This is a genomic window from Embleya sp. NPDC055664, assembly GCF_053618075.1.
Window position 1 is genome coordinate 1 of record NZ_JBSHGZ010000037.1, and the last position, 56,482, is coordinate 56,482.

51 protein-coding genes and 1 pseudogene (1 of these 52 cut by a window edge) are annotated in these 56,482 nt (G+C 70.7%); 27 read left to right on the top strand and 25 right to left on the bottom strand.

Going from position 1 to position 56,482, the window contains the following annotated elements:
* Window positions 1-562: 562 nt before the first annotated feature.
* A complete protein-coding gene (locus ACWGR4_RS38715) occupies window positions 563-1,198 on the bottom strand; it encodes a hypothetical protein (RefSeq protein WP_380003633.1) in 636 nt (211 codons plus the stop codon).
* 355 nt (window positions 1,199-1,553) lie between these two features.
* Between ACWGR4_RS38715 and ACWGR4_RS38720 the strand changes: the two genes are divergently transcribed.
* The 3 genes from ACWGR4_RS38720 to ACWGR4_RS38730 all read left to right on the top strand — a co-directional run bounded on the left by ACWGR4_RS38720 (window position 1,554) and on the right by ACWGR4_RS38730 (window position 4,937).
* Window positions 1,554-2,156: an HDIG domain-containing metalloprotein gene (locus ACWGR4_RS38720; RefSeq protein WP_380003631.1), complete on the top strand. Its 603-nt coding sequence runs from the start codon at window positions 1,554-1,556 to the stop codon at window positions 2,154-2,156.
* Window positions 2,157-2,295: 139 nt separating this feature from the next.
* Entirely contained in the window at window positions 2,296-4,431 is a 2,136-nt protein-coding gene (locus ACWGR4_RS38725; RefSeq protein WP_452130903.1) for an MMPL family transporter, read from the top strand.
* 38 nt (window positions 4,432-4,469) lie between these two features.
* On the top strand, window positions 4,470-4,937 hold the full coding sequence (locus ACWGR4_RS38730) for a pyridoxamine 5'-phosphate oxidase family protein (protein ID WP_452130904.1): 468 nt from the start codon (window positions 4,470-4,472) through the stop codon (window positions 4,935-4,937).
* A 147-nt stretch (window positions 4,938-5,084) separates the two neighbouring features.
* Here ACWGR4_RS38730 and ACWGR4_RS38735 read toward each other — a convergent pair whose 3' ends face one another.
* The 5 genes from ACWGR4_RS38735 to ACWGR4_RS38755 form a co-directional block, all read right to left on the bottom strand.
* Window positions 5,085-7,208 (bottom strand): fibronectin type III domain-containing protein, encoded by a 2,124-nt coding sequence (locus ACWGR4_RS38735; RefSeq protein ID WP_452130905.1) that lies wholly within the window; start codon window positions 7,206-7,208, stop codon window positions 5,085-5,087.
* Between the two features lie 118 nt (window positions 7,209-7,326).
* Complete coding sequence (locus ACWGR4_RS38740; protein WP_452130906.1) at window positions 7,327-9,285, bottom strand: fibronectin type III domain-containing protein; 1,959 nt, start codon at window positions 9,283-9,285, stop codon at window positions 7,327-7,329.
* A gap of 222 nt (window positions 9,286-9,507) precedes the next feature.
* Complete coding sequence (locus tag ACWGR4_RS38745) at window positions 9,508-10,329, bottom strand: hypothetical protein (RefSeq protein ID WP_452130907.1); 822 nt, start codon at window positions 10,327-10,329, stop codon at window positions 9,508-9,510.
* A 47-nt stretch (window positions 10,330-10,376) separates the two neighbouring features.
* Window positions 10,377-11,210, bottom strand: coding sequence for an ABC transporter permease (locus ACWGR4_RS38750; RefSeq protein WP_452130908.1), 834 nt, complete (start codon window positions 11,208-11,210; stop codon window positions 10,377-10,379).
* Window positions 11,207-12,145 carry an ABC transporter ATP-binding protein gene (locus ACWGR4_RS38755; protein ID WP_452130909.1) on the bottom strand — a complete coding sequence of 313 codons (939 nt, stop codon included), beginning with the start codon at window positions 12,143-12,145 and terminating at the stop codon, window positions 11,207-11,209. The genes ACWGR4_RS38750 and ACWGR4_RS38755 overlap by 4 nt, the downstream gene beginning before the upstream one ends.
* Before the next feature lie 178 nt (window positions 12,146-12,323).
* Here ACWGR4_RS38755 and ACWGR4_RS38760 point away from each other — a divergent pair, with 178 nt between their 5' ends.
* Window positions 12,324-13,541: a sensor histidine kinase gene (locus ACWGR4_RS38760; RefSeq protein WP_452130910.1), complete on the top strand. Its 1,218-nt coding sequence runs from the start codon at window positions 12,324-12,326 to the stop codon at window positions 13,539-13,541.
* Window positions 13,538-14,185, top strand: coding sequence for a response regulator (locus tag ACWGR4_RS38765; protein WP_452130911.1), 648 nt, complete (start codon window positions 13,538-13,540; stop codon window positions 14,183-14,185). Before ACWGR4_RS38760 ends, ACWGR4_RS38765 begins: the two co-directional genes overlap by 4 nt.
* Before the next feature lie 54 nt (window positions 14,186-14,239).
* Here ACWGR4_RS38765 and ACWGR4_RS38770 read toward each other — a convergent pair whose 3' ends face one another.
* Window positions 14,240-14,701, bottom strand: coding sequence for a VOC family protein (locus ACWGR4_RS38770; protein WP_380003621.1), 462 nt, complete (start codon window positions 14,699-14,701; stop codon window positions 14,240-14,242).
* Between the two features lie 173 nt (window positions 14,702-14,874).
* Here ACWGR4_RS38770 and ACWGR4_RS38775 point away from each other — a divergent pair, with 173 nt between their 5' ends.
* On the top strand, window positions 14,875-15,879 hold the full coding sequence (locus ACWGR4_RS38775) for a helix-turn-helix transcriptional regulator (RefSeq protein WP_452130912.1): 1,005 nt from the start codon (window positions 14,875-14,877) through the stop codon (window positions 15,877-15,879).
* Between the two features lie 140 nt (window positions 15,880-16,019).
* Here ACWGR4_RS38775 and ACWGR4_RS38780 read toward each other — a convergent pair whose 3' ends face one another.
* Complete coding sequence (locus tag ACWGR4_RS38780) at window positions 16,020-16,343, bottom strand: hypothetical protein (RefSeq protein ID WP_452130913.1); 324 nt, start codon at window positions 16,341-16,343, stop codon at window positions 16,020-16,022.
* Between the two features lie 167 nt (window positions 16,344-16,510).
* Between ACWGR4_RS38780 and ACWGR4_RS38785 the strand changes: the two are divergent.
* A pseudogene (locus ACWGR4_RS38785) lies at window positions 16,511-16,712 on the top strand (family 1 glycosylhydrolase); the annotation flags it as partial.
* On the opposite strand, the gene ACWGR4_RS38790 reads toward ACWGR4_RS38785, so the two are convergent.
* Window positions 16,669-16,989: a hypothetical protein gene (locus ACWGR4_RS38790; RefSeq protein ID WP_452130934.1), complete on the bottom strand. Its 321-nt coding sequence runs from the start codon at window positions 16,987-16,989 to the stop codon at window positions 16,669-16,671. The pseudogene ACWGR4_RS38785 and the gene ACWGR4_RS38790 sit on opposite strands and share 44 nt — an antisense overlap.
* 388 nt (window positions 16,990-17,377) lie before the next feature.
* Between ACWGR4_RS38790 and ACWGR4_RS38795 the strand changes: the two genes are divergently transcribed.
* The 5 genes from ACWGR4_RS38795 (at window position 17,378) to ACWGR4_RS38815 (ending at window position 20,946) form a co-directional block, all read left to right on the top strand.
* Window positions 17,378-17,749, top strand: a complete 372-nt coding sequence (locus ACWGR4_RS38795) for a hypothetical protein (protein WP_452130914.1) — start codon at window positions 17,378-17,380, stop codon at window positions 17,747-17,749.
* A gap of 68 nt (window positions 17,750-17,817) precedes the next feature.
* On the top strand, window positions 17,818-18,180 hold the full coding sequence (locus ACWGR4_RS38800) for an SH3 domain-containing protein (RefSeq protein WP_452130915.1): 363 nt from the start codon (window positions 17,818-17,820) through the stop codon (window positions 18,178-18,180).
* 289 nt (window positions 18,181-18,469) lie between these two features.
* Window positions 18,470-19,090 carry a GNAT family N-acetyltransferase gene (locus tag ACWGR4_RS38805; RefSeq protein ID WP_452130916.1) on the top strand — a complete coding sequence of 207 codons (621 nt, stop codon included), beginning with the start codon at window positions 18,470-18,472 and terminating at the stop codon, window positions 19,088-19,090.
* A 184-nt stretch (window positions 19,091-19,274) separates the two neighbouring features.
* Window positions 19,275-20,348 carry an aminotransferase class I/II-fold pyridoxal phosphate-dependent enzyme gene (locus ACWGR4_RS38810; RefSeq protein ID WP_452130917.1) on the top strand — a complete coding sequence of 358 codons (1,074 nt, stop codon included), beginning with the start codon at window positions 19,275-19,277 and terminating at the stop codon, window positions 20,346-20,348.
* Window positions 20,349-20,439: 91 nt separating this feature from the next.
* The gene (locus ACWGR4_RS38815; protein ID WP_452130918.1) at window positions 20,440-20,946 is read left to right on the top strand and encodes a VOC family protein; all 507 of its coding nucleotides are present in this window, start codon (window positions 20,440-20,442) and stop codon (window positions 20,944-20,946) included.
* A 43-nt stretch (window positions 20,947-20,989) separates the two neighbouring features.
* On the opposite strand, the gene ACWGR4_RS38820 is transcribed toward ACWGR4_RS38815, so the two are convergent.
* The 4 genes from ACWGR4_RS38820 to ACWGR4_RS38835 all read right to left on the bottom strand — a co-directional run bounded on the left by ACWGR4_RS38820 (window position 20,990) and on the right by ACWGR4_RS38835 (window position 24,729).
* Window positions 20,990-21,556, bottom strand: a complete 567-nt coding sequence (locus ACWGR4_RS38820; protein ID WP_380003614.1) for a dihydrofolate reductase family protein — start codon at window positions 21,554-21,556, stop codon at window positions 20,990-20,992.
* Window positions 21,557-21,686: 130 nt separating this feature from the next.
* A complete protein-coding gene (locus ACWGR4_RS38825) occupies window positions 21,687-22,931 on the bottom strand; it encodes an RNA polymerase sigma factor (protein ID WP_380003613.1) in 1,245 nt (414 codons plus the stop codon).
* A gap of 2 nt (window positions 22,932-22,933) precedes the next feature.
* Complete coding sequence (locus ACWGR4_RS38830; protein WP_380003612.1) at window positions 22,934-23,296, bottom strand: YciI family protein; 363 nt, start codon at window positions 23,294-23,296, stop codon at window positions 22,934-22,936.
* A 182-nt stretch (window positions 23,297-23,478) separates the two neighbouring features.
* Window positions 23,479-24,729 (bottom strand): MFS transporter, encoded by a 1,251-nt coding sequence (locus ACWGR4_RS38835; protein WP_452130919.1) that lies wholly within the window; start codon window positions 24,727-24,729, stop codon window positions 23,479-23,481.
* Window positions 24,730-24,815: 86 nt separating this feature from the next.
* Here ACWGR4_RS38835 and ACWGR4_RS38840 point away from each other — a divergent pair, with 86 nt between their 5' ends.
* A complete protein-coding gene (locus tag ACWGR4_RS38840) occupies window positions 24,816-25,802 on the top strand; it encodes a DUF5937 family protein (protein ID WP_380003610.1) in 987 nt (328 codons plus the stop codon).
* Between the two features lie 23 nt (window positions 25,803-25,825).
* Here the strand turns inward: ACWGR4_RS38840 and ACWGR4_RS38845 are convergent, their stop codons facing one another.
* Complete coding sequence (locus ACWGR4_RS38845) at window positions 25,826-26,629, bottom strand: SGNH/GDSL hydrolase family protein (RefSeq protein WP_380003609.1); 804 nt, start codon at window positions 26,627-26,629, stop codon at window positions 25,826-25,828.
* 233 nt (window positions 26,630-26,862) lie between these two features.
* Between ACWGR4_RS38845 and ACWGR4_RS38850 the strand changes: the two genes are divergently transcribed.
* The 6 genes from ACWGR4_RS38850 (at window position 26,863) to ACWGR4_RS38875 (ending at window position 33,774) form a co-directional block, all read left to right on the top strand.
* Window positions 26,863-28,419: an alkaline phosphatase D family protein gene (locus ACWGR4_RS38850; RefSeq protein WP_380003608.1), complete on the top strand. Its 1,557-nt coding sequence runs from the start codon at window positions 26,863-26,865 to the stop codon at window positions 28,417-28,419.
* Window positions 28,420-28,652: 233 nt separating this feature from the next.
* Window positions 28,653-30,287: an ABC transporter substrate-binding protein gene (locus ACWGR4_RS38855; protein WP_452130920.1), complete on the top strand. Its 1,635-nt coding sequence runs from the start codon at window positions 28,653-28,655 to the stop codon at window positions 30,285-30,287.
* Between the two features lie 115 nt (window positions 30,288-30,402).
* Complete coding sequence (locus ACWGR4_RS38860; protein ID WP_452130921.1) at window positions 30,403-31,335, top strand: MerR family transcriptional regulator; 933 nt, start codon at window positions 30,403-30,405, stop codon at window positions 31,333-31,335.
* Window positions 31,336-31,663: 328 nt separating this feature from the next.
* A complete protein-coding gene (locus ACWGR4_RS38865) occupies window positions 31,664-32,107 on the top strand; it encodes a hypothetical protein (RefSeq protein ID WP_452130922.1) in 444 nt (147 codons plus the stop codon).
* Complete coding sequence (locus tag ACWGR4_RS38870) at window positions 32,104-32,886, top strand: hypothetical protein (RefSeq protein WP_452130923.1); 783 nt, start codon at window positions 32,104-32,106, stop codon at window positions 32,884-32,886. The genes ACWGR4_RS38865 and ACWGR4_RS38870 overlap by 4 nt, the downstream gene beginning before the upstream one ends.
* Window positions 32,887-32,904: 18 nt before the next feature.
* Window positions 32,905-33,774 carry a transporter substrate-binding domain-containing protein gene (locus ACWGR4_RS38875; RefSeq protein WP_452130924.1) on the top strand — a complete coding sequence of 290 codons (870 nt, stop codon included), beginning with the start codon at window positions 32,905-32,907 and terminating at the stop codon, window positions 33,772-33,774.
* 89 nt (window positions 33,775-33,863) lie between these two features.
* Here the strand turns inward: ACWGR4_RS38875 and ACWGR4_RS38880 are convergent, their stop codons facing one another.
* A complete protein-coding gene (locus ACWGR4_RS38880; RefSeq protein WP_452130925.1) occupies window positions 33,864-35,993 on the bottom strand; it encodes an MMPL family transporter in 2,130 nt (709 codons plus the stop codon).
* A gap of 357 nt (window positions 35,994-36,350) precedes the next feature.
* A complete protein-coding gene (locus ACWGR4_RS38885) occupies window positions 36,351-37,079 on the bottom strand; it encodes a TetR/AcrR family transcriptional regulator (protein ID WP_452130926.1) in 729 nt (242 codons plus the stop codon).
* A 207-nt stretch (window positions 37,080-37,286) separates the two neighbouring features.
* Here ACWGR4_RS38885 and ACWGR4_RS38890 point away from each other — a divergent pair, with 207 nt between their 5' ends.
* Entirely contained in the window at window positions 37,287-38,885 is a 1,599-nt protein-coding gene (locus ACWGR4_RS38890; RefSeq protein WP_452130927.1) for an MFS transporter, read from the top strand.
* Between the two features lie 78 nt (window positions 38,886-38,963).
* Here the strand turns inward: ACWGR4_RS38890 and trpS are convergent, their stop codons facing one another.
* On the bottom strand, window positions 38,964-40,091 hold the full coding sequence (gene trpS / locus ACWGR4_RS38895; RefSeq protein WP_452130928.1) for a tryptophan--tRNA ligase: 1,128 nt from the start codon (window positions 40,089-40,091) through the stop codon (window positions 38,964-38,966).
* A gap of 883 nt (window positions 40,092-40,974) precedes the next feature.
* The gene (locus tag ACWGR4_RS38900) at window positions 40,975-41,220 is read right to left on the bottom strand and encodes a hypothetical protein (protein ID WP_452130929.1); all 246 of its coding nucleotides are present in this window, start codon (window positions 41,218-41,220) and stop codon (window positions 40,975-40,977) included.
* A gap of 464 nt (window positions 41,221-41,684) precedes the next feature.
* Between ACWGR4_RS38900 and ACWGR4_RS38905 the strand changes: the two genes are divergently transcribed.
* The gene (locus ACWGR4_RS38905; RefSeq protein WP_452130930.1) at window positions 41,685-41,954 is read left to right on the top strand and encodes a GntR family transcriptional regulator; all 270 of its coding nucleotides are present in this window, start codon (window positions 41,685-41,687) and stop codon (window positions 41,952-41,954) included.
* A 73-nt stretch (window positions 41,955-42,027) separates the two neighbouring features.
* Here the strand turns inward: ACWGR4_RS38905 and ACWGR4_RS38910 are convergent, their stop codons facing one another.
* Both ACWGR4_RS38910 and ACWGR4_RS38915 read right to left on the bottom strand, forming a co-directional pair.
* Window positions 42,028-43,125 (bottom strand): hypothetical protein, encoded by a 1,098-nt coding sequence (locus tag ACWGR4_RS38910; protein ID WP_452130931.1) that lies wholly within the window; start codon window positions 43,123-43,125, stop codon window positions 42,028-42,030.
* 974 nt (window positions 43,126-44,099) lie between these two features.
* Window positions 44,100-44,333 carry a hypothetical protein gene (locus ACWGR4_RS38915; RefSeq protein ID WP_452130932.1) on the bottom strand — a complete coding sequence of 78 codons (234 nt, stop codon included), beginning with the start codon at window positions 44,331-44,333 and terminating at the stop codon, window positions 44,100-44,102.
* Window positions 44,334-44,769: 436 nt separating this feature from the next.
* On the opposite strand from ACWGR4_RS38915, the gene ACWGR4_RS38920 reads away from it, so the two are divergent.
* The 3 genes from ACWGR4_RS38920 to ACWGR4_RS38930 all read left to right on the top strand — a co-directional run bounded on the left by ACWGR4_RS38920 (window position 44,770) and on the right by ACWGR4_RS38930 (window position 46,987).
* A complete protein-coding gene (locus ACWGR4_RS38920; RefSeq protein WP_452130933.1) occupies window positions 44,770-45,531 on the top strand; it encodes an XRE family transcriptional regulator in 762 nt (253 codons plus the stop codon).
* A 727-nt stretch (window positions 45,532-46,258) separates the two neighbouring features.
* A complete protein-coding gene (locus ACWGR4_RS38925) occupies window positions 46,259-46,603 on the top strand; it encodes a hypothetical protein (protein WP_452134118.1) in 345 nt (114 codons plus the stop codon).
* Window positions 46,604-46,723: 120 nt separating this feature from the next.
* A complete protein-coding gene (locus ACWGR4_RS38930; protein ID WP_452134119.1) occupies window positions 46,724-46,987 on the top strand; it encodes a hypothetical protein in 264 nt (87 codons plus the stop codon).
* Window positions 46,988-47,652: 665 nt separating this feature from the next.
* Here ACWGR4_RS38930 and ACWGR4_RS38935 read toward each other — a convergent pair.
* The 3 genes from ACWGR4_RS38935 to ACWGR4_RS38945 form a co-directional block, all read right to left on the bottom strand.
* The gene (locus tag ACWGR4_RS38935) at window positions 47,653-48,150 is read right to left on the bottom strand and encodes a hypothetical protein (RefSeq protein ID WP_452134120.1); all 498 of its coding nucleotides are present in this window, start codon (window positions 48,148-48,150) and stop codon (window positions 47,653-47,655) included.
* On the bottom strand, window positions 48,147-48,401 hold the full coding sequence (locus tag ACWGR4_RS38940) for a hypothetical protein (protein ID WP_452134121.1): 255 nt from the start codon (window positions 48,399-48,401) through the stop codon (window positions 48,147-48,149). Before ACWGR4_RS38940 ends, ACWGR4_RS38935 begins: the two co-directional genes overlap by 4 nt.
* A gap of 304 nt (window positions 48,402-48,705) precedes the next feature.
* Window positions 48,706-50,487: a recombinase family protein gene (locus tag ACWGR4_RS38945; RefSeq protein ID WP_452134132.1), complete on the bottom strand. Its 1,782-nt coding sequence runs from the start codon at window positions 50,485-50,487 to the stop codon at window positions 48,706-48,708.
* A 1,074-nt stretch (window positions 50,488-51,561) separates the two neighbouring features.
* Here ACWGR4_RS38945 and ACWGR4_RS38950 point away from each other — a divergent pair.
* The gene (locus ACWGR4_RS38950; protein ID WP_380003601.1) at window positions 51,562-52,479 is read left to right on the top strand and encodes a serine/threonine-protein kinase; all 918 of its coding nucleotides are present in this window, start codon (window positions 51,562-51,564) and stop codon (window positions 52,477-52,479) included.
* 37 nt (window positions 52,480-52,516) lie between these two features.
* On the opposite strand, the gene ACWGR4_RS38955 is transcribed toward ACWGR4_RS38950, so the two are convergent.
* Window positions 52,517-53,689, bottom strand: a complete 1,173-nt coding sequence (locus ACWGR4_RS38955) for an ROK family transcriptional regulator (RefSeq protein ID WP_452134061.1) — start codon at window positions 53,687-53,689, stop codon at window positions 52,517-52,519.
* 284 nt (window positions 53,690-53,973) lie between these two features.
* On the opposite strand from ACWGR4_RS38955, the gene ACWGR4_RS38960 reads away from it, so the two are divergent.
* Window positions 53,974-55,227 (top strand): MFS transporter, encoded by a 1,254-nt coding sequence (locus ACWGR4_RS38960; protein ID WP_452134060.1) that lies wholly within the window; start codon window positions 53,974-53,976, stop codon window positions 55,225-55,227.
* An 84-nt stretch (window positions 55,228-55,311) separates the two neighbouring features.
* Here the strand turns inward: ACWGR4_RS38960 and ACWGR4_RS38965 are convergent, their stop codons facing one another.
* Entirely contained in the window at window positions 55,312-56,007 is a 696-nt protein-coding gene (locus tag ACWGR4_RS38965) for a type 1 glutamine amidotransferase domain-containing protein (protein WP_380003598.1), read from the bottom strand.
* Window positions 56,008-56,139: 132 nt separating this feature from the next.
* Between ACWGR4_RS38965 and ACWGR4_RS38970 the strand changes: the two genes are divergently transcribed.
* Window positions 56,140-56,482: the 5' portion of a LysR family transcriptional regulator gene (locus tag ACWGR4_RS38970; RefSeq protein ID WP_452132336.1), read on the top strand. It continues 674 nt past the right edge of the window; the window shows 343 of its 1,017 coding nt (coding positions 1-343); its start codon is at window positions 56,140-56,142; its stop codon lies beyond the right edge, outside the window.

The following is a 56,482-nucleotide window of genomic DNA, read 5'->3' on the forward strand; positions in this document are numbered from 1 at the left end:
GGGGTCGGGCCCGCGTCCGGGCAAAGCCCCCATCGGGGAGGAGGCGAAGTGATTCTCCTCCGCTTCGCTCCGTCGGGGGCGGAAGGCGGGGGGGGGCGTTGCCGCTGCGCGACACCGAGAGGGCTCCGGCTCCGCTGCGCTCCACCGGTGACGCAGCGAGGTTGCGGCTCCGCTTCGCTCCACCGCCGCCGAGGCGGGCCGAGGGCAACGATGGGCCAGGTTCGTGGGAACCCCGGGAGTGAGGCCCGGGAGTGGGGCCAGGTTCGTGAGAGCCCCCGGGTGGGACTCGGGGGCGCTGCCGCTGCGCGGCATCTGGATCCGGTTCCACTGCGCTCCACCACTACGAGGCGGCCCGGGGCCCCGGCAGGGCCAGGTTCGCGGCTGCCCCCGGAGTAAGGCACTGGGCGTGCTACCGCTGCGCGGCATCTGGGTCCGGTTCCACCGCGCTCCCCCGCTACCGGCGCGGCCCGGGCCGGGTTCGTGGTTGCCCCGGAGCCGGGCCCGGGGTGTTGCCGTTGCGCTTCATCACCGCCGCCGGGGCGAGGCGGCGCGGGGCCCCTGGTTATGCCGCGTTGGGGGTGGTGAATTTGCGGGATTGGAGGGTTGTGATGACCACGTCGGCTACCGCGCCGGCGTCGTGGCCGTCGATGTCGATCACGATCGCGTGTCGGGGGTCGGCCTCGTGGGCCAGGGTCAGGTGGGCCTCGGCCACGCGTTCGAGGGCGCCTCGGCGGGTGAGCCAGCCGCGGTCGTCGGCGGACAGGACGCGCTGGCCGGAGAGGCGGTCGCGCAGGGTGCGGGCCGAGGCGGTCAGGTGCACCGTGACGGTGGGCTCCTCCAGCACCGCCCGGTACTCCGCGACCTGGGCGCTGAGCCGCGTTCCGTCGGCCCGGTAGATCGCCGCCCCGTCGGCGGCGACGCCGGCCGCCCACGTGTGTACGATCACCGGCCCGCTCGGCCGGTGGCGCTTGACCAGCGCGTCGGCCCGCAGCAGGCCGGCCAGGCCCAGGCCGTGTCCGGGACGGGTGTCCAGGCGGATCGATTCGGCGCGTCCGGCGATCGGGGTGCAGCCCAGTGCCGCGCCGAGCGTGTCCGCGAGCGCGGCGGCACCCGCCCCGGGTGGGCCCTCGATCGCGATGAACGCGTGGTGGTCGGTGCGCCCGGCGGGAGCGGGCCCTGCGAGCGTGGTCGGGGTCATCGCGTGTCCTGGTTCGCTGGGATGGCCGTCGGTCGCGGACGGACTCGCCCGAGCGTGCGCGCGCACGTCGCCGGCCGTCGCCCCTCCACGGTGCCCGATCCCGGGATGCCCCCGCAGGATCGACCGGGCGAACATCAGGCAACCACGAGGATACCCGCCGGGGCGGCCGGCGATCGAACTCACGGACGACACAGGCCCGTTCACCCCCGCACACCACCCGATCCCGGACCTTCCCGACCCCGATCCGGGCCTTTGGCCGAGCCCCCCGCCGAGCCCGGACGCACCCCACGTCGCCGCCACGCGGGACCGTCGCCCGTGCGGACAAACCCGACGCCGCCTGGGCTAGGCTCCCCGGATGGCACAACTTCCGACGGTCGCCGAGATCACCGCGTTGCACCGGGCGTACGCACCCACCCGAGCGATCTTCGAGAAGGTGCACACCCACTGCACCATCGTCTGGCGCATCGCGGAGCAGCTCCTGACCGACCCCGCCGGCGCGGGCGTGGACCACGCCCTGGTGCGGGCCGGGTGCCTGTTGCACGACATCGGCGTCTACCGGCTCTACGACGAGACCGGTCGGCTCGACGGCGCCAACTACGTACGGCACGGCCTGCTCGGCGCGGAGATCCTGCGCAAGGAGGGCCTGCCCGAGGTGCTGCACCGGTTCTGCTCCTGTCACACCGGCGTCGGCGTGACCCGGGCCGACGTGGTGAACCAGCAGTTGCCGATCCCGGTCGACGACTACGTCGCGGAGTCGGTCGAGGAGCGCCTGGTGATGTACGCGGACAAGTTCCACAGCAAGTCGAACCCGCCCCGCTTCCTGCGCCCGGACACGTTCGCCGCCAAGATCCGCCGCTTCGGCGACGACAAGGTGGTCACGTTCGAGGCCCTGACGGCCGAGTTCGGCACCCCCGAACTCGACGTACTCGCCGCCGAGTTCGGTCACCGCGTCAGCTAGGCCCCGGCGCCCACGGGTCGCGCGCATCGAGCCGGCCGCACCCACCGCGTGCCCCGGTCGAGTGTCACATTCGTCGCCCCCGTCGGGTCAGCAGTTCGACCGACGCAGGCGCGGCCCACTCGACCCCTGGTGAGCACCCATGACCACGCAGACATCCGTGACCGAACCGGCCGGCGCCGGCACGCCGCCGCGGCCGCCCTCCCTCTTCCGGCGCTACGCCTCGTTCGTCGCCGGGCGGCGGTCGAAGTGGGTGGTGCTGGTGTTCTGGCTGCTGCTGATCGGCCTCGGCGGCTCACTGGCCGCCAAGCTCGGTTCGGTCCAGAACAATGAACAGCAGACCTGGCTGCCGGCGGACTCCCAGTCCACCCACGCGATCGACGTCGCGAACAAGTACTTCACCGCCAAGGACATCATGACGGCGGTCGTCGTCTACACCCGCGACGAGGGCCTGAGCGGCACCGACCTGGCCCGGGTCGGCGAGGACCGGCGGCAACTCCTGGAACGGCGGATCGCCGCCGCCGACATCGCCCCGGCCGTCGTGTCGGACGACCACCGCGCCGCGTACCTGACGGTGCCGCTGAAGACCGACAAGAGCGACAACTCGGTGCTCGGCGACGCCGTGAAGAGTGTCCGCAAGCTCACCGAGGACCACGCCGTCGCCGGACTCGACGTGCGCATCGCCGGTCAGGCCGGCAACATCGCCGACTTCATCGATGTCTACTCCGGCATGGACGCCGCGCTCCTGGCCACCACGCTGGCGATCGTGGCGCTGTTGCTGCTGATCACGTACCGCAGTCCGGTGTTGTGGCTGATTCCGCTGATCTCGGTGGCACTGGCCGGTCAGGTCGCGTCCGGCGTGGTCTATCTGTTGGCCGAGTACGCCGATCTGACCGTCAACGGGCAGAGTTCGTACGTCCTGGTGGTCCTGGTCCTGGGCGTCGGCACCGACTACGCCCTGCTGCTGATCGCGCGCTATCGCGAGGAGTTGCATCGGCACGAGGATCGGCACGAGGCGATGGCGCTCGCGGTGACGCGCTCGATGCCGGCGATCGCCGCGTCCGCCGCCACGGTCGGCATCGCCACGCTGTGCCTGGTGTTCGGCAGCATGAACTCCACCCGCGGCCTGGGACCGGTGGTGGCGATCGGCGTGCTGATCGTGTTCTGCGCGATGACCTCGCTGCTGCCCGCGTTCCTGGTCATCCTCGGCCGGTGGGTGTTCTGGCCGCTGATCCCGCGCCACACGGGCGACTACGCGGACACGACTGCGGAGCGCGAGCACGGTACGTGGAACCGGATCGCGCGCGGCGTCGGCCGGCGGCCCCGGCCGATCTGGATCGGCAGCGTCGTGGTCCTCGTGGCACTCGCGTGCGGCTCGTTCACCCTGAGCACCGGGCAGACCCAGGGCGAGCAGTTCACCAAGAAGGTCGACTCGGTGATCGGGCAGGAGCGGCTCGCCGAGCACTTCGCGGCCGGCTCCTCGGCGCCCGCCGACGTGTACGTGCGCGATGCCGGCGCCGCCGTGGCGTTGCGCGAGTTGCCGGGCGTGCCGGGCGTCGACTCCGCGACCCGGGTGGCGAGTTCGGGTGGCTGGACGCACATCGCCGCGGTGTTGCGGGACAGTCCCGACACGCACGCCGCCCGGCGGACGATCGAGCGCATCCGGCACACGCTGCGCCACGAAACGGCCGAGACCCGGTCCGCGCTGGTCGCCGGTCAGACCGCCGTCACGCTCGACACCTCCGACGCGCAGGGCGAGGAGGAGAGGCTGTTGATCCCGCTGATCCTGGTGGTCGTCCTGGGGATGCTGATCGTGCTGCTGCGCTCGGTGGTCGCGCCGATCGTGCTGCTGCTGTCGGTGGTGTTGTCGTTCGGGTCCGCGGTGGGCGCGGCGGCGCTGCTGTACCACGCGCTGGGATATCCGCGGATCGACCGGGGGTTGCTGCTGTTCGGCTTCCTGTTCCTGGTGGCGCTCGGCGTGGACTACACGATCTTCCTGATGACCCGCGCCAAGGAGGAGGTCCGCGAACGTGGGCACCGCGAGGGCATCCTGGCCGCACTGGCCGTCACCGGCGGCGTGATCACCTCGGCCGGCCTGGTGCTCGCGGCCACCTTCGCCGCGCTCACCGTGATCCCCACGGTCAACTCGCTGCAACAGGGCGTGCTGGTCGCGGTCGGCGTGCTCCTGGACACCCTCCTGGTGCGCAGTCTGCTCCTGCCGTCGCTCGCGCTGGAGATCGGCCCCCGTTTCTGGCGGCCGGCGCGTCCGCAAGACTAGGTCGACGACGCAAGCACGGAATCGGAGGCAACCGCACCATGAGCACGCCACGACCGCCCGCCCGCAGCGCCGAACAGCGCCGCCTGGACACCCTGCACCGTCTCGAACACGACGTGGACGCGTGGGTGGCCACCGCCGACGCGACAACCGGAACGCCGTATCTGGTACCGCTGTCGTTTCGCTGGGACGGGGAGACGATCCTGATCGCGACCGTCTCCACGAGCCCGACCGCGCGCAACCTGCTGGCGGGCGGTATGGCCCGGCTCGGCATCGGGCCGACCCGCGACGTGATCATCATCGAGGCCGACGCCGAACCCGTGGCGGTCGCCGACATGGCGGCCGAGACGGCGGACGCGTTCGCCGCCGCCTGCGGCTTCGACCCGCGCGTGGCCGGCGCTCCGTACCACTACTTCCACCTGCGTCCACGGCTCCTCCAGGCCTGGCGCGAGGCCAATGAGCTGAAGGGCCGCACCCTCCTGCGGGACGGCGACTGGCTGCACCCGTAGCGGGATTCGGCGGGTCGCCGAACATGGACCGGCCCGCCGCCGGTCTCGCGTGGGTACCGGCGGCGGGGGTCGTATCGGGGATGGCAGCCCGGGGTGTTTCCCGGGGTGCTTCTCTGGGTGCTTCTCTGGGTGCTTCCTGCGCGGGGCCTACCTGCGGAAGTACGTGTCGAAGTTGCGCGAGAACTCGAGGTTGTTGAACCGGTCCCAGTTGATCGACCAGGTCATCAGGCCCCGCAGGTTCGGACGGACACCGTGCGTCTGGTAACTCCCGCAATTGGTGCCCTTGGTCAGGCAGTCCAGCGCCTTGTTGACCTCCGTGGTGGACACCCAGCCGTTGCCCGCCTGGGTCGAGGCCGGCATGCCGATCGCGACCTGCTCCGGGCGCAGCGCGGGGAACATGTTCTCGGTCTTGCCCGCGACCGGGAAGCCGGTGAGCAGCATGTCCGTCATCGCGATGTGGAAGTCGGCGCCGCCCATGCTGTGGTACTGGTTGTCCAGGCCCATGATCGAGCCGGAGTTGTAGTCCTGCACGTGCAGCAGGGTCAGGTCGTCACGCAGGGCGTAGATCACCGGCAAGTAGGCGCCGCAGCGCGGGTCCTGGCCGCCCCACTGCCCGGCTCCGTAGTACTGGTAGCCCAGTTGCACGAAGAACGTCTCCGGCGCCATGGTGAGCACGAACCGGCTGCCGTACTTGGCCTTGAGCGTCTTGACCGCCGAGATCAGGTTGACGATCACCGGGGTGGTCGGGTTCTTGAAGTCGGTGTCGCCGGTGTTCAGGGACAACGAGTGGCCCTCGAAGTCGATGTCCAGGCCGTCGAGTCCGTATTCGTCGATGATTGCGCCGACGGACTGGACGAACTTGTCGCGCGCGGCCGTCGTGGACAGTTGCACCTGGCCGTTCTGGCCGCCGATCGAGATCAGCACCTTCTTGCCGGCCGCCTGCTTGGCCCGGATGGCGGCCTTGAAGTCGGCGTCGCTCTCCACGCCGGGGCACTCGGTCACCGGGCAGCGATTGAACCGGATGTCGCCGGAGGTGACCGACGTCGGCTCGCCGAAGGCCAGGTTGATCACGTCCCAACTCGCGGGAACGTCGGCCATCTTGGTGTAGCCCGAGCCGTTGGCGAAGCTCGCGTGCAGGTAGCCGATCAGGGCGTGCGGGGGCAGTTGGCCGCCACCGCCGTCGGTCGCGGTGGTGACGGTGAGCACCGCCGACTTGGCCGATTCGCCGGCCGCGTTGGTCGCGCTCACCTGGAAGCCGTACGCGGTGGCGGCGGTCAGTCCGGTCACGGTGGCGGTGGTACCGGTCACGGACTGCGCCAACACCCCGTCGCGGTAGACGTTGTAGCCGCTCGCGCCGGACACCGCGGTCCACGACAGCGGCACGGTGGTCGTGGTCGGCGTGCCGGCCGCGAGACCGGTCGGGGTGGCGGGAATCTGGGTGCCTCCTCCGGTGGTGGTCACGCTGACGGGGGCCGACTTGACCGACTCCCCCGCCGAGTTGGCCGCGCTGACCTGGAAGCTGTACGCCGTGGCCTGGGTCAGACCGGTCACCGTGGTGTTCGTGCCGGTGACGGTCTGCGCCAACACCCCGTCGCGGTAGACCTTGTAGCTCGTCGCGCCGGGAACCGCGGTCCAGGACAGCGGCACGCTGGTCGCGGTCGGCGCGCCGGCGGCCAATCCGGTGGGGGTGGCCGGGATTTGGGTGGTGCCGCCGGGGCCGACCAGGGAGAGGTCGTCGGCGTAGTAGGCGCCGGTGCCGTACCAACCGTGCGTGTACAGGGTGACCGAGGTGGTGCTCGGCCCGGTGCGGAAGTTCGTGGTGAGGCGGGTCCAGTCCGGTGCGGAGCCGGTCCACGTGGACGGGTCGGTGGTGCCGGTGCCGGTCGCGCCGAGGTAGACGTAACTGCCGCGCAGCCAGCCGGAGATGACGTAGTCCGAGGAGGGTTGCACGGTGACGGTCTGCGAACAGCGCGCGTTGTCGCTGCCGGCGGGGGTGGCCTTGAGGGCTCCGGTGCCGGCGTGTACCGGGGTGGTGACCGCGACGCCGCTGCCGGCGCTGCAGGTCCAGCCGCTCAGGGCCGACTCGAAGCCGCCGTTCTGAACCAGTTCGGCGGCACCGGCGGCGGTGGTGTCCGCGGCGTCGGCCGCACCGCCGCCGGCGACGGTGAGCATGGCGGCAGTCAGGAACGCGGTGCTCGTCGCGGCGACGAGGGGGCGCAGCCGCTTGGCGCGTGGTCGCGTGGGGGGACGAACGCTGGTGGATCCGGACATGGGATTCCTCGCGTGGTCGGGACGGGACGGTGCGGGGAGCCCGGGCCGGTCGCGTGGTCCGGCCCGGGCGGGGCCTGTCCGGTGGATCCCGCCGGGATCCGGACAGGCCCCGGTGGCACTACGGCAGCGTGTCGAGGTGCGGGCCGACGGTGTTGGAGAACTGGTTGCCGTTCAGGGCGTCCCAGTTGGTCGACCACGTCATCGCGCCGCGCAGACCCGGGTAGGTCTTGCTCGGCTTGAACGTGCCGCAACCCGTGCCCTTGGCCAGGCAGTCCAGGGCGTTGTTGACGACGGTCGGCGAGACATAGCCCGAACCGGCGCCGCGCGGTGAGGCGGGCAGACCGAGGCCGACCTGCGAGGGCGCCAGGCCGCCTTCGAGTTGGATGCAGGCGAGGCCGGTCATGAAGTCCACCGTGCCCTGGCTGTAGACCTTGCCGTCGCAGCCGAGCATCGCACCGCTGTTGTAGTACTGGGTGTTGACGACGGTGAGGATGTCCTTGATCGCCAGCGCGGTCTTGAAGTACTCGGTTCCGGTCGACTGCATGTCGAGGGTCTGCGGCGCCATGGTGATCACCAGGCTCGGGCCGACCTTGCCGGAGAGCGAGCGCAACGCCTGTGACATGTAGGTGGAGTTGATGCCGTTCTCGAGGTCGATGTCGACGCCGTCGAACCCGTAGTTCTGGAACAGGGTGTACAGCGTGTTGGAGAAGTTGCTCGCAGCGGACGCGCTGTTGATCGAGACGCTGCCCTTCTCCCCGCCGACCGAGATGATCACCTTCTTGCCGGCCGCCTTCTTGGCCGCGATGTCGGCCTTGAACTGCGCCTCGGAGTAGTTCAGCGCCGGGTCGAGGGTGAACGAGACGCCACCCGGTTGGCCGGTCGCGTCGGCGAACGAGACCGCGATGATGTCGTATTCGGCGGGCACCTGGGCGATGGTCTGGATCGTGGCGCCGTTGTTGAAGTTCTGCCAGTAGCCGGTGAGTACGTGCTTGGGCAGCGTGCCGCCGCCCCCGCCGTTGGTGGTGGTCGCGGTCACCGCGCCGGACTTGGCCGATTCGCCGGCCGCGTTGGTGGCGCTGACCTGGAAGCTGTACGCGGTGGCCGGCGTCAGGCCGCCGGCGGTGGCGGAAGTCCCGGTCACGGACTGCACCTTGGCGCCGTTCTGGTACAGGTTGTAGCCGGTCGCGCCGGGGACCGCGTTCCACGAGAGGGGGACGCTCGTGGACGTCGGGGCGCCGGCCGCGAGACCGGTCGGGGTGGCGGGGATCTGGGTACCGCCGCCGGTGGTGCTTGCGCTCACGGTCGCCGACCTGGGGGACTCGCCGGCGGAGTTGGTCGCGGTGACCTGGAAGCTGTACGCGGTGGACGGCGTCAGGCCGGTGACGGTGGCGGAAGTGCCGGTCACGGACTGCACCTTGGTGCCGTCGCGGTACACGTTGTAGCCGGTCGCGCCGGGCACCGCGTTCCACGAGAGGGGGACGCTCGTGTCGGTGGGGGCGCCGGTGGCCAGACCGGTGGGGGCGGCCGGGATCTGGGTGCCGCCGCCGGGTCCGGACAGGGTGATGTCGTCGGCGTAGTAGGCGGGTTGGCCGTACCAGCCGTGGGTGTAGACCGTGACGGACGTGGTGGACGGACCGGTCCGGAACGTGGTGGTGAGCTGCTGGTAGGTGCCGGCGCCCGGCGTCCACGTGGACGGGTCGGTGGTGCCGGTGCCGGTCGCGCCCAGGTAGACGTAGCTGCCCTGGACCCAGGCGCTCAGCGTATAGGCGGAGTTGGGGAGGACCGTGACGGTCTGGCTGCAGCGGGCGTTGTCCGCGCCCGCCGGGGTGGCCTTGAGGGCCCCGGTGCCGGCATGCACCGGGGTGCTCGCCGCCGCGCCGGAGCCGGCCGAACAGGTCCAGCCGGAAAGTCCGTCCTCGAAGCCGGGGTTGCTCACCAGGTTGTCGGCGGCCCGGGCACTGCCGGCGCCCACGAGGGTGAGACCGGCGCCGGCCAGGGTGATCGCCGCGAGGGCGGCGAGGGTGGGATGCCCGCGGCGAGGGGACTTCGCTCGCGGAACGTGCGAAACGCGTGCCACTACTGCCTCCGTGCGTGGAGAAGCGATGTGGGTGGTAGCGATGGGACTTGCATGCGCGACAGCCCGCCCTGCGCGCTTATTGGTCTAGGCCAAAGTGGTCCAGACCAATAGAGCGTGTCAAGGTTTTCCCGGTGATCCGACGCCGTTTACCTGGGCGTCGCCGTTCGATTACGCTCCGCAGTGGGCGGATTGCCCTCGTTGCGGCCCACGGCCCGCGCCCGCTCAGAGGTCGCGACGGCGCAGGACGAGCGCGGCGGCGACCAGGAGGGCGAGCGGCCAACCGGCCAGGACGAGCCAGGAGTGGGTCGCCGACGGGGGGTACGGGCCGAGTTCGTCGTCGGCGGTGCCCAGACTCGCCAGTGCGGACCAGGCGTTGCGCGGCATGAGATTGGCCGCTTCGGCGAGGAATCGGCCGCCCTCGGGGATCAGTTCGGGCACCACACCGAGCGTGACGAAGACCGCGAACACCGCGCCCGCCTGGTGCCGGACCAGCACGCCGGCGGCCAGGCCGAGCAGCGCGGCCACCGGGAGCAGCACGCAGGCCGCCAGGAATCCGCGCGCCACGCCGGGGTCGCCGGGCGCGAGGCCGAGGCCCTTGCCGGACAACACCACCTGGGACGTCCCGTACGAGGCGATCGCCGTCGGCACACCGACCGCGGTCGCCACGACGGCCGACACCGCAGCCTTGGCGAGGAGTACGCGGCGCCGGTCCGGAACGGCGATGAAGGTGGTACGGATCAGGCTGCTCGCGTACTCGCCGGTGATGGACAGTGCGCCGATCACCGCGGCGCCGATCATCAGGAAGCCCCAGACGCCGTGGTTGAAGGAGGCGGCGAGTCGATCGAAGTCGGTGCGATCGCGCGTGCCGATGAGGTTCACGCCGGAGCACAGGAACCAGGACAGGGCGACGGTGCAGGGCGGGGCGAGGAGGAGGGGGAGCAGGAGCAGCCGCTGGGAGGAGAGTTTCAGCCACTCGGCGGCGAGGAGGTCGGGGTAGCGGGCGGGGCGGGAGTGGATCGCGGTGGTGAGCGTGGGCGTGGGCATCCTGGGTCCTTGTCGCGGTGGGGGCCGGCGGCGGGGCACGGCGCGGGTCAGACGTCGCGGCGGCGCAGCAGCGGCAGCAGTACCGCGAGCGCGGCGAACGCCCAGGCGGCGAGCGTGATCCAGGCCGTCGGCACGGACGGCAGCCGTTCGACGGTGTGGCCCGGGTCCATCACGGTCAGCCGCCCCCACGCGTAGCCCGGCAGCGCGTTGGTCACGTGCGCGCTCCATTCCGCGTCCAGCGGCGGGATGCGTCCCTTTCCGGCCACCGGTCCGGCCAGGAAGAAAACGAGCACCGCGAATACCGTTCCGGCGGTGTTGCGGATGATCGCCGCCAGGGCCATCCCGATCAGCCCGCAGACCGGAAGCAGCAGGGCGGTGCCGGCGATGGCGCGGCCCACGCCGGGGGTGCCGTACGAAAAGCCCGGGATCCGGTCGCCGTAGGTGGCGAGCGTGACACCCCAGACGCCGACGCCGATCACCAGGCCGACGCCGGCGAGGGTGCCGGTGAGCGCCGCCGCCTTGGCCGCCAGGACCCGGGTGCGCGCCGGTACCGCGATGAACGTGGTCCGGATCAGGCCGCTCGCCTGTTCCCCTGCCACGGTCATCGCGCCGAGCGTGCCGGCGGTGGCCATCAGCAGCAGGAACTTCGGGAAGGGGAAGGCGTCGTGCGCCGGATCCGGGTGCCGCTTGAGTTCGGCGGCCAGGGTCGGCCAGTGCGCGTACGTGGTCGCGGCGCCGTCGTGGGCGAAGTAGAGGTAGAGCGGGACGAGCAGGCCGAGCACGATCGGGGTCGAGCGCAGCGAGGTCAGTTTGATCCACTCGGCGGCGATCAGGTCGCGCCATCGGGGGCGGGTGTCCGGGGTGGTCCACGTGATGCTCACCGGCCCGCCCTGCCCTCGGCGCGGGCTGCCGTCGCCGCCGCGCGATACCGCACGCTGTCTGCCGTGAGCTGCATGAAGGCGTCCTCCAGGGTGCCGCCGTGTGCGGTGACTTCGTGGACCATCACCCGGTGGGTGAAGGCCAGTTCGTTCACCTCGGCGGCCGTCGGGCCGGTCACCGCGAGCGTGTCGGGTCCGTGCGCCCGGACCGTGGCGCCGGCCGCGGCCAGCACGGCGGCCAGCGCGGTCGGGTCGGGCGTTCGCACGGTGACGCCGCCGGTGGTCGCGCGGGCCGCGAAGGCGGCGAGCGATTCGTCCGCGATCAACCGCCCGGCGCCGATCACGACCAGGTGGTCGGCGGTGTGTTCCATCTCGCCCATCAGGTGGCTGGAGACCAGCACGGTACGGCCCTCCGCCGCCAGTTCGCGGAACAACCCGCGCGCCCACCGGATGCCCTCCGGATCGAGGCCGTTGACCGGTTCGTCGAAGAGCAGCACGGGCGGGTCGCCGAGCAGGGCGGTGGCGATGCCGAGGCGCTGCCGCATACCGAGCGAGAAGCCGCCGATCCGGCGCCGGCCCGCGTCGCCCAGGCCGACGGTGGCCAAGACCTCGCGCACCCGGCCGCGCGGGAGTCCGTTGCTGCGGGCCAGCGCGCCCAGGTGGGCGTTCGCGGTGCGGCCGTTGTGTACGTCGTTGGCGTCGAGGAGCGCGCCGACGTGGCGCAGTCCGGTGCCGAAGTCGCGGAACGAGCGCCCGTCGATGGTCGCCCGGCCGCTGGTGGGCGTGTTCAGACCGAGCAGCATGCGCAGGGTGCTGGTCTTGCCCGCGCCGTTCGGCCCGAGGAATCCGGTCACCCGGCCCGGGCGCACGGTGAAGGTCAGGCCGTCGACGGCCAGGACGCGGCCGTAGCGTTTGGTGAGGTGTTCGATCTCGATCATGCCGTCGAGGTTGCCGGGGGGCGGGGGTGGGTCGCATCGGCCCGTGGCCCGGCCTCGGGGGCGGGCGGCGCGGTCTGCGGGGGCGGGCGGCTCCTTCCCCGGGTGGGCTCGGCTCCGTCCGTGGGATGCAGTCCACGGGCTGATTCGGGGTGGGGCGGATGCCGGCTAGGGTCGGCACGTGCCACGACTCTCGAAGCCCTCCGCCCCGCCGACCCGGTTGTCGCCGGGCGCGTTGACGACGCTCGGCTGGTGCGCGGTCCCCGCGTTCGCGCTGCTGCTGTACGGGACGCTGCCGCAGCCGATCCATCCGGTGTTCCTGGCTCGGGATCGTTTCCTGTCGCCGTCGCCGGGTGTGGTGGTGGCGGTGGCCGTGGTGACGGCGCTGCCGATCGGGTGGGCGGTGCGGCGGCCATTGCCGGTGCTCGGGCTGCTGGTGGCCGAGGCGGTCGCGGCTCGGGTGTTCGGGACGCGGTGCTGGCCGCTGTTCCTGGCGGCGGATGTAGTGGTCTTCCATCTCGCGGTGACCTGTACGCGCCGGGCCTCGGTGGTGGGTCTGGTGGGCGTGCTCACCGGCTGGGCCGTGGTCGCCACGGCCTTCGTACCGGCGGGCCGGATCTTCGCCGTGCTCACCGGGCCGTCCTCGGGGCTGGCGGTGATCGCCGTCGCGGCGTGGATCCTGGGCAGTTGGATCCGCCTCCGGCAGGACCACGCCGAAGAGTTGCGGGCGCAGGTCGCGGTACAGGCGGTGCAGGCCGAACGGCTGCGGATCGCCCGGGAGTTGCACGACCTGGTCGCGCACAACATCGGCGCCATCGCGATCCAGGCGGGCGCGGCGCGGCGGGTGATCGAGACCCAGCCGACGGGGGCGCGCGACGCGCTCGGGGTGATCGAGGCGACCAGCCGGGAGACGCTGACGGGGCTGCGGCACCTGCTCGGCGCGCTGCGCGAGGCGGACGACGGCGCGGCGGACGACGGCGCGGTGGGCTCGGCGCCGGGCGCGCCGGCGGCGGGCCTCGCGGACCTCGATCGACTGGTGGCGGGCATGGCGGAGGCGGGGGTCCGGGTGGAGATCCGCCGGCTGGGGCAACCTCGGCCGCTGGCGGCGGAGATCGAGTTGTCGGCGTTCCGGATCATCCAGGAATCGGTCACCAACGTGGTGCGGCACGCGGGGGCCGACCGCTGCCGGGTGTCGGTGGACTACGGGGTGGCGGAGTTGGCGCTGGAGATCGTGGACGACGGGGGCGGCGGCAGAGCCGGCGGTCGGGCGGCGGGGCTTGCCGGCAGCGGCTACGGGATCGCCGGGATGCGTGAGCGGGTCGCCCTGCTGCACGGGTGGTTCAGCTCCGGGCCGCGGCCCGAGGGCGGCTTCCGGGTGGCCGCGGGGTTGCCGATATGACGATCCGGGTCGTCTTGGTCGACGACCAGCCGGTGGTGCGTGCCGGGCTGCGGATGTTGATCGCCGACATCGCGGACATCGACGTGGTGGGCGAGGCGGGCACCGGCGCCGACGCGGTCCGGCTGGTCGACGAACTCGGTCCGGACGTGGTGGTGATGGACATCCGGATGCCGGTGATGGACGGGATCGAGGCCACCCGGATCATCACCGCGAAGTCCCCGGCCTCGCGGGTGATCGTGCTCACCACGTTCGACGAGGACGAGAACGTGTACGGGGCGCTGCGCGCGGGCGCCGCCGGGTTCCTGGTGAAGGACATGGTGCTGGAGGACATCATCGCCGCGATCCGGGTGGTCTCCGCCGGCGACGCGCTGATCGCCCCGGCGGTCACCCGCCGCCTGATCCGCGACTTCGCCGACCGACCCCCCACACCCACCCGCCCCCGACGCCCGATCGAGGGCATCACCGACCGCGAACGCGAGGTCCTGATCCTGATCGCCCGCGGCCTCTCCAATGCCGAAATAGCCGCCGAGCTGTACATCACGATGGCCACCACAAAAAGCCACGTGGCCCGCCTCCTCTCCAAACTGACCGCCCGAGACCGCATCCACCTGGTCATCACCGCCTACGAGGCAAACCTGGTCTGAGGTGCGGCCGGGGGCGTGGGGGCGGCCGGTGTCGGAGCGGTCCCGGGTCAGGGGTCAGTCGAGGCAGAATTCGTTGCCTTCCGGGTCGGTCATGACGATGTGGCCGGCTTCGAGGGGTGGGGTGGGGTCCTGGCGGTGGACGCGTTTGGCGCCGAGGGCTTCGAGGCGGGTGCATTCGGCTTCGAGGGCTGCCATACGTTCTTCGCCCCGGAGGCCGGGGGCCGCGCGGACGTCGAGGTGGACACGGTTCTTGGCGGTCTTGCCTTCCGGTACCTGCTGAAAGAACACGCGTGGGCCCCGGCCGTCCGGGTCCTCGATGGCCGATCGCGAGTTGCGCTGCTCCTCCGGGACGCCGATCCGGGCGAGGAAGTCGTCCCAGGCGGCGAGGGGGTCGGCGCCCTCGGGCAGGTCGACCCCGGGCGGGGCGGGGTGCACGTAGCCGAGGGCGTCGCGCCAGAAGGTGGACAGGGCCTTGGGGTCGTGGGCGTCGAAGGTGACCTGGATGTGGCGGCTCATGGGGTGATCCGTTCGTGGGGATTCGGGGTGTGACTTCGTGGGGGTTCGGGGGTGTTTCTTCGTGGGGATTCGGGGGTGTTTCTTCATTGGGCTCTTGCTGCTCCTCCCACCTCGGCGATCCTGGCACGCATTGCGGACAGGATCGGTCCGCTGTCTCTGGCACCGTGGACGGCATGGTTGTGGCGAGCGGTGGCGAGTTGGGGACCACGGAGCGGGTGCTCACGTTGCTCGGGTTGTTGCAGCAGCGGCGGGTGTGGACCGGGGCGGAGTTGGCCGATCGGCTTCGGGTCACCGCGCGGACCGTGCGGCGCGATGTGGAGCGGCTGCGAGTGCTGGGGTATCCGGTGCACGGCGGGCAGGGGGTCGGCGGGGGCTACCGGCTCGGCGCGGGGCAGGAGGTGCCGCCGCTGCTGCTGGACGACGAGGAGGCGATCGCGACCGCGGTGTCGTTGCTCGCGGGTGCGGGCGGCGCGGTCGCCGGTGCCGGGGAGGCGGCGCTCCGAGCGTTGACCAAACTCGATCGGGTGTTGCCCGCGCGGTTGCGGCACGAGGTGCGGGCGCTGTCGGGTTCGGTGGAGTTCTTCGGCCGGGGGCGTACGCCCGTCGACCCCGAGGTGGTGATGACGCTGGCGGGGGCGTGCCGGGACGAGGTCGAGGCGGGCTTCGACTACCCGTCCGGGGGCGAGGTACGGCGGCGGCGGGTCGAGCCGTATCGGCTGGTCGCCTCCGACCGACGGTGGTATCTCCTCGCGTACGACCTCGACCGGGACGGCTGGCGCAGTTTCCGGGTCGACCGGATGACCGGGGTGTCGGCGCGGACCTGGCGCTTCCGGCCGCGCGCCGCGCCGGACGCGGCGGCTTATGTACAGGAGGGTGTGGCGAGTCGGGTGTACGCGCACCAGGCCCGCTTCCTGGTCCACGCGCCGGCCGACACGGTACGCGCGCAGATCCCCCCGTCGGCGGCCGTCGTACACCCGCGCGGGGACGACCGCTGCGAGGTCGTCAGCGGTGGGGGCAGCCTCGACTACGTCCTGATGCACGTGGCGCTGCTCGGCCACGACTTCGAGGCGATCGCCCCGCCGGAACTGGGCGCCCGCTGCCGCGAGTTGGCCGGCCGGCTGGCCGCGGCCGGGGCGGCGCTGCCGGGTGGGCCCGGCGGCGACCCGACTCCGGGGTAGGCGTGGGTCGTTCCCCGTCGAGGTGAGTGCCCCCGTGAAGTCGCGGGCGGCGGGCGGTCAGGGCGTGTGGCCAGGGGCCGGTCGGGTTGCTCGCTCTGTCGTTGGTCGGGGCGCCGCGACCGGTCGGTCACCGGCCCCGGTCAACCATCCGTGGTGCGGGGCCCGTTGACGGTGGGCGGGCGGGGTCGGCCCGATGGGCGGCGGCGGTGTACGACGATCAGGATGTCGGTCCAGGCGATGCCGGCTCCGATGATGGAGCCGATCGCGGCCAGGATCCACAGGGCGCGGGCGCTTGCCGCGTTGGTGTCGGCGGCCACCGCGAACAGGGTGGCGGCCAGGATCAGGACCGGTAGCGCGATGCCGGCCGGGGTCAGGCGGCGGGCGAGTGGGCTGAGATGGACGGGTAGGTGATGGTGACCGCCGGCGCTGCGGCTCGGAGGTGGCTGGGCTGCTCGTGCGGTCATGGTCGACATCTACCCGACGATGCCCCCGCCACGCCAGACCGGAACGACGACTCGGCGGTTTCGTGCTTCCATGTCCGGCTTCAGGAGCCACTGGAGCCGAAGGCCGTCGACGGCGGCGAGCAGGATTCGGGCCACCCCGGCGGCGTCGGGTACGGAGCCCGCGCCGGGCGACGAACGACGACACCCGGCGGATCGCCCATACCTCGCGCGCCCTGGCCCAATTGGCGGCGGCGCCGGTCGACGGCATCGACGTACGCGGCTACCTGCACTGGTCGTTGCTGGACAACTTACGAATGGGGCTCCTACGGACCGACGTTCGGCCCGGTCACCGTCGACCGGCACACCTTCGCCCGGCCCCCTGAGTGGTGAGTTCGTCGCGAGCGTTGACGGTCCTGCGGAACTCGGCGTACCCGGACGGGGAATCGGCCTCGCCCCGGCACCGGCCCTGGGCGCGGATGTCCATGTCCGCGATGACGGTCCGGTCGGCCTTCTCGGACGGCGCCTCGTCGGTCGTGCGCAGGGTCGGCCGCACCGAACGCGCCTCCTGGGCGCGGGCGGTGAGGGGAACGCGGGTGTCGGAACTCGTCGAGCGCCACGCCGACACGGCCCGGGTCGTGGCGTGCCGGGGATCCCAGCGGTCCTTCACCTACTCGATGGTTCCGCAAGGTCGGAGCCCGGCCCCCGGAGACGGCGCTGGAGATGCCCGCGCCGCGGTGACGTAGGGCGCCCAGCGGATGAAGATGGCGTCCGCGCGTCCCGGCGTCCGGCCGTCTGCCGGTGAGGGAGTTCCCTTCGTTCTCGGGCAATAAAGAGGAGTGTCACTTATTGCATTGAAATATTCACTCCGAGTGTCCATCCTGATGGTTGTTCCCGGCTTTGAGGCACCGCGGCGGCGGAGGAACCCGGCACGGCGAGGAGTCGCGCCGGGGATGCCCGACGCCGGCCTCCCCCGGCCCCGACCGGGGCGGAACCGGGAGCACCCCGCGGCGACGGGCACACCGAGGCCCGCCGCACCCAACAAAAAAGGACAAACCATGCGCAGCAGCACGCTCATCGTAATCGCCGCGAGCACGGCACTGGCCACCGTGTTGATCACCTCGCCGACCGCCTCGGCCGAGCCGGATCCGCCCGGCTGCGCCAAGGGGTCGTTGTGCGCCTACGGCGGCGAGGATCAGACCGGCCCGCTCGTACTGTCCACCGCGGTCGACTGGGCCGGGGACGTGCTCTTCAGATCGGCGTTCAACAACGGCACCACCCACGCGGGAGCCGATCACGTCGAGCTGACGTACGCGGTCGAGGGCGGTACCGAGACCGATTGCCTCGACCACAACCCCTTCGGCCACTACAAGGGCAATGCCGGCGAAGGCGTCCACCTCGTCAAGATCGTGTGGCGCGGCTCCTGTTGACCCCCTCCCGCGGACACTCGCTCCTCGACCGCGCGCCCCAACCAAGGCCACACCACCACGGAGGACCCATGTCCATGTTCGGCACTCCCCGGATCGCGGCCAAGACGGCGAAGAGGGCCACCGCCCTGGCCGTCGGTACCGCACTCGTCGGAATCCTCACGATTCCGGCCGGCACCGCAGCGGCGCGAACCGCTACGGTGCAGAGCAGCCCGGGACACTTCCTCGCCGACGGCGTCAACATCCGCAGCGGACCGGGACTCGGCTACACGATCCTGGGCCAGGGCTACAACGGTGAAACATTCACCGCCCACTGCGCCGTGGCCAACGCCGAGGGCCACTGGTACCACCTGACGACCCACAGGGGCAACGTCACCGGCTATGCGGACCAGAACTACCTGTTCAACGACGGTGGCCTCCTGGGCAACTGCTGACGTCAGGCACAAGCGTCCCGGACACGTCGGCACCCGTTGAAGACCACAACCGCGTGCGATCCGTCACCAACCTCCATGGGCAATACACCTAGCCGTCCGCGGAGTGGCTCGCGGACCTGGGCTGCTCGGGTGCCCTTCCGCACCCGCGCGGCTGACGCACGGGGGCGGGTCCATCCACCGCGCGAATTCGGCCCGGCCGTCGACGGGAATGGGCCCGTACGCCCGCGCATTCGGGCTGACCGGACGGGGTTGGGGCGGGCCGCCGGCAGGGTCGGCCTAGGCTGGGCGTGTGAGCACTTCCCCGTACCAACCCGTACCCGCACGGGTGGCGACGAGCGCGGATGTCGACGCGATCGTCGCCGCCCTGACCACCGCTTTCTTCCACGACCCCATGTGGGGACCGGCGTTCCCCGACGTCGAGCGTCGCGCCGAACAGGCGTCCCAGCTCTGGCGGTTGCTCGCCGGCTCCGCGCTGCGTCACCCCTGGGCGCTGGTCACCGAGCACGTCGAGGCCGCGGCACTGTGGATCCCACCGGGCGCGAGCGAGTTGGCGGCGGAGGAGGAGAGCGATCTGGAGACGTTCCTGGTCGAGCTCACCGACCGCCCCACCGCCGACGCAATCCTGCGCATCTTCGAGCTGCTCGGCGACGCGCAACCGAGCGAACCGCACTTCTACCTGAGCCTGTTGGCCACCCACGACGACCACCGCGGCCGTGGCCTCGGCATGGGCCTGCTGACCGAGAACCTGGCTCGGATCGACGCCCTCGGCGAGCCCGCCTACCTCGAGTCGTGCAACCCGGCCAACAACGCGCGTTACGAACGGGCGGGCTTCACCACTCTCGATACGATCACCCTGGACACCGGCCACGTGGTCACCACCATGTGGCGCCCGGCCCACCCCACGCCCTGAGCCGCCCGGCGCCCCGAGCCACCGCACGCCGACTCGTCCGGCGCCACCACCCACCCCCCGAACCTCACGTTTTGCTCAGATCCCGCCCCTCCCACGCGCCACCCTCCTAGCCTCGTCGCCTACGGGCGATCCCCCGGCCCACGCACCGGATCGGCGGCCCGGCGAGTGCGGCAACGGAGGTGCGATGAGCCCGAGTCGGACACCCGATACGTGGATCGCCCCGGCACGCGTCGACCCCGTGCTGCGCTCGATCGCCCTGCTCGACGAGGTCGCCGACCGCTACCCGCGTGCGGTGTCCCTGGCCGCCGGACGTCCCGTCGACCCGGCCCGCGCCGAGCCGGCCGACGGGCATCAGGAGGCGCTGACCCGTGCGTTGCGGGCGCTGCGCCGTTCGGATCGCGACGTGGTCCTTGCCGTCGCGCCCACCTACGTCGGCCTCACCCGCGCCGCCCGCCTCACCGAACTGCCGGTACTCCCCGTCGCCGACGGCCCGCGCGGCGTCGACCTCGACGACCTCGCCGCCCAGGTACACGGCGCCCGCGCCGCCGGACTGCGCCCCCGAGCGCTGTACCTGGTCCCGGACTTCGCCACTCCGGCCGGAATCAGCCTGGACCTGCCCGCCAGACACGAACTGCTCGATCTCGTAGCCGACTTGGACCTCCTGCTCTTGGAGGACGACCCCTACGGCCCGGCGCCCGTACCCACCACCGCCGACCCCCACCGCCCACCGGCACTGCACACCCTCGACACCCGCCGCCGGGTCGTACACGTGGACACCTTCACCCGAAGCACCCACACCCCACCCACCACCACAAACACCAATACCAATACCAATACCAATACCAATACGAACACCAACACCCCAGACCGAACCACCTGGGCCGCACGCGTATACCTGCACAACCCCCGTCACCTCCTCGAAGGTCTCGCCGCCCGCTTCGGCCACGGCCCACTGGCCGGCCGAGTGCACTGGCACAGCCCCGCCGGCGGCCTGTTCACCGTGCTGACCGTCCCGTTCGTGGTCGACGACGCGCTGCTGGAGGTGTCCGCAAGGGAGTTCGGCGTGTTGTGGACGCCCATGGCGCACTTCTACGACCCGGGTATCGGACCCGCCCACCGGCTGCGCCTGTCCGGCGGCGCCCTGGACCCGGCCCGCATCGACGCCGGCCTGGACCGCCTGGCCGCCCTGGTCGGCGACCGCTCGGGCCACCACTCCCGCCGCCCGGATCGCCGCGCGTCCACCCACCTCGTCCCCTGACGCGTCCACGACCGACCCGAGCCGATACAACCAGCGATATGGTGTGTGATGTACGGGAGTTGCCCACAGCTCGACCGGACGGGAGCACACCATGGCAGTACCCGTGGCGATGAATCACCTCGCCTACCAGACCCGGGATCTGGCCGCGACGCACCGCTTCTGGACCGAGGCGGTCGGCGCCGAACTCGCGGGCGCGGTCCGCGAGGAGTCCCGGACCACCAGCAGCGGCGAGGTCACCCCGCCGTTCCTGCACGTCTTCTACGCGCTCGCGAGCGGCGAGTGCATCGCGTTCTTCGACGTGGCCAAGGAGTACGAGCCGGTCCCCGACGGCCTGGAGTGGTGGACTCGGCACGTCGCGCTCGCCGTCGACTCACCCGCCGAGGTCGACGCGATGGCCGAGCAGATCCGCCGACACGGCGTCGAGGTGCGCGGCCCGATCGACCACGAGGGCGTCTGGTACTCCGTCTACTGCTTCGACCCCAACGGCGTACACCTCGAAATCACCCACCAAAACCGCCCGTTGACCAAGCAGGACGCCGACGAGGCCCGGTCCGCGTTCGACGACTGGCTCGCCGACCGGGCGGCCGGCCGGGTCTGAGGCGCGAGCCCGGGACACCCCCGTAATCCCGGGCTCGACCCGGTCAGCTCTCGACGCGCGCGTAGCGCACCATGACCACACCGGCGTCGAAGGTTCGCGTATCGACCAGGCGCAGCCCACGACGCACGTCGTCGTTCCGGAAGACCGGCTTGCCGCCGCCCAGGATCACCGGGTGCACGAAGAGCGCGTACTCGTCGATCAGGCCCAGTTCGGTGAGCGTATTGGCCAGTCCCGCGCCGCCGCTCAGCAGGATGTCCTTGCCGGGCTCGGCCTTGAGCGCGGCGACGTCCGCGGCCACGTTCGCGCCGATCACCTCGGCGCCGTGCTCCGCCTGCTTCAGCGTGGTCGAGACCACGACCTTGCGGGTGGCCCGCCAGACCGGCGCGAACCGCAGGTCGTGCGGATGGGTGGAGATGGTCTCGACGATCGGCCAGTAGCCGGCCATCATCTCCCACACCACGCGGCCGTACAGGAACGTGTCGACCCCTTCGTTGATGGTCTGCCCGAAGTCGGACAGCTCCGGACCCATCGTCGGCCAGTCGAACTCACCGTTGGGGCCCTCGATGTAACCGTCGACCGACTGGTGGACCATGTAGAGGATCTTGCGCATGAGGTGCTCCCTGGGAGGATCGGAGGGCGGGGGATCGGGGGATTCCGGCCGTTTCCGCTGTTCTCATGGTGAGGTCGGACCCGGCGACACGTTCTCGACATCGACGACGAAAAATCCCCCCGGAAGTTCTTCAGGCGCCCTCGCCCACCCGTGCCGCGCGTATCTCCAGGTAGCGGCGCTCCGGCAGGCTCGTGGTGCGGCGGGCCGCCTCGCGGTACGCCTCCCGGGCCGCCTCGCGGTCCCCGGCCAGTTCGAGCAGGTGGCCCCGTACCGCCCAGACCCGGTGCCGGCCGGCCATGCGCTCGTCCCCCGCCAGCGTGTCGAGCAGGTCCAGGCCGGCCTGCGGGCCGTGCACCATCGCCGCCGCGACGCTCTGGTTCAGGGTGACCATCGGCCCCGGCGACAGGTGGGCGAGGAGCCGGTACAGCGCGAGGATCTGCGGCCAGTCGGTATCCTCGGCGCGCGCCGCCTCGGCGTGCACCGCGGCGATCGCGGCCTGGACCTGGTACGGCCCCGGCGGCCCCCACGTGAGCGCGTCGGTGACCAGGTCCGTGCCCTCGCGGATGGATTCGGCATGCCAGCGGGTCCGATCCTGCTCGGCCAGCGGGATCAGCGCGCCGTCGGCGCCGGTCCGCGCGGCCCGCCGCGAGTCGGTGAGCAACATCAGCGCCAGTAGCCCGGCGATCTCGCCGTCGTCCGGCCGCAGCCGGTGTATCGCCCGGGTGAGCCGGATCGCCTCGGCGGTCAGGTCGGTGCGGTGCAGGTCGGGGCCCGAACTGGCGGTGTAGCCCTCGTTGAAGATCAGGTACAGCACATGCAGCACCGCCCGGAGCCGCTCGATCGCCTCGGGCCCGGCGGGGGTGCCGAATCGGCCGCCGGCCGCCTTGATCCGCTGCTTGGCCCGGCTGATCCGCTGCGCCATGGTGGCCTCGGGGACCAGGAAGGCGTCGGCGATCTGCGCCGTGGTCAGGCCGCCGACCGCGCGCAGCGTCAGCGCCACCTGCGAGGCCCCCGACAGCGCGGGATGGCAGCACAGGAACAGCAGGGTCAACGCGTCGTCGTGGGCGCCGGTCGGCTCCCCGTCGGGCGCGGGCGCCACGTGCTCGTCGGCCGGCGCCTGGGCGGCGAGCCGCTCCTCGCGGTTGCGCCGGGCACGTTCGCTGCGCCAGTGGTCGATCAACCGCCGATCGGCCACGGTGAGCAACCACCCGAACGGATGATCGGGCAGCCCGTCCACCGGCCACTGCACGGTCGCCGCGAGCAGCGCCTCCTGTACGGCGTCCTCACACGCGTCGAACTGGCCGTGTCGGCGGACGAGCACACCGAGGACCTGCGGGGCCAATTCCCGCAGCAGGTCCTCGGCGGGCGCGTCCATGCTCACATCTCCGTCCCCGACTCGGACATCACCGGCCGTACCTCCATCGCCCACCGCTTGGCGTCCGGCCAGCGGGCGGCGATGTCGGTGGCCCGCTCGGTGCTCTCGCACTCGACGAGGAGATAGCCCGCGAAGTGCTCCTTGGCCTCCATGAACGGACCGTCGGTGACCGCCGGCACCCCGTCCCGCGTCCGGACCGTTTTGGTCTGCGTCGGGTCGGCGAGCGCCTCGCCGCCGAGCAGTTCACCGGACGCGGTCAGCTCGGCCATGATCGTGCCGACCTCGCCGAACAGCTCGTTGCGCTCGGCCTCGGACAGCTCCTCCACGAAACCCGGGCGGTTGTAGATCAGCAACATGAACTTCATGACTTCGCTCCTCGTGCGTGCACTGCGTCGGCCCCTGCGGGCCGCTCGTATCCGGGTCGGAGTCGGCCGACCGTTCTCGACATCCCGGCGCACAGAATGTCGGATCGACATCCCGAAGGCGATTTCGCCGCGCGAAGCCGCGCAAAGCCGCGCAGAAGTCGGACCAGTCCCCCACCGGCCGTTCACACCACCGCGGCCTGCGCCGCCGGCACGTCCCCGGGCCGCAACATCCGCCACACCATGGCCGTCCCGACGATCGTCGCCACGCCGGACAGCGCGATCACATGCCCAGGGTCGAACACCCCGGCCAGGGCTCCGGCGCCGGCCATACTCACGCCCTGGAGGGTCATCGTCCCGGTCATCGCCAGCCCCATCGCCTGCCCGGTGCCCGCCTTCGGGACTGCGGCCAGGAACCGGCGTTGCAGGCCGAGTTGGTAGGCGAAGCCCGCGTTGGAGAGCACGAACAGCGCGGCCGTCACCGCCACCGGCGGGCTCGCGGCGACGAACAGCAGCGGGATACCGAGTTGGAGCGCCAGCCACGGCACCAGCCGCTCCCGTCGGGCCGGCCGGACGAAGCGCCCCACGAGCAGATTGCCGAGCAACATCCCGGCGGCGGCCGAGCCGTACAACAGCCCCGCGTGATCGGGCGCGTACGGCACGATCACCCCCTCGGCGGCCACGATCAGGTTCGCCGGCACCCACTGCGCCAGCAGCAGCCCGCGCACGACCGGATCGGCGAGCAGTTCGCGATTGACCCGCCACGTCGCCCGTATCGTGCCCTCGGGCCGAGGCGCCGGCCCGCCGTCGCCGCCCGCCTCAGCCCCGTCCCCCTGCGCCGCCGTCTCGCGCGCCAGCCCGAAGCGCACCACCACCGCCGACACCAGCGCCACGACCCCGGCGAACACCAGCGCACCGCCCGGCCCGACCAGCGCCAGCAACACCCCGCCGACCGCGTACCCGAGCACCTGCATCGCCCCGGCCGTCACCCCGAACACCGAGCGGCCCAGCACATAGGCGTCACCGTGCAGCAGTTCGGGCAGGATGCGCTGCCGGGCCGCACCCGCGACCGGGCTGACCAGGCCGACGCTCGCGAGCAGCGCCAACACCGCCCACACGGGCAACACGTCGACCGCGAGCACCAGCGCCATGACGCAGCGGATCAGGTCGTAGCCCGCCATCGCCGCCCGCACCGGCAGCCGGTCGGTCAGCGAGAGCAACAGCGCCCCGCCGAACGCCTGCGGCACGAATCCCGCCACATACGCGAGCGCGGACAGCGCCGGAGAGCCGGTGCGTTCGTAGACGAGCACCGCGAGCGCGAGCATCCGCACGGTGTCGCCGATCAGCAGGAGTACGTAGGAACCGAAGAGCACCCGGAAGGCGCCCACCGCGAAGATCTCGCGGTAGGTCGCCGGTCTGACGTCGTCACCGATCATGCGGCGAGCCTGCCGAGGCGCGCCGGGCGTGGGCCAAGCTTTCGGCACAGGCCGAAACCTGGGAGGCTGCGGGCGGGAGGTGTCGGGTGCTCAGGATCGAGGTCGGGCCGGCCGACGTGGCGCGCAGCAGGTTCGCGATCTCCCCGCTGGGCGAGACCGTATTGGTGTTGCGAACCCTCGCGGGCAGTCATAACGCCGGGCCGCTGCGGCCGTGGATCGAGCGGCTGCGGCCCGCGTACGAGCGGCTGCGCCGGGAGATGGCGGCGGTCGCCGCGATGACCTCGCTGTATCGGCGCGGCGCCTACAACGCCGACTTCCTGCACCCGCCGCCGGCGGGGATACCGACCGGCATCGGGGACGAACTCGCCGCGGTACGGGCCACCCCGCTCGACCGGGCCCGGGGCGAGCTGGCGCGCAACCTGGCCGGGATGCGCCCGCCGTCGGCTGCGGCGCGCGCGCTGTTCGAGGCACCCGACGTGGTCGCGCGGCTCGCGGACGCGATCGAGGCGGCGTGGACCACGCTGCTCGAACCGGAGTGGCCGGCGCTGCACGCGGTGTTGCAGCACGATCTGGTGCGCACCGCCGGGCGGTTGACCACCTACGGCTGGGGCGCCGCGCTGAGCGACCTGTCGCCCCGGCTGCGCTGGCACGACGAGGGCACGATCGAGGTGGCCGGCCACCAGGACAACGGCACGATCGTGCTCGGCGGCGCGGGGTTGTTGTTCGTGCCCTCGGCGTTCGGCGCGAGCATCGCCTACGTGGAGCCGCCGTGGCCGTACGCCATCGTCTATCCCGCGCGCGGCGTAGCCGAACTCCTGGGCGCCCCGGCCCCCTCCGACGACGCGGCGCTGGCCGACCTGCTCGGCGGCACGCGCGCGCTGATCCTGCGCGCGTTGCACATCCCGGCCACCACCACCCAACTCGCCGCCCGGCTGAACCTACCCCTGGGCACCGTCGGCGACCACCTGGCCGTACTACGCCGCGCCCGGCTGATCACCGGCCTGCGCGTGGGCCGCTCGGTCCGCTACCAACGCACCGCGCTCGGCGAGGTGTTGACCGAGGGCCCGACCTGAACCACACGCGGGCCGCGCCCGGCTCACCCCGCCACCGCGACCAACCCCGGCAGATACCCCTTCGCCTGCCCCGTCGCGGTCGGGTGGTACGACTCGTCCAGGGGCAACGTCACTCCGTGCAGCCACTCGTCGGCCCCGCAGACCCCATGGCCGGCGAACCGGTCCCGTACGTCCGCGAAGTCCGCGCCGGCCGCCGCCGCGCGCCCGGCCGTCGTCTCGTCCAGGACGTCGGCCGCCTCGTCCAGCACCCGCCGCTTGGCCTCGCTCAGCCCGAACAGGCAACCGCCCAACTCGAACAGGCGCGGATACCCGAGCACCACCAGCCGCGCATGCGGCGCGAGCAGCCGGATCCGCGCGTAGGTGGCGTCCAGGTCGGCCGGCAGCCGGTCGCGCGTATACGCCGTCGACGTCGCCACCGCGTCCGCGCAGTCCCGATCGGCGCCGAGCACACACGTACGGATCGTGTCGGCGAAGCCGACGTCGTTGCCACCGACGCTGATCGTCACGAGCGTGGTGTCGGCGTTCAACACGGACGTCTGCCCGCCCAGCACCTGCGCGGTGGTCGCGCCGGAGCAGGCGGCGAAGGCGAACTCCGCCGCCGGGTGCGCCCGATGCCACAGCGAGGGGTACGCGTTGGCGCTGCGCTTGCAGTCGCCGCCGCCGGGCAGGTAGTCGCCCGCGCCCACCCCCGAACTGTACGAGTCGCCCAGCGCCGCATAGCTCGACGTCGGCGCGGCCGGCGCCGAATGCGCGGTGGGCGCGGCGAGCCCGGTGAGCACGAGGCCGGCGGCGGCGAGGGGGGCGGCGACACGGGCGAGCGAGGGCACGAGTGGGTCTCCTCCGGAACGTGGGCACGTCGTCGGAGGTATCGGCCGCGCGGCCGACCGACTTGACCACGATCACCCCCCGGAAGGACCCGGGCGAGCCGCCGCCCCCGCACCGGCCGCCTCCTCGACCGCAGGCCGGCGGGCGGATCCGCCCCCGGCCCGCCGACCAGTCTTGACGAACCGTCAAGCCGGCGTTCGCCCCCGCTTCGCCCGACGCCACTACACACATGTCCATGACATCAGTGGACAGAAGGACCCTCCTGCGTACCGGCTCCGTCGTCGGCGCCGGCCTGGCGATCGCCCCCGTCCTGGGCGCCGGTTCCGCCTCGGCCTCGACGTCGGACGCGCCCGCCTTCGTCGCGTCCGGCCGGCCCGCGCTGAGCCACGGCGTGCAGAGCGGCGACGTCACCGCGTCCTCCGCGATCGTGTGGGGCCGCGCCGACTCGCCCGGTCGACTGATCGTCGAGTACGGCACCCGGCCCGACCTGCGCGACGCCTGCCGCGTCCGCGGCCCGTGGCTGACCCCCGACGGCGACCTGACCGGTCGGGTCCGGCTGCGCGATCTGCCGGCGGGCAAGCGGATCCACTACCGGGTCCGGGTCGAGGGCGAGCGCGGCGCGGCCGGCGAGGCGATCACCGGCTCGCTGGTCACCGCGCCGCACGAGCACAGCCGCTCCGATGTGCGCTTCCTGTGGTCGGGCGACTGTGTCGGCCAGGGCTGGGGCAGCAACCCCGACCTGGGCGGGATGACCATCTTCGAGCAGATGCGCCGGCTGCGCCCGGACTTCTTCCTGCACAGCGGCGACACCGTCTACTCCGACGGCCCGCTGGTGGAGAGCGTCAAGCTGCCCGACGGCCGGATCTGGCGCAACGTGGTCACCCCGGAGAAGTCCAAGGTCGCCGAGTCGCTGACCGAGTACCGCGGCCAGTTCGCGTACAACCTGCTGGACCGCAACTACCGCGCGTTCACCGCCGAGGTCGCCCAGATCAACCAGTGGGACGACCACGAGGTGCGCAACAACTGGTACCCGGGCCAGATCCTCGACGACGCGCGCTACACCGAGAAGCGCATCGACGTGCTCGCCGCGCGGGCCAAGCAGGCGTTTCGCGAGTGGGTGCCGATCGGCGACGACCGGGTGTACCGCAAGTTGTCCTTCGGCCGGCACCTGGACGTGTTCGTCCTGGACATGCGCACGTACAAGGACCGCAACGACGACAACCGCTACGCCGACCCCAGGCGCGGCATGCTCGGCGACCGGCAGCGCGAGTGGCTGATCGAGGGTCTTTCGCGCAGTCGGGCCACGTGGAAGGTGATCGCCAACGACCTGCCGCTGGGCCTGGTGGTGCCGGACGGCGCCAATGCGCAGGAGGGTGTCGCGCAGGGCGATCCCGGCAAGCCGCTGGGTCGGGAGATGGAGTTCGCCACGGTCCTGCGCACCGCGCAGCGCCGGGGTGTTCGGGGCATCGTGTTCCTGACCGCCGACGTGCACTACACGGCGGCGCACCACTACGACCCGTCGCGGGCCGCGTTCCAGGACTTCGACCCGTTCTGGGAGTTCGTCTCGGGCCCGCTGAACGCGGGCGCGTTCGGCCCGAACGCGCTGGACGGCACCTTCGGCCCGAAGGCCGAGTTCGTGCACGCCCCGCCGCGCGCGAACTTCTCGCCGCTGGAGGGTTTCCAGCACTTCGGCGAGGTCGAGATCGACGGTCCGTCGGGCAACCTGACGGTCAATCTGCGGGATGCCACGTCCACCGTCCTGTGGAGCAAGACCCTGCGCCCGATCCGCTGACGCACCGCCAGTCCGATACTGACGCACCGTCAGTTTCATCCGCTGACACACCGTCACGGGAGCCCTCGTCGGCGGACGAGGGCTCCCGTCCGGCGGGCAACTCACCCCATGCATACGGCGAAACGTCCATCACTACCCGAAAAAGCGCGACAAAGATCGTTCGCCGCTTCGATTACGCTCCGCCTCCGACCGCCCCTAAGGGGTCGAGGCACCGAGCGAAACGAGGCGCACGCATGGACATCGCACGTGAGCATCCCGGCCCCGCCCGCCCCGGCGCCCGAGCGGGCGCGCCCGTCGGGCGAATCGTGCGCACCGTGGTCCCCGCCGTCGCCGCCTGTCTGGTGCTCGGCGCGTGCGGCGGCGGTGACGACGCGGCGGGCAAGGACGCGGACACCTCCACGGTGGCGCCCAAGCCCGGCGGCACGCTGACCGTGGCGATGGCGAGCGACATGCGCTCGATGGACCCGTTCGGCGCGCTGAGCAATTCGTACACCGACAACAGCCGGCTCAACGCGGTCTACGACTCGCTGTTCTGGCACGAGGCCAAGACCGGCAAGGTGATGCCGCAGATCGGCGAGAGCCTGACCCCGGACCCGGGCAACGCGTCCTGGACGCTCAAGCTCAAGCCGAACGTCAAGTTCTCCGACGGCACCCCGTACGACGCGGCGGCGGTCAAGTTCACCTGGGACGAGCACGCCGCGCCGGCGCGCAAGTCGTATCAGGCGGGCACGATCGCGGCGGTCAAGGCGACCGAGGTGGTCGATCCCACCACCCTGAAGATCACCCTGACCGGCCCGAACGCCAACTTCGACCACATCGTGGCCTCGAACCTGTCGTTCATCGTCTCCCCCACCGCGTACCGCAAGGACCCGGCCGGCTTCGCCCGCAACCCCGTCGGCGCCGGCCCGTACACCTTCAAGGAGTGGACCACCGGCGACCACATCACCTTCGTCAAGAACCGCGGCTACTGGCAGGGCACCGCCAAGCCGTACGCCGACACCGTGGTGTTCAAGGTCATCCAGGACAGCACCCAGGGCCTGGAGACGGTCTACTCCGGCGGCGCCGACATGAAGGTCTCGGTCAACGCCGAGGACCCGGTCAAGGCCAGGCAGAAGGGCCTGGAGACCAAGATCGTCACGATCATCGGCGGCGAGTCGATCTACTTCAACAACAAGCGCGCGCCGTTCGACGACGTGCGCGCCCGGCGTGCGGTGCAACTCGCCCTCGACGCGGACGAGGTGAACAAGATCTCGTTCAGCGGCAACGGCACACCCACGCACAGCATCTTCCCGCCGGAGAGCCCGCTCGTGGACGCGGGCACCGAGACCGTCCAGCGCACCGACCGTGCGGAGGCGCAGCGGCTGCTCGACGAGTTGGCCGCGGAGGGCAAGCCGCTCGACTTCACCTACTCCATCCCGCAGAACGCCAACGCGCAGCGGACCGCCGAATACATCATGACCTCGCTCCGCGCGCTGCGGAACATCGCGGTCAAGATCGCGCCGATGCCGATCGCCGCGTTCCAGACCGACATCGTGATCAACAAGAACTACCAGGCGGCGATGTTCAGTTACTACCTCTCGGATGCCGAGCCCGGGCTGTACGTGAACCTCTACAGCACCAGCCCGAACAACTACCTGCTGTACGCGAACCCCACCGTCGACCAGAACCTGGACCGGGCCCGGACGACCAACGACCCGGCGCAGCGCAAGGCCGCCTACACCGCGGTCGCCGCGCAGCTGAAGCAGGACGCACCGCTGTGGACGTACCAGTCGTCGGTGGTCACCGCGTTCCACCGGTCGACGGTGGTGGGCATGGTGTTGAGCAACGACGGCATGGTGCTGATGGACCGGATCGGGCTCAAGGGCTGATCCGGTCCGGGGCCGGGGGACGGGGGCCGGGTGCCGATCCGGCCCGGCCTCGGCGGCCATACCCTCGGGGTTCGGACTTGAGTCTCCACCGGGTGGAGACGGCACGGTGAGGGACATGGACGGCGCGCCCCTGTATTCGATCGGCGACCTGGCTCGACGGACCGGTCTGTCGGTCCGCACGATCCGGTTCTACGCGGACGCGGGGGTCGTGCCGCCCACCCGACGAAGTCCCGCCGGCTACCGGCTGTACGACGTCGACGCACTGGCCCGTCTCGAACTCGTGCGCACGCTGCGCGACCTCGACGTCGACCTGGCGACCATCCAACGGGTGTTGGCCCGCGAGGTCACCGTCGCCGAGGTCGCCGACGCACACGCGCGGGCGCTGGACACGCAGATCGAGACGCTGCGATTGCGTCGGGCCGTACTGCGCGCGGTGGCCGGGCGGGGTTCGAGTCCCGAGGAGATGAATCTGATGCACAAACTCGCCCGACTGTCCGACGAGGAACGCCGGAAGCTGATCACCGACTTCCTCGACGCGACCTTCGCCGACCTGGACGTGGACCCGGACTTCCTGGCCCGGATGCGCTGCGGGCTGCCGAGCCTGCCGGACGATCCGACCCAGGAGCAGTTGGAGGCGTGGGTCGACCTCGGCGAACTGGTCACCGACCCCGACTTCCGCGCGTCGATCCGGCGAATGGCGGAGTACCAGGCGCGCGACCGCCCGAACGAGCTGCCCCAGGGCACCTACGAGCGGCTGTCCGAACTCACCCGGGAGCGTGTCGAGGCGGCCCGCGCGGCCGGGATCGAGCCGACCTCGACCGCGGCCGAGCCGGTGGTCACCGAGCTGATCGCGGCCTATGCGACGGCCTTCGGCCGCCCGGCCGACGCGGCCTTCGTCGCATCGCTGGTGGAGCGGATGGAGGTGGGCAACGACCCGCGCGCGGAACGCTACTGGACCCTGCTCGGCATCATCAACGGCTGGCCCACCCGGCCCAGCGCGGCCCCGGTCTTCGCATGGTTCACGGAGGCGCTGCGCGCCCGGGCGTAGGCCCGAGCCCGGTCCGCTCACCGGGGCAACCCCGCGCGCCGAACCGGCTCCCGCCCCCGCTCATCGACCAACCTCCTTTCCGCGCGGAGAATTTTCCCGTTTTCGCCCCGCGGGCCGCGGCATGCAGCACACTCGACACCACGGGAGTGACGAGCCGGTTTACGCACGACCCGCCGCGGCGAGGTGCGCGATCGACGCCTGGTGAGGAATCGGGCGAGTTCCGCCAAAAAGCCGTCGACCCCCGGTAATACGGGAAGCAGCCTCGTTCCCTCCCGACCCGGGAGGGCGTTTCCGGGCGCGTGATCGCGTCCAAGAATCGGAGTGCCCGATGACGGAACTGCTGGCCGCAGCGGCCCAGATCGTCCCCTATGTCACTGCCGCAGCGGCCACGATGGGAATGCAGGTACTCGCGTCGACCCAGGAGCAGATCGCCGACGACGCTGCGCACCGCGGCCGGGCGTTCCTGGGTCGGCTCCTTCCGGGTCGTAACCGGGTCCCCGACCGGGGCACGGCCAACGTCGAGCCGGCCACGCGGGCCATCGCGAGTCTGAACGAGCGCGACCGGGAGGCATTGGAACTCGCGATCGGCACCTGGCTGGACGCCCGCGACCTCAGCGCGCCGGCCCTGACCCGATGCATCGAGCAGGCGGCCCGATCGATAGCCGGATCGGGCGGCGGCGCGCACGCCTACGGCCCCGGCGCGATCGCGATCGAGCGGGTCGTGGGCGACGTCCACGGCGGATACCGACCGGGACCGGTCCAGGGCTCGTGAACGCGAGATCCGACGCCGACGAATCCCCGGACGCGAAACCCGGCAAACGCACCGCGCCGGAAGCGGCAATCGGCGAAGACGAGCCCCCGGATCGGTTGTCGGCCGAGTCCAAGGGCCGCGGCGCCATCGCCATCGCCCAGGTGATGGGCAACGTCATCGTCAGCATCTTCGCCGACGACTCGCGAAGATGGCGCCTGCCGCCCTTCTGCGTGGTCATCGCGCTGGTGACCACGGCCCTGCTCCGCAATCCCGGCGGCCCGGAGGACCAGTTCACCGGAATCCACGTACTGATGGGCATCGCCCTCCTGGCCACCGTGCTACGCGCGTTGGCGCTCGTGGGCTCCGAGCGGGGGCGGGTGTCGATCACCGTGGTCTCCCTCATCTGCGTGATGGCCGCCTTCGTGTGGACCGAATACCTGCGCGTGCACGGCGAGGTCGACGTCACCGGACGAGTCGAGGTCGCGCACGCGATGTCGGTTCCGGACGGCGGTCGCGTCTACATCAAGGTGAAGGGCGCGCCGGGCCGTACCCATCTGCGCCTGACCCTCGCGGTGCGAGACGCCGACGAACGAGCCCAGGCGTGTGTACCGCAGACCAGGCTCGACCTGCTCCTGACCGGCCCGGGGCGACCCGTCGCGGTGGACGGCATCCCCGGAGGGACCACCGTCGACCTCGCGCTCGGCGGATCCCGCAGCACCGTCGAGGCCACGATGACGGTGCACACCGACCCGGGCTGCGCGATGAACGTATCCGTGGCGACCGCGATCCTGCACGACTGAGGGAGACGAACGAACCGGATGAACACGAAGACCCTTCGACGCCGGGTCGCGTGCCTGCTGCTCGTCGCACTGACACTCGTCGCCTGCACGAACGATTCCACCGACCGGCAATTCTTCGACAAGTCCCTGATCGTCGTCGGCATGCACAACGATCTCCCCGGTGTCTCGCTCCTGGACAAGTACCAGCGATCCGGTACCGATGTGCTGCTCACCACGATGCTCAAAACGAAACTGAAGATCGAGATCTCGCCCACGGAGGTGTCCTCCAAGGACCGGATCACCAAACTGCGGTCCGGCCAGGTCGACCTGGTGGTCGGATCCTTTTCCATCACCCCCGAACGTATGAGGCAGATCGATTTCGTCGGCCCTTACCTCACCACTCGGCAGGGATTCCTGGTCGGCCCGAACGACGCGAATATCAAGGTGCTGGCGGACCTCACCGGCAAGCGTGTGTGCACCTGGGAGGGGACCACCTCGGAGAACGCGCTGGAACAGTTGCGGAAGCAGAAGGTGGACCTGCTGATCGAGGCCGATGCGCATACGTGCATGGAGGACCTCCAGAGTGGTCAGGTGACCGCAGTCTCGACGGATCAGACCATTTTGTACGGCTACGCGAACCTGAATGCGGCAGCCGGATTCCGGGTGATCCCCGACCTGACCATCGGCGCCCCGCAGCACTACGGCATCGGGCTCCCGAAAGGCCATCGCGCCGATTGCCGACGGTTGGCGGGGATCATCAAGGAGTACGTGGACAGCAGCGCCTGGATCGAGGCGATCCAGGTATCGCTGCCCCAGATACCCATCCAGGCCCCGGGCTGGATCAGCAGCTACAAGCCGATCGCCTCGACCGTCGACAAGTATTCGTGCCTCGACGCGCCGATTCCGTGACCCGTGATCCGTGACCCGATCAGAGAAACGCGAAGAGGGTGGTGGGCGGGGGAAATCCGCTCACCACCCTCCGGTCTTGCGCTACCGGATCAGCCGACCAGTACGCCCTCGCGGGTGTCGCCGCCGCCGGGCTCCGGGTCGTCCTCCTCCGGGTGTTCGGCCAGCTTGCTCGGCCACCAGATCTTGCGGCCGATGTCCAGGGTCAGTGCGGTGACCAGGACCGAGCGCACGATGAAGGTGTCCAGGAGCACGCCGAGCGCGACGGTGAAGCCCATCTCGGCGAACGCGACGATCGGCAGCGTGCCGAGCACCGCGAAGGTGCTGGCCAGCACCAGGCCGGCCGAGGTGATCACGCCACCGGTCGCGGCCAGGCCGATCTGCATGCCGCGTCGGGTGCCGTGTCGCTTCGACTCCTCGTGGACCCGGCTCATCAGGAACACGTTGTAGTCGATGCCGAGCGCCACCAGGAACACGAACACGAAGAGCGGGAAGCCGACGTCCGTGCCCTTGAAGCCGAGCAGGTGCTCGAAGGTGAACACGCTGATCCCGAGGGCCGCGGCGAACGACAGCACCACGGTGGCGATCAGCACCAGCGGCGCCACCACCGCCCGCAGCAGCAGGCCGAGCACGATCAGGACCACGAGCAGGATCAGCGGAATGATCACCATGTCGTCGTGTTCGGACGCCGAGGTGATGTCCATGCGGGTCGCGGTACCGCCGCCGACCTTGGCCGCGGCGTCCGGAACCCCGTGCACCGAGTCGCGTACCCGATCGACGGTGCCGTTGGCCGCCTTCGAGTCGGGCGACGCGATCATCGTCGCCTCGATCTGGACCCGGCCGTTCACCGCACCGGTCTGGTGCACCTGGCCCGGAGCGATCCCGGGGGTGCCCTGGATGGCCTGGATCAACGCCGCCGCGGTGGACTCCTTGCCGATCACCACGATCGGGTCACCGGAGCCCGCGGGGAAGTAGCGCTCCGACACCTCCTGGCCGTGGATCGACTGCGGCTTGTTGGTGAAGGAGTCCTTGTTGGCGATGCCGTCGCCGTTGAGGTTGGTCAGGCCGATGGTCATCACACCGAGGATGACCGCGGTGATGATCCACACCACGCGGGGACCGCCGGAGATCTTGCGGCCGACCCGGGCCCAGACGCCCTTCTCGTCGTGCGTGATCGCGTCCGGCTCGAACTGCGGACGCACCGGCCAGAACACCCAGCGGCCGACGATCACGAGCAGCGCGGGCAGCAGCGTTGTCATCGCGATCAGGCCGACCAGGACACCGAGCGCGCAGACCGGGCCCAGGCCCTTGGTGGACTGCATCTCGGCGGCCATCAGGCACAACATGCCGACGCCGACGGTGGCGGCGCTGGCCACGATCGCCGGTCCGGCGCGGAACATCGCCGCCGCCATGGCCTCGTGCCGGTCCTCGTACCGGTGCAACTCCTCGCGATAGCGCGCGATCAGCAGCAGCGCGTAGTCGGTTCCGGCACCGAAGATCAACACGGTCAGGATGGCCGCGCTCTGCCCGTTGACGACCAGGCCGGCCTTGGTGAACAGGTACACCACGGCCTGGGCGCTGAACAGCGCCACCACCGCCGAGATCACCGGGAGCAGCCACAGGACGGGACTGCGGTAGGTGAACAGCAGGATCAGCACCACCACGCCGAGGGTGGCGTAGAGCAGTGTGCCGTCGATGCCCTCGAACGACTCGGCCTGGTCGGCGCCGAGCCCGGCGGGGCCGGTGACGTACGACTTCAGGCCCGTCGGGTTGTCCTTCAGGGCTTCCTTGAGCTGGTCGACCGCGTCACCGAGATCGTTCCAGCCGCCGTCCTTGATGCTGATCGGAACCAGGATCTGGGCGGCCTTGTGGTCCTTGTCGAAGCTCGTGTCCTCGATCTTGCCGGTCACGCCCTTGGCGGTGCCGAACTTCGTGCGGTCGGCGAGGATCGCGTCCTGGTCCGCCTGGGTCAGGCCCGACGAACGTTCGTAGACCACCACGGCCGGCACCGTGGTGTCGGGGCGGAAGTCCTTCTGCTCGTTGATCACCTTCGTGGACTCGGCGTCGGCGGGCAGCCACGACGAGACTTCGTTGTTCTGTGCATCGGTCAGCTTGCTTGCCAGCGGCGCCGCCGCAACGAGCAGCACCACCCACAAGGCCAGCACGACCCACTTGGATCGGCGCCCGCACGGCAACGCCGCAAGCGCCTTGATCCGGTCCATGTATCCCCCAGCTGATGGGCTGATTCCGAACGGAAGCAGCGGTCGATCGACTTCACGGATTCAGCTCTGTGCCGGGTTCGAGAACACGCGGCCAAGGCTGTCCGCAGCACCGCGCGTAGCCAACCGTGCGGTGCTGTTGTTGCTGTGTGCCATACCGAGATTCGGACCGTCCGGCGCCCCGAAACTCATCGCTTGCCGGCGGTCCGACGGCGGATTGTCCTGGATGAACTGCCCCACCGTCCACCGAATACCGCCCTGTTGGGCACAGGACGGGTTAATAGCTGGTGAACTCACCGCACGGGCGGGGCGGATCGGCGGGCGAATCGTGACGCAGCGGACGGGTGGGGTCGCGATCGGTCATGCGTCGGCGGCTGCCGGCGGCTCGGCTTTCGGGCGGCGCGGCAGCGCGACCAGGCCGTCCAGGAAACGTTCCAGGACGAAGGTGAAGCGCTCGTCGATGTCCGGGCCGGTGAGTTCGCGCGCCGCCGCGACCAGGTGCGGGTAGATGTCAGCCGGGAACGCGGCGATGGTGTCGCCGATCGCGGACACCGCCTCGCCGATGGGCAGCCCGGCGGCCACCGCCGCGCTGATCGGGCGCTGTTCGCTGTACACGAATCCGCTCACCAGCAGGCCCAGGCCATAGGTGATGTAGGCCGCGTCCTGCCGGTGGAAGCCCGCGTCGTCCAGGATGGCGAGCTGATGCTCCATCACCGGCGCCATCCCGGGACCGGACGGGAAACGACCCATCAGGACCCGCACCGAATCCCGGTTGTCCTTGAGGAATTTCCGGAAGGACCAAGCGAGTTCGCGCAGATCCACGCGCCAGTCGCCGCGAATCGGCGGCAGTTCGTGGGCGCCGCGCCCGAGCAGGCCGTCGGCGAGCAGGTCCAGCAACTCCTCCTTGTCCCGCACGTGCCAGTACAACGACGGTGCCCGCACCTCCAGTTCGGCCGCGACCGAGCGCATCGACAGCGCGTCGAGGCCGTCGCGTTCGAGCACGGCCAGGCCCGCCTCGACCAGCGCGTCGAGGGTCACCGCCGGCCGCTTGCGCGCGCCGTCCGGTCGCGCCCGGCCCTTGCCCGTCATACCCACTCCTCGTCGTCGACTCCGCCGAGGGCGTTGCCGCCGACCTCGTGCGGTCGATCCTCCCTCGGAATCAGGTCGATTCTCTTCCGCATTCGGGCGCGTCGCGAACCGGCTTCGGACGCGGCTCGGATCAATTCTCTTGCGCCGGGGGGCGCGGCGATGCAATCTAACACCATTAGGGATCAACTAACACTGTTAGGGAGAGTCATGTCGCACGAGTCCTCCGAGTCGGGGGCGGGGTCGATATCCGGGTCGGATCGGGCCGGCGCGCCGCGCAAGGGGCTGATCCTGGCCACGCTGTGCGTGGCGCTGTTCGTGGCGATGCTCGACAACGTCGTGGTGTCCAACGCGCTGCCGAGCATCGACCGCGATCTCGACGCCGGGGTCAGCGGACTCCAGTGGGTGATGGAGGGCTACAGCCTGGTCTTCGCCGCGCTGCTGCTCACCGGCGGCACGCTGGGCGACCGGTACGGCCGGCGCCGGGTGTTCCTGATCGGCCTCGGCGTCTTCACGGCGGGGTCGGTGGCGTGCGCGCTGGCCGGGTCGTTGGCGACGCTGATCGCCGGGCGCGCGGTCCAGGGCGTCGGCGGTGCGCTGTTGTTGCCGGGCAGCATGTCGATCATCCGGCACGTGTTCACCGACGATCGGGAGCGCGCTCGGGCGATCGGCATCTGGTCGGGGGTCTCCGGTGCGGGGCTGGCGCTCGGACCGGCGATCGGCGGTCCGCTGGTGGACGCGTTCGGGTGGGCGAGCGTGTTTTGGATCAACGTGCCGATCGGCGTGGCCGGGGTCGTGATCGGCGCCCTCGTGCTCCCGGAGTTCGCCGAACGGCGCGGTCGCTTGGACGTGCCGGGCGTGCTGCTCGGCGTACCGGCCGTCGGCGCGCTGGTGTTCGCGCTGATCGAGGGTCCCGCCGAGGGTTGGACCTCGGCCCGCGTACTGGGCGCCGGCGCACTGGCCGTGGTGGCGCTGGTCGGCTTCGTGGTGGTCGAACTGCGGGCCGCCCAACCGATGCTCGATGTCGGCTTCCTGCGCGACCGGGTGATCGGCGCCGCCGTGTGGGGCGGATTCGCGGTCAGCTTCGGGATGTTCGGCGCGTTCTTCTTCCTCGGCCTCTACCTCCAGGACGTGCTCGGGTACACGCCGACCGAGGCCGGGTTCGCGTCGTTCCCGTCGACCCTGGCGATCATGGTCGCGGCGCCGATCTCCGGTCGGGTGGCGGGCCGGATCGGGCCGCGTCTGCCGCTGGTGATCGGGCTGACGATGTGCGGGATCGCGCTGGGCGGGCTGTCCTTCTACGGCAAGGACGTGACGTACCTGGAGTTCTGCTGGGTGTTGCCGTTCCTGGGTGGCGGCATGGGCCTGTGCTTCACGCCGATCTCGGTCGCGGTGATGTCCCGGGTCGAACCGGCCCGGGCCGGCATGGCCTCGGCGATCTCCAACACCGCGCGCGAACTGGGCGGCGTGGTCGGCATCGCCGCCCTCGGCGCGGTCCTCACGGCGCGGATGTCGAGTCGGCTGGGCGACCTTCTGGATCGGGCGAACGTACCGCCGGACCAGGCCCGGAAGGTGGTCGACGCGAGCACGTCCGGCGGGGGCGGGGGCATCGGGCACCTGGGTACGGCGCCGCCGGTCGTGCGCGAGGCCGCCTCGACGGCGTTCATCGACGGCCTGCACCTGGCCCTGTGGACCGGGTCGGCGGTGCTGCTCGGGTCGGCGGTGGTGGTGGCGTTCCTGATGCGGGAGCGGACGGTGGAGACGGGGACGCGGGGGGCGGCGGCGGAGCGAACGGGGGTGGCGGCCTGAGAGGCGGGACGGGGTCGCGGCGGGTGATGACGGGGCCGCGACCACCGTCCGGGCGGTGCTTCGGTTGCCGCCTTCCCTTCAGTACATGCTGCGCATCGCCGTTCGGACCTCGCGCAACGTCTCGTCGGCCACCGCGTTCGCCCGCTCGTTGCCGGCCCGCAACACGCGCCGGACCTGCTCGGGATCGCGGGCGAATTCGGCGCGCCGGGCCCGGATCGGGGCCAGGAACTCGTTCACCGCCTCGGTGACGGTCCGCTTCAGCGCAGCGGCTCCGGCGGCGCCGATCTCCTCGGCCACCTCGTGCGGGTCGCGCCCCTGGCACAGCGCGGCCAACAACACCAGGCCGGCCACGCCGGGCCGGGCGACGGGGTCGTAGGTGATGTGCCGGTCGGCGTCGGTCCGGGCCACGCGGATCAGCCGGGCCGTCTCGTCCGCGCTCGCCCCGAGCGGGATCGCGTTGCCCCGGCTCTTGCTCATCTTGGTGCCGTCGGTGCCCAGCAGCAGCGGCGCGGCCGACAGCAGCGCGTCGGGCACGGGGAAGACCGGCCGGCCGCCCGTCGGGTAGCGGTCGTTGAACCGGCGGGCGATGGACCGGGTGAGTTCGACGTGCGGCAACTGGTCCTGGCCGACCGGGACGAGATTGCCCTTGCAGAACAGGATGTCGGCGGCCTGATGGGCGGGGTAGGTGAACATCAGCCCGCTGACGGCGGCCTGCCGCGAGTGCGCGATCTCGTCCTTGACGGTCGGATTGCGGTTCAGCTCGGCGACCGAGACGAGGCTGAGGAACGGCAGCAAGAGTTGGTTCAGCGCCGGGATCGCGCTGTGCGTGAAGATGGTGGTGCGGTCGGGGTCGATCCCGATGGCCAGGTAGTCGAGCACCAGGCCCTCGACGTATTCGACCAGGCGCTCGGCGACGTCCCGGTCGGTCAGTACCTGGTAGTCGGCGATGATGAGGAATCCCTCGACGCCGAGGTCCTGGAGCCGCACCCGGTTGTGCAGGGTGCCGAAGTAGTGCCCGAGGTGGAGGGGGCCGGTCGGCCGGTCGCCGGTGAGCACCCGAAACCGGCCGGGCTCGTGTCGGATCCGCTCCTCCAGTTCGGCGCTGCGAAGCTGCGCGGCGGAGGTACCGATGGCGTCGGTCGGTGTGGTGGGGGTGGTCGCGCCGACGGCCGTGCCGGCCGTGGTGGTGTCGAGCAGGTCGTTCATGATCCGTCTCCCGGTGGGTGGTCGGCGGGCCGCCGCCGGAACGACACCCGCCCGCCTCCCACTTCGGGACACGAAAAAAGGGCCGTCCGTACGAACGACCCTGGTCAGGCCCGAATGGGCGGTCGCTCCTACGCGGAGCGCCACCAACTCGTACCCGATACACGATGCATCCCCCGAGCATAGCGCGCGCCCGACGCCGTGGTGAGGTTTCCGGTGTTCCCGTCGGTGCGAACGCCCGGGCCGCCGGAGGTGTTGCGCAGCGGAGACGTGACCCGTGGCAGTCGGGGTCTGCGCACCCGCCGATGAGCCGAAGATGCTCGACCGCCGATGCGCCGCTCTGAGCGGAATGGGCGGGTCGCGGCGGTCGAGTGGCCGGGCGAGTACGTCGGGAGGCCGGAGTCGTGGCATGCGCGAAGCGGCGGGCGGGGGTCGCGGGTTGAGCAGGGGCGGGGCTGGGGTCGCGAGATGAGCCGAGGGGAGCGCGCCGAGGTCGCGTGTGCGGCGCAACGGGGCACCGGAGTCGCGTGTGCAGCGTTGCCTTTTTTGGGCGCTTCGCGCCGGCTCGCGAGGCACCACTTTTTTCTCTCCCCGCTTCGCCGAACGAGAGCTACTAGACGGGAGTGGTCTGAAAGAGCCCCGCCCGGCATCGGGTGGCCGGACGGGGCGGGGCCGAGCTAGAACGCGAGCGTTACGGGCGGCAGCGGGTCACGCTCGGGCAGGAAGCCCGGGTCAGGCTGCGGCAGCGGCGGGAACGCCGGGGCGTGCTCGGTGCAGCCGTACAAGGTCCACCCGGATGCACCGCGCCCGGACTCGATCACCTGCACCGGAACCAGGTCGGTTGTGCTGTCACAGCGGCAGCAGTGGCGGTAGGACGGGGCGGGGATCATACGTACGCCACCCCCGGCGTGACGATCGGGTAGTCAAGGTCCCATCCGGCACGGGCGGCATCGGCGGCATCTCGGCGCGCCTGTTGTAGGGCTGCCTCCCATGCGTGGGCGGCACTGCGCCGTGCTCGCTCCTCGGCTTCCCGCTCGCGCTGCTCATTGATGCGTGCCCACTCTGCGTCTTCCTTGGCTTGCCGCTCGGCTCGCTCGCTTTCGAAGGCCGTGATGTACGGACGGACGATCACGTATTCCGGGTCGGATTCGGCGCCGGGTCGGGGGTTGCAACAGGCTCAAGAACCGGGTTGGAGCGGCGATCGGGGATAACGACGGCTACGGGCGCCGGCGGGGCGATCGGGCGCCATACCAGGGCAGTCGCAGTCCCCCGGTTGCCCGGTCCGGTCGGGCTGGGGTGGGTCGGCTTGGGTCGGGAGATGGGGCGGGCGCGGTGTGCGCCGGTCGCCGATCGAGGGGTGAGGAGTCGCAACACCCATTCGAGCGCGCGGGCAATAGGATTCGTCATGTCTTCAGCTCCTGTAACGAGCTTGCTGAGGGCCACTCCCGGGACCGTTGGCGCGGTCGCCGGGGCTTTCGTTTTTCACTGACGTTAACCGAGGTTGTACCCCCTTGTACACCCAAGCATCCGGCAGTGCCCTGACATACCCCCATGTACCCGGGTGAGCCCAGACGTGCCGGTCACTACGATGCGGGCATGCCGTCGATTGATCGAGACTCGCCCGTGCCTCCCTCGCAACAGATTGCGGCGGCACTGACCAGGGCAATGGACACCCCGGGTGCTGAATGGCCGGCTGATCGACGTATCCCGTCCGAGAACGAACTCATGGAGCAGTGGGGCGTGACCCGCCGAACGGCGCACAAGGCCGTTGAGACGTTGATCGAGAGTGGTCGGGCGTACCGCGTCAAGGGAATGGGGACGTACGTCATGCGCGACCAGGGCGCCGAGGTCAACCCGTCGGAGTGATCGGCGGGGCGGGTGCTGCCCAGGAAGCGATCAGCCCCGACCCGTGTTGCTTTGGGCCGGGGCTGACACGGTGCTAAACGCCGGACGCCGGTCCGACGTCAACCCGCCCGTTCGGTCCGTCGCACCAAGTGCGCTGACCGTCCGGGGTTACGGTCACTCCGTGCTGTTCCCGGGTCGGTTCTCCCCGGCTGCACCAATCCTTGAATGCTGTCTCGGCTTCCGCCCACAAGTCGCGCGGACCATTTTCGTTCACCTCGAACTTGTCGGCCCCGGGCTTGTAGTCCACCGATGCCCAGGACAGTCCGTCACTGAGCCATTGCGTGTACTCGCCTGCCGTATCGCCGTGCCCGAAGTACACGCGTTGTTCGACCTCGGGCAGGCAGAGCCCGATTGCGAACTCGGCATGTTCTTCCCGCATGGGTCGCGGGTCGGTCGTGGTGTGTCGAACCCTCTTGGTGTCCGGGTCCGCGATGACGTCGCCGACGAACTCGCGGGTGTCGAACCGACGTCGTTGCGACCGTGCCCACATGAAGTTCACGCTGCCCACGAACGGGCCGCTTGCCGTGCCGTCGCCGTTGACGACAAGGCGTAGAAGCCCGCTGTTGTGGAACGCGGTTCCCCAGGGCGTGAGGATCACACCGCCGGGCTTCACTTGCTCCGGCCACTCGTACGGGACGTGCTGAACCGCCATGGTCGCGATGAGGCGGTCGTACGGCGCGCCGTCCGGGTACCCCCGCAATCCGTCGCCCACGATTACGAACGGCTCTGCGTCGCAGGCAAACAGGTTCTCTTTCGCCTGTACCGCAAGGGCCGGGTCCACCTCCATCGAGATCACCCCGCCGTCCGTCAGTGCAGTGGCCAACAGCGCGGCGTTCCATCCGGTGCCGGTCCCGACTTCGAGGACGCGGTGATCCGGACGGATGTCGAGTTGTTCGAGCATGAGCCGAACCAGGGACGGCATCGACGCGGACGACGACGGGAACAGTCCGCCCCCTTCCGCTCCGTCATCCATTTGGGTGACGAGAGGGATGTCCGCCGCTACAGCGTCCGCCCACGCGTCCGGGTTCGTCTCGCGGTTGATCGGTTCGTCGGCGTCCGTCCACACCACATCAGGGATGTACGGACGCCGGGGGACCGCTGTGAACACCCGATCCCAATCGACTTCGGTCACTTGTCCTTGTCCTTGTCCGGCGCGGGCTTGGGCGGGGGTACTTGGCCGTCCCGCTCCCGAAGGGGGGTCTTGCTGTCTCCGTCGTCGCCGGGCTTGTTGTGCTGTCCCATTGCCGTACCTCCCGAGTTGTCGAGTCGGTATCCATGCTGTGCCTGCCCGCCTGTTGCGGGACGCCGAATACCCATAAGGGGTGAGGCTGTTCCGTTTCCGCCGGCGGGTGGTCTCAGGTCCCCGTGGGGTGGTCCGGACGATCGGCACGCCGGACGCTTGCGGGGACAAGGGGTTGCGCGTGGACGGATCCGCCGGAATCCGGCCGGGTCGTGTCCGCCGTCAGCCTGGACAGTGGTGCCGTCCACTTGGATCGGTGCATCACGTGGGGTTGCACGATGCCCCAGAGCACCCCCGTTTGCGTGTTCGGTCGCGTATCCATGAGCACCCCGGGCGGATACGGCGGGTCCTGATCGGGCCGGACGGCGAAATCCATATGCCGCACGCCGGCACCGATGGACGGAGTCCGGCGCCCCGCCGGCGAGAACTCACGCCACACCGACACGTGCTCTCTCCTTTCCGGTTGGGTGGGGCAGGGGTCCGGCCAACGGTGGACGGAGGTTGCCGGTTCACCCTGCCCCCTGCCGCGCACGGATCGGCCGTACGCGGGTCAGGTGCCGTCCCGCCGGACAGACACCCGTCTATGGGCCCAGTTGGGTCATTCGAGCCTGTTGTAAGTGGCCGGACAGTTCGTGCACTTCATCGGCGTGATGCCCAACTGCGTCTGGCCGTGCGGCTGGTAGTCGTGAACGCCGTCCGCAGCGCCGGGACATTTATCGCTCATGGCGCACTTTCTTCAGTGAGTGAGTGGGGGCAGAAGCCGCCGATTCGGGGCGTCAATCCGCCGATTGGCGCGGCGGGTCGACCCGGTAGACCTCGGACTCCCGGACCGTGCACGGCATGCCGCTTCCGGCGGGGAAGACCATCTACACCCGGTCGCCGACGAGCCCGGCGCACGTCACCACCTGGTCGACCCGAGCGGCGGGGAAGTTGTGGTTCTGACCCGGTAGTGAGGCCACCCACTCGCCGACGCTGACCGGTTCGGACACGCGCCGGGGCTCCTCCCGGGACGGCGGGGTGCGCGGCACGATGACGGGGATGACCACACCATCCGTGGTGACGGCGTAGTCGGTCGGGCGCCTTGCGGACTGCTTCGGCATCCGCCGTTTCCTTTCCCGGGGTTGGTGCCCGCCGCGCCGGACTGTGGGAGCCGTACCAGCTCGGCGCGGCGGGATCGGGTGCCCTGACGTCCAGGTGCGGGCCCGGACGTCAGGGCAGCCAAGGAACCGCTCGCGGCGGCTTGTTGGGGTCCGGGTAGCGGCAGCTCGGCGAGCACGCACACGACGAGTCATGTCCGGCGCCGTCGTCAAATCTGGAACGACGCGCTGAACTTGCGCAGCTCGGACAACCTCCGTGCGGGGTACGACTGCGTCCCCCGACCGCACCTGGTTGCGATTCCGTCGCCGATTCGGCTTCATACGCAGATGTTCGCGGCGCATGCCAGATCTGCGCAGCGACACACAAGACGGCATTCCGGCGTCATTCAGGGCGGCATATCGGTGTCGGAAGCGTGTGCGCACGTCTACCGTGATCTGCATGACGGAGCCGAACAGCACACTTCGCGCAGTCCGCATGGGGCTGCTTCTGAGTCAGGACGACATGGCCCGAGCCGTTCGCAACGCCGGGGAACGATCGGGGGAACCCAACGGGTGCAGCAAACGACACGTTCAACGGTGGGAAGCGGGTGAAGTGGCAGCGCCACGGCCGGTATACGCCCGTGCGCTCGAGTCGGTCACCGGCCTGCCGATCAGTGCGCTCGGCTTCTCGCTCTCCGTACCCCCGGAACGGGTCTCCGACGACGGAGCCGGCGGGCATGATCTGAAACCTTCCACCGCCGGGGTGGCGCCGGCACGCAACACCCCCCTCCCCGAGGGTCGAGGGGCCGTCGAAGGCAGCTACAGCGGGATCTGGCTCAGCCGTTACGAGTACTACTCCAGCGGTCGGTCCGGTACTTACGTGGGACAGCACTACGTCGTCCTGCTGCAACACGGCAACCGACTTTCGGCACGCAGCCTGCCCGGCTCCTCGGATTCCCCGCTGACCCTCGATCTGGCCATCGACCGGAACGTTGTCACGGGCACATGGACGGAGCAGACCGCAAGCGACGGCTACTACCAAGGTGCGCGCTACCACGGGGCAATCCAACTGCTGGTGGAGCCGACCAGTCGCCGCATGTCCGGGAAGTGGGTCGGGTTCGGCAAGGAGTTCGACGTCAACACGGGGCCGTGGGAACTGGTCTTCAAGGACGCGTCCACATCCAAGACAGCCTTGGAGCGATACAACCGACGCCCCGAATGAAGCATCGCGATTACAAGCGCAACACCGTGCATCGACGCAACGATGGGGTTCGGACTTTTCCGGCATCCGGAGTTACACCCAAGAACGCAGCAATGCCCCGACCCGCCGGCAGATGGCCAACGGGTCGGGGCATTGCTGTAAGCGTCCACAGTTGCAGATACCCACCGAAACAGCTCAATGAGCCGTGCCGGAAATTCGTCTCCCTGCCGCCGAATCAGGCCGGAGGGAGGGGGTCCCCGCCTGGGCTGCGCGCTCAGCTCAGCCCGGACTCACGCTCAGAGCGACGCTCGGCAGCGAAGCCGCCCGGCTGATGCTTCGCGGTCTCGCCGTTGTGGCAGCGCACGCACAACGGGCGCAGACGCTCGGGTGCGTCGGGGTCGGTCACGCCCTGGTCGACCAGGACACGGCGACTGAGCGGGAAGTGGTCGGCGACGACGGCAGGCGCGGCGCACAGCACACACCACGGGTTCGCGTACAGGTAGGCACGGCGGATGCGACGCCAACGGGCCGAGTCGTACCGAGGTGCCGTCTCGTCACGTCGCCGGTTCGCTTCCCTCTGATGTGTCCGGCACTGCCCGCCCGAGGTCAGCTCGGGACAGCCGGGAACCGAGCAAGGGGGGCGGGGTCTTCGCGGCAGGGGGGTACCTCCAAACGGGGGTGTGGACACGTAGCGCCATGGGAAGATCACCGCTGGTCGGCAAGTGGTCGACCCGGAGAGGGGACTTACATGTCTGACGAACAAGCGGTGCCCAACTCAAAGGGCCCGGCGCCGGTTCGGCTTCCGGTCGCCACGGACCCGAAACCAATCCCGGGATCCGAAGTCAAGCCCGAAAGTGTCGGCACGTTGGCGATCGAGTACCGCGATGGTCAGCCCGTGATTGTCGTCAGCGGCGGAAGGGTGATCCCTGGTGGGATCGCGGTGGTTGACGACGCCGGGAACGCTGTCGCTGCCTACACGCCGAACTACTACACCGCCGAGCTAGGGCAGCGAATCATGCGGCCGGACTATGGATGCGACCTCCACTCGCTGGTGTTCGAAAACGTCAGTGACGATTTGCTCAGGGGCATTTGATCTTCAGCAAACACGCTGTCGGCATGGGGGTACCTCCAAACGAGTGGGGGTGTGGACACGTAGTGCCATGGGAAGATCACCGCTGGTCGGCAAGTGGTCGACCAGGAAGAGGACTTACACATGCCTGACGAGCAAGCGACACCCGCCGCAAAGGGCCCGGCGCCGGTCCAGGGTCCGCCGCCCGTGCTGGCCACGCTGGCACTTGAATACCAGGACGGTCAGCCCGTGATCGTCGTCGCCGACGGGAACGCGATTCCCACTGGGCTCAAGGTGGTGGACGCGTCCGGCAATGCTGTTGCGGCGTATGGGGCCCGATCGATGGACGGCATCCCGGACAACTTCATGTCAGGCATGTACACCTACGCCTACGACTTCTATCGCTGACGCACCCCATAACCGGTCGGCTGAGCCCACCCCGCCCCGATACGAGCCGTTCAGTGCCCGTACCGGGGTGGTTGCATGTAGCGGGACCGGCGGGGTCGAACCGCCACTACCGCCGTGTTCGACCGGACGACCAGCCCGGTCTACTAGGGCAGGGTGCGCGCCGCACACTGAGTCCCTTTCGCCACGGTCGCGAGCGGGTCAGGCTCGCCCGGGGCGGTCTACCTTCGTCGCGCCTTCACAGCGGCCGAGTAGCACGGCACACAGAACGACCGCCGGCAGCCGGGCATGTCCGGGCGGGATACGCCACGCGAGACCAGCTCGCGCCGTGTCAACGGCCAGCGAGCCGAGACGTCCGCCCCCTGCCCACAGACCGAACAGAACGGGCTCACATGCCTACTCGGGTCCTGAAGCACCCGCCCCCCTCCGCGGAGCGATGACCGGCGGATCGATCGGCAACCCGTCCGGCCCCGTCGGCGTCACGTCGATCACGACCAGGTCGCCATTGACCGAACGCTGTCGGCGGATACCGCGCGGCATCGGAGCCCCGCCATTCACCACCGGCAACGGGTCGGGAGTGTCGCTCCACACGGGACGACCCATAGCGTCCCGGGGAAAATACGGGTAATCCCCGTGCGGCCCGGGGTCCAACGCATCAACAGCCACGGTCAATCCGTGCCTTTCACATAGCCGTCGAGTTCGGCGTCAAGAGACTCGGAGAACTCCCCGCCGATCCTGTCCGCCATGTTGTCCGCGATACTGACGAGATCCGTCAAAAGCGTGGAGTCGTACCAACGCTGTTCCGGCACGGTAGGTACCTCGTTCAGCACGCCTTGCGCCCTCTGAGCGGCCCCAAGGATCATTGCGCGCTTGGCACGGGCCGCGCGGTATTCCACGAAAGCCATGAACCAAGGCTCATTCGCTAGCAGTTCCTCGAACTTCTTTCGGCTGACACTGCCCGCTTCAACGACCTGTTCGGCGCGTTCCCGATATGTCTTGAGGTAGTCACGACTGTACTGCTTCCGGCGCTCGGTCTGCCGCTCGGCCTCCGCCCCTCGTGCGGCTTCTAGCGCTGCCTGAGCTTCGGCGAGCGGGCCGGACACCTTCTCGGCTTGGGCTTGCAACTTGGCAAACTTCTCGGCGGCCTTCTCAATCTCGGAACTCATGCGGCCACTCCCTCGTTTCCAGCGGCGGACACGTCCCGGCCACTCTGCGCGGCGATCTCCTTGTCGTTCAGGTAGTACCCGAGCGACATCCGAATGGTCGGGCTCAGCCGATCGGCAAAATCCGGGTCGGCGGAACTCCTTGCCGCGAGACCTTCCATTTCCGCGCTGTACTTCCAAAGACCGGCGCGAAGTCGAAGCTTCGTCTCCCGTCGATCCGGGTTCTCCGTGTGATGTTCGGCCTTGATGATCATTCATTCACTCCATGGTGTGCGGACATGGGAGCCGTGGCGCGTGCGCCAAGGGCTGCGCGCGGCATTCGTGGGCTACTGGTTGTAGAGAGCGGCGATGGCCTGCACTCCGCCCGGGTGACGAGGTGACGTTCAAAGAGCTGTTCTGGGGATGCTTCAGAGATCTCTTAAGACATCCCAGAAACAGCTCTTTGAACGTCACCTCGTCACCCCCGCCGAGCAAGGCATGTACGCCGATGTGCGGGCATGCCGAAGCCCCGGGGATCGTGTGGACCCGCCGGGAGCTTCCGGGGTTCTACAGCGGCATCTAGGCGGCTACGGGCACCCGCTCGACAGGGTTGACGGGCTCGCTCGCCGATGGGACAGCGGCAGCGGCGGGCGTATCGATGCGGACGCGGGATCCGGGGTGAGTGGGTACGGTTGGCCGCTCGGTCTCGGCGTCGGCGAGCGCTTCTGACTCCTCAACGACGGGCGCGAGTTCGCCGGTCAGGCTGAACCCGACCAAGGACGTGTCCAGTTCCTTCGGACCGCGTGGCCCCTTGCGCACGGTCAGCTTCGCGCCGGCTTCCAGCAGCATGGCGCGCCTGCCCGCCGTGTCTGCCTCCTGCCAATCGTCGGCGTAGGTGCGGCCGGTCGGTACGGACTCGACCCGTGCCGGGCGTGCGGGGGTTGCTTCCAGCTCGGCGAGCCGACTGTCAAGCGCCGTCATCTGCCGCTCCCACTCGGCCTTGGCTGCCTTGGACTTCTGCCGTCCCTCGCGCGCCGACAGTGCGGCGTACTCGGCGAGGGTTGCGTCTATCTCGGGCTGCGGGTCGTAGCCGGGTGTGGTGATCGTGCGCCGGTATTCGATCGGTCCCACGATGCGCAGGAACTCGCCGGTCACGTAGGCGTCGACCCACTCGGCGCGAACGATGGCCGATCGGTCGCATCGCTCGCCCCGGGCGCGGGGGTTGCAGTAGTAGATGGCATACGGGCGCGCGTCGTCGCCCTGGTGCCGGTACATGCGCCCGCCGCACGCGTCGCAGTGGATCACGCGCAACAGGAACGCGTCGGCCGAGTCCCGGCGCATGGCGCCGTTCCACTTGTGGCAGCGCTCCGTCACTGCCGCGCCGATCCGGTCGAACTCTTCCCGGGTCAGGATCGGGTCCGTGGTGAACATGACCGGAGCGCCGGACGCATCGCGCACGGGTGCACCTTCGTGCATCTTCCACCCGAGCAACGTGGGGGAGGTCAACACGCCCTTGATGGTGTTCGCGGTCCACTTGAAGCGCTCGACCACGCGCCCGTTCTTCCCGCCGGACTTCCCGCCGATCGGGCGCCCCTTCAACCGTGACGTGTGGTCGCGCCACGTCAGCTTGTTGTCGGCGTTGAGCCCGTCCGCGATGGATTGCAGGGACGCGCCGGCGAGTAGTTCCCGGATCATGCGCTCAAGCAGCCCGACCCCGTACTTGTCCGGTTCGAGGGTCATGCCGGCGCCGCCGTGCTCGGCGGGCATCGGTACGGACCGGTAGGCGAACGGGGCACGTCCGCCGCGCCACCGAAGCGGCATGGTGCGCATGGCTGCCTGAGCGCCGGTCACGCGGTCCGATGTGGATTGGGACTCGACCTGAGCGGCGAACGCAAACAGGGTGAGCATGAGTTCGGCGATGGGGTCTACGCGGTTGCGGAAGTCGAACACCATCGGGCCGGACCCGCCGAGTCCTTCGGCGAACACGATCATGATTCCGTGCTCGCGCGCCCACTCGGCGAGCTTGCTCATGTCCGCCATGGACCGAATGGCACGGTCGAAGCGCCAGAACACGATGGCGTCGTACTCGGCGGGCTTGCGCAGCCACTCGCCGAGGTCGGGCCGGTCGAACGGGCTCGTCTTTGACGCGCTGACGTCAAGGTCGCACGCTTCGCGCCCGTCGAAGTTGATCGCGAGTGTTGCCGCCGCGCGGTTGTTGGCGTCGCGCTGCCGGTCGACCGAGGTTGTCTCGTCTGTGAGCACTGAGAGCCGGATGGCTCGCAGTCCGCGAATCGTTGTTGTCTGCATACCCCCGGTGGGGGTCTGCGATGGCTTCGGGGCGGTCAGAGCGGTTGCGGACACGGGGAGGCTCCCGGGGTTGTCCGTCTAGTCGCTCTCTATCGGATCGCTCCTCCGAGAAAAAAGCGGCCCCTCGCTCGGGGCCGGGTGTCCCTCCGCTTCGCTCCGGGCCACCCGGCCCAAGTTCTGCGGCTCCGCCGCTCTCCGCGCTTCGCGCGTCGGTCTTCAGGGTCGGTCCGAGTCGTGGGCGCTGACGCGCCATGGGGGAGCGGCCGTGGGGGTGGGCCGGGTCGTGGGTGGGCTGCGGTGGTGGCGGGGACGCGAGGGCGTGGCGTTGACCGTTGGGCTCGAAGTGATGTGCGGATAGGGGGTGTTCCGCGTCGGGTGGGGTGGTTCGGGTCGGTGGTAGGGCAGTTGGTCGATCCGTACACGATCCTGTTCGCCCTGACCGTCGTGAAGGCGCTCATGGGGCGCATGTGGTCTCGGGTGGTGAACTCCGGCCAGGGCGTGACGTTGGTCCGGGTCCGGGTCCGGGTCGGGGGTTGGGTTGGCGTGGCTGAAGTGTGAGCTTGTGTCTGGGAATCGTCTGTTGGAGGGGGTGTGGGCGGGGCTACCGTGGCAGGGGCTCGAAGCGGCGTCGTGGCTGGTCCGATCCGGTGTACCGGCAACTCCCCCGTCCCCGAACGCGATCGCGGCATCGTGTGCCGATCGATCCGGCGGGGTTCGGCCCGAACCGGATTGAATAGCCCCGCGGAACGCCTTTGGGGAGGCCCCTCCGTGGTGCGGCGGACGAGGCGGAACGCGGCGGACGCCCCGCGCTCCGCCTCGTCGGGGCGGGGTCGGCAGGGCGAGGTCGGCGGGTCGGGGGCGACGCGCACCGCTGTCGCGCCGGTGCGGGCGAGGCGGGCGGGTCGTGGCGGTGCCATCGCGGGCTTGCGGGCGGATTGTGCGTGGGTACGGCGATGGGTCGCAACGTGCCTGCGCAATTGTCGCTTTCGGGGCATCGGTGTCCGAATTCCTGTTCCCTTCCGGGGTTGTCGCGGGGCTTCCAGGGCCCTCATCTGCGGGGCTTCCGGGGAAAACGCCCCATCGCTCTTGCCGGGGGCGCTACCTTCGGCATAAGGACCCGAAGCCCACATGTTCGATCCGTCCACGCTGCCGACCCCCGGGCGGCGGGTCCCGGACACCCGTCAGGAAAGGCCGATTGCCGTGCCGCACCCATTGCTCGACGCCGTCGACACCCCGCAGGATCCCGCCGCTTTCCTGCGCTCGATCGGAACCGTGCACACGACCTTCGGTGACCAGGACTCGGGTGCGGTCTCCTACGGAGTGCACGCCGAGGGGAACTGGTTCGTCAAGACCGGCCCCAACCCCGCGTCCGCGCTCAGCCTGCGTCGCGCGATCGACCTGCACGCGCATGTCCGCCACCCGGCGATCGTGCCCATCCTGCACACCTTCACCGCCGGCGGCGTGCCCGTGACGGTGGGGCCGTGGCAGTCCGGCGAGGTGCTGTACCACGCGACCGTCAAGCGTTCGGGCAAGCTGCTGCGCACCGGCGCGGCCTCGCCGCTGGCCCGCTTTCGGGCGCTGCCGCTGGACGACGTACACGCGGCCCTGGACGCGATCCTCGACGCACACCGGCTGATCGACGCGGCCGGCTACGTCGGGGTGGACTGGTACGACGGTTGTGTGCTCTACGACTTCCCCGCGCGTCGGGTGCACCTGATCGACCTGGACGAGTACCGCAGCGCGCCGTTCGTGCTCGACTGCGCTCGACTGTCCGGGTCCACCCGCTACATGCCGCCCGAGCACAGTCGGCGCGGCGCGCTGGTCACCCGGGCCGGCACCGTGTTCCTGCTCGGCCGCACGCTGCGCCTGCTCCTGGACGCGGGCGACGAGGAACGCGCGTGGCGCGGCACCCTGGCGCAACTCGCGGTGGTCGAACGGGCGACCCGGCGCGACCCGGCGGAGCGCTACTCGAACGTCACCGAGCTTTTCGACGCGTGGAGCGCGGTGGCGCCGGCGGGCATGCTCTCGGGTACGTATCGGGTGTGATCGTCGGGCCCGGCTCGGCGCAAGGCGGCCGGCGGGCTCAGCGTTGTGGGCTGCCGAACAGGGCGTCGCGGGCGTCGTCGAGGGCGGTCAGGACCGCCCCGTCCAGGATCGCGCTGCCCGGGACGGTCCCCGCGAGTACCCGGGTGGGCAGGGGCGTCAGCTCGGCGAGTCGGGACTCGACCCGCCCGGCGAGGGCCGTGCCGCCGGCCCGGCCGGTCTCCCCGCCCAGCACCACGCAGCCCGGGTCGAGGATGACGGCGAGCGCGGCGGCGGCGAGTGCCACGCGGTCGGCGAGTTCGTCGAGGAACGCCGCAGCGGCCCCGGAGTCCCGCTCCGCCGCGGCCCGTACGCACTCCTCGGCGGTACCGGTGAGGCCGTGCCGGGCGGCCAACTCCTCCACGGCGGCGCCCGAGGCCAGGCTCTGGAAGCCGCCCTCGCAGTCCACCCGCGACGGCAGTCGACCCGTCCCCGGGACCGGCAGGAAGCCCAACTCGCCGCTGCCGCCCGACATGCCGCGACGCAGCCGGCCGTCCAGCATCACGCAGGCGCCGATCCCCTGGCCCAGCCACACCAGGACGAATGTGTCCAGGCCGCGGGCCGCGCCGAAGCGCTGTTCGGCGATGCCGGCGAGGTTGGCCTCGTTCTCCAGGACCACCCGGCCGCGGTCGCGGAGCGCGGCCGGCAGGAGGGCGTGCCAGGCCGGGAGGAAGTCCTCCACCCCCAGGTTGCCGGTGACGGGGTCGATCAGGCCGGGTGCGCCGACGCCGAACGTGTGCAGTGTCTCGGCCCCGGCGCGGGCGGCGGTGGCGTCGACCAGGGCCAGGACGTCGGCGATGGCGCGGGTCGGCTCCCGGTTCGCCGGTATCGCGAGCGTGCCGGACGCGGCGATCCGGCCGGTCAGGTCGGCGACGACCACCTCGACGCCGCCCAGGCGGACATCCAGGCCGGCGATGTAGGCGCGCTCCGCGACGATCCCGTACAGCCGCGCGTTCGGGCCGCGTTGGCGGGTGCCCGATTCGCCGGCCAGGTGGATCAGTCCCGCGCTGCCGAGGCGGTCGACCAGGTCCGCCACGGTCGGGCGGGAGAGCCCGGTCAGCGTCTTGAGCTGGGCGGCGGTGAGGGGGCCGTGCTCGATCAGCAGATCGAGGGCCAGGCGGTCGTTGATCGCACGACACGTGCTCGGCGTGGCGGTACGGGCGGTGACTGTCATGGGAACCGATCCTACGCAAAGTCTTTCTTTCAGGAACCCTGCCTGATAATTTTCCGGCCATGACGGAGACGAACACCTGCCACACCCCGCCCACCGCCGCCGAACGCACGGGAGGCAACGCACCCGCGGAACCGGGGGCAACCGCGAGGACCGACACACACGAGGCGGCGAGCGCGGCGCGGGTGGGCGGTGCGCGCACGGTGGCCGATCCGGTGGGCGCGGACGGCGAGGGTGGGCGTGAGGAGGCCGGCCGGGCTCGGGTTGCGGCTTGTTTGATATTTGCGGTGCATGGGTCCGTGGGGGGTGGGTTCGCGGCGCGGTTGCCCTGGTTGCAGGGGCATCTGGATTTGAGTGCGGGGCAGTTGGGGGTCGCGCTCGCGGCGCCTGCCGTGGGGGCGTCCCTCGCCATGCCGTTGGCCGCGTCGCTGGTGCATCGGCACGGGGGGCGGACCGCGCTGCGGTGTCTGATCGCGGTGTGGTGCGCGGTGCCGCTGTTGCCCCTGTCCGCACCGGGGCTGGTCTGGTTGTGCGCGGCGCTGCTGGTGTTCGGCGTCGGCGCCGGGATGTCCGACGTCGCGATGAACACGCAGGGCCTCGTGGTCGAGCAGCGGGTCAAGCGGTCGACGTTGCCGCTGCTGCACGGGATGTGGAGCGCCGGCGCGCTGTTCGGCGCGGGCGTGGGCGCGGCGGCGGCGTTCGCCGGACTCGACGCCCGCCTGCACATGGCGGGCCTGGCCGTGCTGCTCGCGGTCACGGGCTGGTTCGCCGGCCGCAATCTGCTCGACGCGCGGCCGGCCGCTGCCGGCGGCGGCGGTGGCGCCGACACGGAGGCCCCACCGCGCTTCGCACTGCCGTCCAAGGCCGTACTCGCGATCGGCGCCGTCGGCTTCTGCGGGGTGTTCGCCGAGGGTGCGGGCGCGAACTGGAGCGCGGTCCACCTGAAGGAGGTGGCCGGCGCCTCCCCCGGCGTCGCGGCCCTCGCGTTCACCGGATTCGCCTGCACGATGGCCGTCGCCCGACTGCTCTCGGGGATGGTGGTGGACCGCTTCGGAGTGACCCGTACGATCCGCGCCGGCGCGGCCCTGAGCACCGTCGGCGCCGTCGTCGTCGCCGTCTCGCACTCCCCCCTGCCCGCCGCGCTCGGCTTCGCGCTGCTCGGCGTCGGGGTGGCCGCGGTGCTGCCGCTGACCTTCGCCGCGGCGGGCCGGGTCGGCGACAATCCGAGCCGATCCATCGCCGGCGTTGCCACGGTGACCTACACGTCCGGCCTGATCGCCCCCGCGATCGTCGGCGCCATCGCCGACCACGCCTCGCTCAACACCTCGTTCGCCGTGGTCGCCGTCCTCACCGCGGTCCTGATCCCGACCGCGCGGCTGCTCAACCCCTCGGCGCCGCCCCCCGCCGGCAGCCGACCCGCCCCGCCCGAGGCCGCGCCGCCCAAAGCCGCACCGCCCGAGCCCGCCTCGGGGTCGATCCGGATCGGCACCTCCCCGTCGGGCGCCGCCACCACCGTGCTCTTCCCGCCGCCGGAGCGCTGATGGGGCGCTGATGGGGCGCGAATGCCGACCGCGCGGCACGGCCCGGGGCGCACCCACGCCCCGGGCCGTGCCGCGCGGGCCGGATCAGCCCAGGGCCTTGACGATCTCCCGGGCGAGCGGGGCCGCCGAGGCCGGGTTCTGGCCGGTGTACAGGTTGTCGTCGACGACCACGTGCGGCGCCCACGGGCCACCCTCGCGGAAGTCGACGCCCAGGTTGATCAGCCGGTCCTGGAGCAGCCAGTGCGCCCGCTCGCCGAAGCCCGCCTGGATCTCCTCGGCATTGGTGAACGCGGTGATCCGACGGCCGGCGAACGGCGACGTGCCGTCCGCGTCCGCCGTGGCCAGCAGTGCCGCCGGCCCGTGGCAGACCACACCCAGCGGCTTGCCCGAGGCCAGCGCCGCGACAAGCAGCGCGCCGGACGTCGCGTCGACCGCCAGGTCCTCCATCGGCCCGTGTCCGCCCGGGTAGAACACGGCCGCGTAGTCGGCGAGTTCGACCTCTGCCAGGTTCAGCGGCGCGCGCAGCGCGGCGAACCGGTCCAGGCCCGCGGCGACCTCCGCGGCCCCGTCCGGACCGCCGTTCACATCCGGGGCCAGGCTCGCCGCGTCGACGGTCGGCACCACCCCGCCGGGCGTGGCCACCACGACCTCGTGACCGGCCGCGGTGAACGCCTCGAACGGGGCGACCGCCTCGTCCGCCCAGAAGCCGGTCGGATGCCGGGTACCGTCGGCCAGCGTCCAGTGGTCGGACCCGGTGAGCACGAACAGGATCTTCGCCATCTGTCATTCCTCCATTCGGGGCGGCCGAGCGGGGTATGCCCGGGCGTCCTCGTGCGATCGGCCGGCACGCCCTCGCGCCGTCGCGTCGAACGTAGATCGCCCACCCATCAGGGTTCAAATAGGCTCTCCATCATGAGCCATGCGAATTCCGATGGATCGGTGAGCGCGGAGCCGGCGTCGGAGCCGACGTCCGCTCCGACACCGACGTCCGTCCCGACGCAGGCGTCCGCGATACCGGACGTGCGCGGCCCGTTGGACCTGAGCCTGCTGCGCACCTTCCTGGCCGTACACCGGGCCGGCTCGTTCACCGGTGGCGCCCGGGTCCTGGGCCTGTCCCAGCCCACGGTCACCACCCAGATCCGGGCGCTGGAGCGGCGGCTGGGTCGCACGCTGTTCGAGCGGCTGCCCCGGGGCGTGGCGGCCACACCCGTCGCCGACGACCTGGCGGTGCGGGTGGCGGCGCCGCTGGACGCGC

Coding starts and splice junctions, on each gene's coding strand:
- ACWGR4_RS38715 (WP_380003633.1), bottom strand. CDS start 1,198: ATGACCCCGACCACGCTCGCAGGGCCCGCTCCCGCCGGGCGCACCGAC.
- ACWGR4_RS38720 (WP_380003631.1), top strand. CDS start 1,554: ATGGCACAACTTCCGACGGTCGCCGAGATCACCGCGTTGCACCGGGCG.
- ACWGR4_RS38725 (WP_452130903.1), top strand. CDS start 2,296: ATGACCACGCAGACATCCGTGACCGAACCGGCCGGCGCCGGCACGCCG.
- ACWGR4_RS38730 (WP_452130904.1), top strand. CDS start 4,470: ATGAGCACGCCACGACCGCCCGCCCGCAGCGCCGAACAGCGCCGCCTG.
- ACWGR4_RS38735 (WP_452130905.1), bottom strand. CDS start 7,208: ATGTCCGGATCCACCAGCGTTCGTCCCCCCACGCGACCACGCGCCAAG.
- ACWGR4_RS38745 (WP_452130907.1), bottom strand. CDS start 10,329: ATGCCCACGCCCACGCTCACCACCGCGATCCACTCCCGCCCCGCCCGC.
- ACWGR4_RS38755 (WP_452130909.1), bottom strand. CDS start 12,145: ATGATCGAGATCGAACACCTCACCAAACGCTACGGCCGCGTCCTGGCC.
- ACWGR4_RS38765 (WP_452130911.1), top strand. CDS start 13,538: ATGACGATCCGGGTCGTCTTGGTCGACGACCAGCCGGTGGTGCGTGCC.
- ACWGR4_RS38770 (WP_380003621.1), bottom strand. CDS start 14,701: ATGAGCCGCCACATCCAGGTCACCTTCGACGCCCACGACCCCAAGGCC.
- ACWGR4_RS38775 (WP_452130912.1), top strand. CDS start 14,875: ATGGTTGTGGCGAGCGGTGGCGAGTTGGGGACCACGGAGCGGGTGCTC.
- ACWGR4_RS38780 (WP_452130913.1), bottom strand. CDS start 16,343: ATGACCGCACGAGCAGCCCAGCCACCTCCGAGCCGCAGCGCCGGCGGT.
- ACWGR4_RS38795 (WP_452130914.1), top strand. CDS start 17,378: ATGCGCAGCAGCACGCTCATCGTAATCGCCGCGAGCACGGCACTGGCC.
- ACWGR4_RS38800 (WP_452130915.1), top strand. CDS start 17,818: ATGTCCATGTTCGGCACTCCCCGGATCGCGGCCAAGACGGCGAAGAGG.
- ACWGR4_RS38810 (WP_452130917.1), top strand. CDS start 19,275: ATGAGCCCGAGTCGGACACCCGATACGTGGATCGCCCCGGCACGCGTC.
- ACWGR4_RS38815 (WP_452130918.1), top strand. CDS start 20,440: ATGGCAGTACCCGTGGCGATGAATCACCTCGCCTACCAGACCCGGGAT.
- ACWGR4_RS38820 (WP_380003614.1), bottom strand. CDS start 21,556: ATGCGCAAGATCCTCTACATGGTCCACCAGTCGGTCGACGGTTACATC.
- ACWGR4_RS38825 (WP_380003613.1), bottom strand. CDS start 22,931: ATGGACGCGCCCGCCGAGGACCTGCTGCGGGAATTGGCCCCGCAGGTC.
- ACWGR4_RS38830 (WP_380003612.1), bottom strand. CDS start 23,296: ATGAAGTTCATGTTGCTGATCTACAACCGCCCGGGTTTCGTGGAGGAG.
- ACWGR4_RS38835 (WP_452130919.1), bottom strand. CDS start 24,729: ATGATCGGTGACGACGTCAGACCGGCGACCTACCGCGAGATCTTCGCG.
- ACWGR4_RS38850 (WP_380003608.1), top strand. CDS start 26,863: ATGACATCAGTGGACAGAAGGACCCTCCTGCGTACCGGCTCCGTCGTC.
- ACWGR4_RS38855 (WP_452130920.1), top strand. CDS start 28,653: ATGGACATCGCACGTGAGCATCCCGGCCCCGCCCGCCCCGGCGCCCGA.
- ACWGR4_RS38860 (WP_452130921.1), top strand. CDS start 30,403: ATGGACGGCGCGCCCCTGTATTCGATCGGCGACCTGGCTCGACGGACC.
- ACWGR4_RS38865 (WP_452130922.1), top strand. CDS start 31,664: ATGACGGAACTGCTGGCCGCAGCGGCCCAGATCGTCCCCTATGTCACT.
- ACWGR4_RS38875 (WP_452130924.1), top strand. CDS start 32,905: ATGAACACGAAGACCCTTCGACGCCGGGTCGCGTGCCTGCTGCTCGTC.
- ACWGR4_RS38880 (WP_452130925.1), bottom strand. CDS start 35,993: ATGGACCGGATCAAGGCGCTTGCGGCGTTGCCGTGCGGGCGCCGATCC.
- ACWGR4_RS38885 (WP_452130926.1), bottom strand. CDS start 37,079: ATGACGGGCAAGGGCCGGGCGCGACCGGACGGCGCGCGCAAGCGGCCG.
- ACWGR4_RS38890 (WP_452130927.1), top strand. CDS start 37,287: ATGTCGCACGAGTCCTCCGAGTCGGGGGCGGGGTCGATATCCGGGTCG.
- trpS (WP_452130928.1), bottom strand. CDS start 40,091: ATGAACGACCTGCTCGACACCACCACGGCCGGCACGGCCGTCGGCGCG.
- ACWGR4_RS38905 (WP_452130930.1), top strand. CDS start 41,685: ATGCCGTCGATTGATCGAGACTCGCCCGTGCCTCCCTCGCAACAGATT.
- ACWGR4_RS38915 (WP_452130932.1), bottom strand. CDS start 44,333: ATGCCGAAGCAGTCCGCAAGGCGCCCGACCGACTACGCCGTCACCACG.
- ACWGR4_RS38920 (WP_452130933.1), top strand. CDS start 44,770: ATGACGGAGCCGAACAGCACACTTCGCGCAGTCCGCATGGGGCTGCTT.
- ACWGR4_RS38925 (WP_452134118.1), top strand. CDS start 46,259: ATGTCTGACGAACAAGCGGTGCCCAACTCAAAGGGCCCGGCGCCGGTT.
- ACWGR4_RS38930 (WP_452134119.1), top strand. CDS start 46,724: ATGCCTGACGAGCAAGCGACACCCGCCGCAAAGGGCCCGGCGCCGGTC.
- ACWGR4_RS38935 (WP_452134120.1), bottom strand. CDS start 48,150: ATGAGTTCCGAGATTGAGAAGGCCGCCGAGAAGTTTGCCAAGTTGCAA.
- ACWGR4_RS38940 (WP_452134121.1), bottom strand. CDS start 48,401: ATGATCATCAAGGCCGAACATCACACGGAGAACCCGGATCGACGGGAG.
- ACWGR4_RS38950 (WP_380003601.1), top strand. CDS start 51,562: ATGTTCGATCCGTCCACGCTGCCGACCCCCGGGCGGCGGGTCCCGGAC.
- ACWGR4_RS38955 (WP_452134061.1), bottom strand. CDS start 53,689: ATGACAGTCACCGCCCGTACCGCCACGCCGAGCACGTGTCGTGCGATC.
- ACWGR4_RS38965 (WP_380003598.1), bottom strand. CDS start 56,007: ATGGCGAAGATCCTGTTCGTGCTCACCGGGTCCGACCACTGGACGCTG.